The organism is Rhizobium sp. 768_B6_N1_8, from assembly GCF_051811225.1.
Taxonomy (GTDB): domain Bacteria; phylum Pseudomonadota; class Alphaproteobacteria; order Rhizobiales; family Rhizobiaceae; genus Rhizobium.
Window position 1 is genome coordinate 1,892,888 of the sequence record NZ_JBPWPV010000002.1, and the last position, 57,671, is coordinate 1,950,558.

Below are 57,671 nucleotides of genomic sequence, written 5' to 3' on the forward strand. Positions count from 1 at the left end.
GATATCGAGCCTGCCGGCCAATTCCAGAATACGCGGCAGCATACCGGAGACCTGCGGGCCATCGAGAAGATCGACGACAAGCGGCAGGGCGCCCTCACCGATCTCCTTGCAGAGGGCCTCGAGCCTGTCCTTGGCACGATCGATAAGAACGACGATTGCTCCTTCGGCACGCAGGGTGCGGGCGCATTCCAGCCCGATGCCCGATGCCGCACCGGTGATGGCGGCAACCTTGCCCTTCATGAGATCAGTCATGCAAATACTCCTTGAGAATGCGTAATCAGGCGCGGCCATGGCTGACACGGGACCGGCGAGCTAGCGAATCGACGATGACGGCGATGGCGAGAACGGCACCAGTGATCATGTAGCGCAGCGACGAACTGAGATTGAGCAGCGTAAGCCCGTTGGAAATCGCCTGGATGACGATGATGCCGAGAAGAGCCGAATAGGCGCTGCCGCGGCCACCGAACAGGCTGGTGCCGCCGATGACTGCTGCCGCAATGGCATTGAGGTTCACGTCGCCCGTGCCGGCCTGCTGGCTGGAGGAGGCAAGCCGCGAGGCCGAGAGAATGCCGCCGATGGTGGCAAGCGTCGAGCAAAGCACGAAGGCGCTGAGATAGATGCGGCGCACATTGATGCCGGCACGGCGAGCCGCCTCGCGATTGCCGCCGACGGCAAACATGGAGCGTCCCCATTTGGTGCGCGTCAGCGCATAGTTCAGGATGACAGCGATTGCGACGAAAAGGCCGAACATCCACGGCACGCCACGGCCGAGATTGAGATAATAGACGGCAAATTCCAACGCGGCGGTAAGAATGACGGCCTTGACCGCAAGCGCCCCGACCGGTGGCGAGGAGAGGTTCGAAGCCTGCCGCTGGCGGCGCTTGCGCATCTCGTTGACGACGAGGACCACGCCCGGCAAGAGCGCCAGCACGTAGGACAGCCAGTCGGGCATGACGAGAATCTGGCCGAAGCGCACGAGCGGCGAGGCATAGGGAAGGTTGATGCTGCCGGTCGGTCCCAGGATGTAGAGCTGCATGCCGAGGAGGGCCAGCAGACCGGCAAGGGTCGCAACGAAGCTCGGCATGCCAAGCCTGTTGTAGAGCACCGCATACAGCGCACCACCGACGATGCCGGCGAGGATCGCAACCAGGATCGCGAGCGGGATCGGCCAGCCCATATTGACCCAGAGCACGCCAAGGATGGCGGAGGAAAGTCCGCTCATAGAGCCGACCGAAAGGTCGATTTCGCCGAGCATCAGCACGCAGACGATGCCGAGCGAGATGACGCCGACGGTGGCACAGTCAAACAGCAGGTTGACGAGGTTGTTTGGCGCCAGAAACACCGGATTGAGCAGCGAGAAGACCGTGGAGATGACGATCAGGCCGACGAAGACCGGCAGCATGCCGAGATCGCCCGAGCGTACGCGGTCGAAGAAGGCCTTGACCATGCCCATGATGTTGTCGTCGTGGCGGACGCGTTCGTCGCTGCGATCAAGGGCAGCCGGCTGGCTGACTGTATCGGACATCTTCTGGCTCATGCGGACCTCCCGCTGGTTTCATGTGCAGCACCAGTCTTGCGCTCGATCCGCCGGGAGACTGCGTTTTCGGTGGCACCGGTGATTGCGGCGACGAGTTCCTGGTTGGACGAATCGGGCGTGAAGACGCCATTGTTGCGACCGAGGCGCAGCACAACGATGCGGTCTGCCACAGCGCGCACGTCTTCCATATTGTGGCTGATGATGATGACGCCGAGGCCGCGCTCGCGCACGCGTTCGATCAGGTTCAGCACTTCCGCGGTCTGGGCGACACCGAGAGCCGCCGTCGGCTCGTCGAGCATGATGATCTTCGGATCGAGCAGCAGCGAGCGGGCGATGGCAACCGTCTGGCGCTGGCCGCCGGAAAGCGAGGCGATCGGCTCGCGCACCGAGGGAATACGGGCGGCAAGTTCTCTGAGCAACGTCCAGGCGCGCACCTCCATGGCAACCTCATCGAGGCTCCAGGGGGACATTTCATGTCCGAGAAAGAGATTGGCGACGACGTCAAGGTTCTCGCAGAGCGCCAAGTCCTGAAAGACGGTGGCAATGCCGAGCTCCAGCGCCTTGCCGGGACTATCGAGCGTGACATTGCGGCCGCAGAATTCGATCGTTCCCGAGGACGGCTGATGCACGCCGGCAAGAACCTTGATCAGCGTCGACTTGCCGGCGCCGTTATCGCCGACCAGCGCCACGACCTCGCCGGCCTTCACTTCGAGATCGATGTCGGTCAGCGCCGACACCGCGCCGAAATTCTTGGAAATATTGCTCAACCGGAGGATCGTCTGTCCCTTCTCCGGCATATCCTTCACATCCCTAGTCATGGGGCAGCCCTTCTTGCAATAGGGGCATCCGGCCGCGACAAGCGCGGCCGGAGCTCACTCAAGTGCGTTTAGTTGGTAATGCCAAGCTTCTTGCAGCCTTCGGCATATTCGCCGGTGCAGATCTGCTCGGGCGTCTGGATCTTCTTGTCGAAGATTTCGGCCTTGATGTTCTTTGCCGTCACGACGGCGGGGATGAACAGCTGAGACGGCGTATTATAGAGCGCCGTCTTGGCCTCAGGCTTTTCACCCTTGATCATCTGCACCGCCACATTGGCAGCGGCTGCTGCGACGATTTCGGATGGCTTCGAAATCGTGTTGTACTGGTCGCCGGAAATGATCAGCTGAAGGGCTGCAATCGTCGCGTCATTGCCGGTGACCGGCGGAACCGGCTTCACGCCTGCGGCCTTGAACGCGGCAATCGCGCCGCCGGCCGTGCCGTCATTGGCGGCAACCACGCCCTTGATATCGGCCCCGAAGCGGGTGATCTGGCCGGCAGCCCATTCCTGCGCCTTTGGCGGCGCCCATTCCGGCGTGTCATATTCGGCAAGCGTCTTGTAGGTGGATTCCTTCAGGCCGCGGTGGATGCCGTCGCGGATGAGGCCTGCGGCCGCATCGGTCGGCGAGCCGTTGATCTCGAGCACGCCTGCGCCGTCGGCAACGCCTGAAGCCTGGAGATGCTCGACGAGCGACTTGGCGATCGCATAGCCGATGCCTTCGTTGTCGAAGGAGACGTAATAATCGGCCGGCTTGTCCGGGATCGGGCGGTCATAGGCGATGACCTTGACGTCCTGGGACTGGGCGATTTCGACGAGGCCGGCTGCAGCGGCGGAATCGACAGGGTCAAGAACGACCACCTTGGCGCCCTGGGCGATGACCGAGTTGAACTGCTGCTGCTGCAGCGAGGCATCGGCATTGGCGTTCTGATAGATCACCGTGCACTTCGGGCACAGCTTCTCCATCTCGGCCTTGAAGCCCGGGAAGTCGTGCTGCTCATAGCGCGTGGATGCCTGGTCGGGCATCAGAAACGCGACGGTCGCCGCTTCCTGAGCCGAGGCCATGCCGGCAAAACCGATGAAAACGGTCGCCGAGGCCATAAGCAAATTGCGATAATTCATTTTCTCCTCCTTGGTGTGATCGAAAGACAGGCCCAGGCATTGCTGGAAGTCACCACGGTTCGCCCGCTCGCCGCAGCCTTCGCCGGCATGAAAACGACGAGCAAAGCGCCCCTGCAAAAGGACAACCTCTCCGCAGCTTCTTAGAAATACCTCCCTGCACCGGCCGTTGACCGGCTTGTATCATCGATTGCGCAACTTTGCTCAATCGATGAAGCAAGAATTGCCACTTCCTCCGATTGATGTCAAGTTACCGTCAAACGGAGACGACATTTTGAATCAGGTGAAGCAGACGAAGAGGACGACGATTTACGATCTGGCGGAGCTTGCCGGCACATCCGCCAGCGCCGTCAGCGCCGTGCTCAACGGCAATTGGAAGAAGCGCAGGATCAGCAGCCAGCTTGCCGAAAAGATCATGCGGATCGCCGAGGAACAGGGTTATGCGCTAAACATGCAGGCAAGCCTGCTGAGGCGCGAAAAGTCCCACATCATCGGCATGATCGTGCCAAAATACGACAACCGCTACTTCGGCTCGATCGTCGAACTCTTCGAGGACATGGCGCGTGCGCGCGGCCTTTTCCCGATCATCACCTGCACGCGCCGCGACCCTCAGCTGGAGGTCGAGGCAGCGCGCACCATGCTCTCCTATCAGGTCGAATGCCTGATCGCGACGGGTGCCACGGACCCCGACCGTATTACCGAAATGTGTGCGGCTGCCGGCGTGCGCAGCCTCAATCTCGACCTGCCCGGTGCGCTTGCCCCCTCCGTCATCTCGGATAATTTCGCCGGCGCACGCGAGCTGACGCGTCGCATCCTGAAAAACAGCGAGCAACGGCTCGGCAAGATGGAGCCGCTGCTCTTCATCGGTGGCCGCGGCAGCGACCACAACACCGCCGAGCGTATCCGCGGCTTTCGCGGGGCACATGCGGACCTCGGCGTTGCCGTGCATGAGGAAAATATCCTTGCCTGCGGCTATGCGCCGGAAAAGGCTGAAAAGGCGTTGGACGAGCGAGCCCTTGGCGGCAAGGCACTGCCCAAGGGCATGTTCGTCAACTCGACAATCTCGCTCGAAGGCGTCATGCGCTGGATCCGCCGCTCCGGCCATCTCGACGATCGCAGTCTGGTGCTCGGTTGTTTCGACTGGGACCCCTTCGTCACCCTGCTTGGAAACGGCATCGAAATGGTGCGCCAGGACGTGCCGGGCATGCTGAACAAGGTGTTCGAGCTCATCGAATCCGGAGCGAACAAACCTGTCGTCATCCAGGTGCCGCCCCTCATTCCGGAAGCGCAGGAAGCGTAAGCGTCCGGTGCGGACCCAGTTGATCTTGGCGAGGTCGGATCGGAGAACTTCGTGGCCGGATGCGCATGACGTCTGCGGCGCTCGCTGTTCTGCCCGGCAATGCCGGCTTCATTCCGTCGGACTCGCGGCGTCTGCCACAGCCTGTGTGACGGCATCGTCGACACTGAAATTGCACCGGCTTGCCAACTCCGCTTCGCCGGCCGATTCCATCAGATCCCTGATCCAGTCATGCACGCGGGCATAATAGACGCGCTTGCCGGCCTTGTGCAGCAACGTGTCGAATTCGACGAGAGCATCGAAGCCGGTACTGTCGAGATCGACGCTTTCTTCCAGACTGACGATGACGGAAAGCGTGCTTCTATTGGAAAGCGCATGTGTCGCGATTTCCGATAATACCAATTCGGCGTTGGCGAAAAAGAGGGGCTGAGCTGGCCTGAATATGCCAATGCCGGCGATCTCGGTGGCGTCGGCATGGCGTTCCACGTCGACAAAATCGCGTGTCTGGCGAAGTCTGCCGAGTGTAATCACCCTCGCGACCGTAAGTCGCTTCAAAAACAGGACGAATGAAAGCGCAACCGCGATTAGCATGCCATTCAGGACACCGAACAGAAGCACGCCACAGGCAGCAAAGATGAGAAGAAACCGGTCGCGACCGACACGCAGAATATGCATGACCGGAGATGGATCGAGCGAGTGTAGGAGTACGCTCACGATCACGGCGGCGAGTACCGTTTGGGGAATATAAGCGAGGAGTTTCACACCGAAAAGGCAGAAAGCAGCGAGGAAAGCTGCGGCGAGCAAAGACGAGAGCCTGCTCTGCGATCCCGCCGCTTCGCTGGCGGACCCTGCCGAGAAGCCGGCCCCGACCGGCATGCCCTGGACAAGAGCGCTTGCAATATTGGCCACCCCGATTGCGCGCAATTCGCGGTTTGCGTCCACGACTTCACCATGAAGCAGCGATAGGCTTCGTACAGTGCCCCAGGACTCGGCAAAGACAATCAGCACGAGAGGCAGGGTGTAGCGAGCGATATGCTCGACACCATGCAAATCGGGCGCGGCGAACGCGTCCCAACCGATCGCGAGGCTGACAGGCCCGACGACCGGCACGCCCAGACCCTCGAGATTGAACTGGAAAGAAATCGCCGCAGCCCCCAGAGTCACAAACAGACTGCCCGGAATCTTGCGGTAACGGCGCATGGCGAGAAGGCAGACGAATGCGAATAGCGCGAGCCCGAGGCTGATGAGGTTCCATTCGTGAAACCGCGCCAGAGCGGAACGGAGGATTTCCCAAGGTTGGATATCAGCACTGCTCAAGCCCAAAATGGTCGGCAACTGCTTGATCGTGATCAGAAGGGCGGTACCGAAGGCGAAGCCCCGCAGGACAGGTCTGGATATTACGCCAGCCAAGTATCCAAGCCCCATCGCCGAGGCAATCAGGAAGACAAGACCTGCAAGCGCGACGACAACAGCTGCAAATAGCGCCTTCTGTGACGCGGGCACGTCCATAGACATGAGCATTGCCGCGAGGATCGCGGCAGAGGACGATGTCGGTGAAACAACCGCGAAACGGCAACGGCCAATGAAGAAATAGGCCGTACATCCAGCGATTGTTGCGGTAACCGCATGGCGAGGCGTCAACCCCGCGATTGAGGAGTAGGCAATCGCTTCCGGGAGCAGAAGACCGGCGACCGAAAGGCCGGCGACAGCATCACGCCAGTTCCATTTCATGGCTGTGGGATAATATCCTTCCTACTCAGGCCAGCCGCTATCCTCCTGCATTATCGAATGGTCCACAAGCATCTGGTTTCACGACTAAAAAATTATCAGCTGCGCCGCGGCCCATTTGCTCTTTCCTGGACATCGCGCCCATTTTCAACGCTGATCGCGCCATAACTAAACATCGACTGAGCTGTCTCGCGTGCTCCATGGGCGGGCACGGGTTCCGATGCTTCCAACGGATCTATGGCGCGCAACGTCAAGGAGGCTGCGCGCTCGGCTCCGCCAGCCGTCCACATCGCCGCAATTGGCATCCTCGATATCGTCGATGAAAGCGGGCCGGTTTCCACTGCAAAGGCAAAATCATTGCTCGCCTGCTTCCAGGAAATGCGGGCAATAATCCGTGAGCGTCCAATGATTTAGTGTAAGCGTGAACTTACGCAATACCCTGAATTTGGGGATGTTGACGGCGCTGAAACAGCTTTCTATGAGAAGCTGTCGACCCAGTGCGGCGGCAATAACGGGCGTCCGGTCATACGAGGTGACCGGACGCTTTTCATTCGGAAATCCGGCCTACTTCACCGCTTCCGGTGTGAAGCGCGCATAGAGCGCATGGCGATTGCCGGGATAAACAAAGCGCACATGCGTGACCGGTCCAGACTTGTTCCAGGTGCGGCGTTCGACGACGAGGCATGCGGTGGCCGGCGGGATCGAAAGCATGGCGCCCTCTTCCTCTTCCACGCCGATCGCAAAGATCTTGTGTTCAGCCGCACTCCACGGAACCTGGCTCAGAAGCCAGGGACCAGGTGCGGTTTCCCCGAATTCCTCATCTGCGGCTTCCGGCACTGTTTGCAGGTTGATCAATCGCTTTTCCAGGCAAAACGGTTGCGTCCCAGCGTAGTGGGTGCAGATGATTTCGACGAGACTGGAATTTTGCTGCAGGTCCAGCATCTGCCGGTCCTGCGCCTGTGCCTTCCTGCGGATACGCTTTGCGACCTTGTAGGAATAGGCGAGATTGAGGGACTGGACCTCCGCCTTGATATCGTGAATCTCGAGCACTGCGGACTGCGCCTGTGGCTGGATGACGAAGCTGCCGGATTTCTTGCGGCGCTCGATGAGACCGGCTTTCACCAGCTGGCTCAGAGCCTTGTTCACCGTCATACGCGAGCAGTCATATTGCTTCGTCAGCTCTATTTCGAACGGAATGCGGTAACCCGGCGGCCATTCGCCCGAGACGATGCGACCTTCGATATCCGTGAGGATACGCTGGTGTAAGGTCGTTTCCTTTGGTTCATTCATCATCACGCTCCGGCTCTTCCTCCGCTGTAACGCCTGGGAAGCGCCGAGGAAAGGTCGTCATGCTGCCAACAGCTCGTTCATCGCGGCGATGAAGCGGCGGTCAATCAGGTCGCGGCGCAGATGCCGGCCCTTTTCGACCTGCTTGCGGCCGAGCGACCAGACGCAGTCGACCGACACACCACCGGCAAAAATCCAGTGATCGAGAAGCCGGTCCTCGGAGAGGTAGGAAACGGCATTGGTCTCGAGCGATATGATGTCGGCATGGTTGCCGGCGACAAGACCCGCCGGCGCCTTCAATGCCGCGCCACCGCCAGCAAGTGCCTGTTCGAAGAGCGCCTGGCCCGTGGAACCGCCCGTCGATGCGATAACATTGCGGGCACGCAGCGCGAGACGCTCGGAATATTCGAGCTGACGAAGTTCCTCGGCGATGGAAATCAGAATGTTGGAATCGGAACCGATGCCGAAGCGCCCGCCTTCCGACAGGAACAGGGGCGCCGAAAATGTCCCATCGCCGAGATTGGCTTCGGTAATCGGGCAGAGGCCGGCAATGGCGCCGCTCCTTGCCATCTGGCGTGTTTCGTCATCGGTCATGTGGGTCGCGTGGATGAGGCACCAGCGCTGATCGACCGGTGCATTCTCAAGCAGCCATTGGACAGGCCTTGCGCCGGACCACGCCAGGCAATCCTCGACTTCCTTGACCTGTTCGGCGACGTGAATGTGGATGGGGCCGTCGCCGCCAAGCCCGATCGCGACAGACAGCTCGTCCGGCGTGACGGCGCGCAGGCTGTGCGGCGCAACACCGATCTCAGCGCCGGGGAGCCGGTCCGTGACTTTTCGGCAGCCGTCCATCAGCTGCGCAAAACTGTCTGCGGAGTTGATGAAGCGGCGCTGTCCTTCAATGGGTGCGGCGCCGCCGAAGCCGGAATGGGCGTAGAGAACCGGCAGCAGTGTCAATCCGATGCCGGTCTCCGCACTCGCAGCACCAATCCGTTCGGCCATTTCGGCGATATTGGCATAGGGGCTGCCGTCCTTGTCGTGATGCAGATAGTGGAACTCACCGACGCGGCTAAAGCCGGATTCCAGCATTTCCATATAGAGCTTGGCTGCCACCGCCTCGACATGGTCAGGCGTCATCGACAGGGCGAACTTATACATGACAGTGCGCCAGCTCCAGAAGCTGTCATTGGCCGGACCGCGCACTTCGGCAAGCCCCGCCATCGCCCGCTGAAAGGCATGGCTGTGGAGGTTTGGCATAGCCGGCAAAAGGGTGGCATGGCGCTCGTCATCGGCATTAGGCGCGACATCCGTCTCGATTGCGGAAATGCGGCCGTTTTCGAGCGTCAGGCGCACATTCTTGCGCCAGCCCTCGGCCAGCAAGGCAGTCGTTCCATGAAGTTTCGTCATGATTGCTCCCCTTCTTTCTTATTGGCCCACCGCTTGCCTTTGTGCACAGGGCCATAAATTTCCACTTGTCACCACTACTATTATGTATATACATATTAACCCATAAAGAAAGGCGTAAAGCTGATGAGTGGGAACAAATTTTCCGGATCGGGTCGCGGCTCTGCCGCCCGTTCGCTTTGGCGCAATGGGCGCCTTGCGACGCTGCGGGAGGATCTAACGGGCCTCGGCATTGTCGACAAAGGCGCCATCGTTTGCGAAGGCGGCCGTATCCTTTTTGCCGGGCCAGAAGGCGAATTGCCGTCCGCCCTGATCGAGACGGCCGAGATCACGGATCTTGAAGGCCGCTGGGTCACGCCGGGCCTCGTCGACTGCCACACACATATCGTCTATGGCGGCAATCGGGCGCGGGAATTCGAGATGCGCCTTGAGGGTGCCACCTATGAAGAGATTGCGCGCACCGGCGGCGGCATCGTCTCCTCGGTGAAAGCAACCAATGCACTGTCCGTGGAGGGCCTGGTCGAGGCCGCGCTGCCGCGGCTCGATACGCTGCTTTCCGAAGGTGTCACCACCATCGAGATCAAATCCGGCTATGGCCTCAACATCGAGGCGGAGCTGAAGATGCTGCGCGCTGCTCGCGCGCTCGCAAATGTCCGACCCGTGCGGGTCGTCACCTCCTATCTCGGTGCTCATGCAACACCTGTCGAATACAGGGGACGCAATCAGGATTATATTACTGAAGTGGTCCTGCCTGGACTGGAACGGGCGCATGCTGAAGGCCTCGTCGATGCCGTCGACGGCTTCTGCGAAGGCATCGCCTTCTCGGTCGACGAGATTGGCCGAGTCTTCGACAAGGCCCGTTCGCTTGGTATTCCCGCCAAGCTCCATGCCGAGCAGCTTTCCAATCTCGGCGGCGCAAAACTCGCAGCCTCCTACGGCGCGCTTTCGGCCGATCATCTGGAATATCTGGATGAGGATGGCGCGCGGGCAATGGCTGCGGCCGGCACGGTCGCCGTGCTGCTTCCGGGCGCTTTCTACGCGATCAACGAAAAGCAGAAGCCACCGGTTCAGGCCTTGCGCCAGACCGGCGTGCATATCGCAATTGCCACGGACTGTAATCCCGGCACCTCGCCGCTGACGTCCATGCTGCTCACCATGAACATGTCGGCGACGCTGTTCGGGTTGACCGTGGAAGAATGCATTGCCGGGGCAACCCGCGAGGGCGCACGCGCGCTCGGCCTGCTTGCCGAAACAGGGACGCTCGAAGCCGGCAAGTCCGCCGATCTGGCGGTCTGGAATATCGAGAGCCCGGCCGAGCTCGTCTATCGCATCGGCTTCAACCCGCTTTATGCGCACATCTTCAAGGGCGAGAGGATCGACCGATGACCATCACTCTCCATCCGGGTTCCGTTTCACTTCAGGATCTCGCCACCATCTACTGGACCGGCGTTCCGGCAAAACTCGATCCCTCCTTTGATGCGGGGATCCTCAAGGCGGCGAAACGTATTGCCGAGATCGCTGCCGGCAATGCGCCGGTTTACGGCATCAATACCGGCTTCGGCAAACTTGCCTCGATCAAGATCGACAGCGCCGATGTCGCCACACTCCAGCGCAATCTCATCCTTTCCCATTGCTGCGGCGTCGGCGAGCCGCTGCCGGAAAATGTCGTGCGTCTCATCATGGCGCTGAAGCTCGTTTCGCTCGGCCGTGGTGCCTCCGGCGTGCGGCTCGACATTGTGCGGCTGATCGAAGCGATGATGGCGCGCGGCGTCATTCCGGTCATCCCGGAAAAGGGCTCGGTCGGCGCCTCCGGCGATCTTGCACCGCTTGCCCATATGAGCGCCGTGATGATGGGCCACGGCGAGGCGTTCTTCGGCGGCGAGAGGCTGCATGGTGCAACGGCGCTTGTCAAAGCCGGGCTGCAACCCGTCGTGCTGGCAGCCAAGGAAGGCCTGGCGCTCATCAACGGCACGCAGACCTCGACGGCCCTTGCGCTTGCCGGCCTTTTCCGTGCGCACCGGGCGGCGCAATCGGCGCTGATTACCGGCGCCATGTCGACGGATGCGGCCATGGGCTCGTCCGCACCCTTCCATCCCGATATCCATACGCTGCGCGGCCACCGCGGTCAGATCGACACGGCAGCGGGCCTACGCGCCCTGCTCGAAAACTCGCCGATCCGCCAGAGCCATATCGAGGGCGACGAGCGTGTTCAGGATCCCTATTGCATCCGCTGCCAGCCGCAGGTCGACGGCGCCTGCCTCGATCTCCTGCGCTCGGTGGCCGGCACGCTCGCGATCGAAGCCAATGCGGTGACCGACAATCCGCTGGTTCTGTCGGATAATTCCGTCGTCTCCGGCGGCAATTTCCATGCCGAACCCGTTGCCTTTGCCGCCGACCAGATCGCGCTTGCCGTCTGCGAGATCGGGGCGATCGCCCAGCGCCGCATCGCGCTGCTTGTCGATCCCGCCCTTTCCTACGGTCTGCCGGCCTTCCTCGCCAAGAAGCCGGGGCTCAATTCCGGCCTGATGATCGCCGAAGTCACATCCGCCGCGCTGATGAGCGAAAACAAGCAGATGTCGCACCCAGCCTCCGTCGATTCGACGCCGACCTCGGCCAACCAGGAAGACCATGTGTCCATGGCCTGCCACGGCGCGCGCCGGCTTCTGCCGATGACCGAAAATCTCTTTGCAATCATCGGCATCGAGGCGCTCACCGCCGCACAAGGGGTGGAGCTTCGCGCACCGCTTGCGACCAGCCCCGAGCTCAAGAAAGCGATCGCGGCTATCCGCGCTGTTGTGCCGTCGCTGGAGGAAGATCGCTACATGGCGAACGATCTGAAGGCGGCGACAGTGCTCATTGCGAGCGGCGGTCTCAACGCATCCGTTTCAAGCGGCATTCTGCCCGCTCTGGAGGTTTGACATGTCGGTTTTTGAGGTCAAGCAAGGCACCTCCCCCGTCATCCTCGGCTTTCCCCATACGGGCACCGAGGTTCCGGCCGATATATGGGAACGCCTTGATGATAATGGCCGGCTGCTTGCCGATACCGACTGGCACATTCACCAGCTCTACGACGGCTTGCTCGACAATCCGACCACGGTGCGCGCGACTTTCCATCGCTACGTGATCGATGCCAACCGCGATCCCTCGGGCACCAGCCTCTATCCCGGCCAGAACACGACCGGGCTGATCCCGCAGACGGATTTCGACGGCAAGGCAATCTGGAAGGATGGGGCCGCGCCGACCGAGGCCGATTTCGCCGTCAGGCTGCGCGATTTTCATGCGCCCTACCACGGCGCCCTTGCGGCCGAGATCGAACGGGTCAAATCCATTCATGGCGTCGCCGTTCTCTACGACTGCCACTCCATCCGCTCGCACATTCCCTTCCTCTTCGAGGGCAAGCTGCCGGATTTCAACATCGGCACGGATATGGGCAAGACCTGCGATCCGGCAATTGAAGAGGCGACAGTCGCCATCGCCTCGGCTGCGACGGGTTATGACAGCATCCTCAACGGCCGCTTCAAGGGCGGCTGGACGACGCGCCATTACGGCAAGCCGGAAACCGGCGTGCACGCCATCCAGATGGAGCTCGCACAATCCACGCATCTTGCAACCGAAGCGCCGCCCTTTGCCTATGACGGCGAGGAGGCCGACAATCTGCGCATCCATCTCAAATCCATTCTGACGCGGATCGAAGAGATCGCGCTTGGTCTGAAACGCTAGAAAGGGAACATCATCATGACCGTAAACCCGCGCCACAATATCCGCGAAATCCGTGCGCCGCGCGGCGATCAGCTGAACGCCAAGAGCTGGATGACCGAAGCGCCGCTGCGCATGCTCATGAACAATCTCGATCCCGACGTCGCAGAAAATCCGCATGAGCTCGTCGTCTATGGCGGCATCGGCCGTGCCGCCCGCACCTGGGACGATTTCGACCGTATCGCTGCGACGCTGAAGACGCTCAACGAAGACGAGACGCTGCTGGTTCAGTCCGGCAAGCCGGTCGGCGTCTTCCGCACCCACAAGGATGCGCCGCGCGTGCTGATTGCCAATTCCAACCTCGTACCGCACTGGGCGACCTGGGATCATTTCAACGAGCTCGACAAGAAGGGCCTTGCCATGTACGGCCAGATGACGGCCGGCTCGTGGATCTATATCGGCACGCAGGGCATCGTGCAGGGCACCTACGAGACCTTCGTGGAAGCCGGCCGCCAGCACTATGACGGCAATCTCACGGGCAAGTGGATCCTGACCGGCGGCCTCGGCGGCATGGGCGGCGCCCAGCCGCTCGCTGCCGTCATGGCCGGCGCCTGCTGCCTGGCCGTCGAATGCGACGAGACCCGCATCGATTTCCGCCTGCGTACCCGTTATGTCGACGAAAAGGCCCATACGCTCGATGAGGCGTTGGAAAAGATCGAGCGCTGGACCAAGGCGGGCGAAGCAAAGTCGGTCGGCCTTGTCGGCAATGCCGCCGAAATCTTCCCGGAACTCGTTCGTCGCATGAAGGCCGGCGGCCCGCGCCCCGATATCGTCACCGACCAGACCTCGGCGCATGACCCGCGCAACGGCTACCTGCCGGTCGGCTGGACGGTCGCGGAAGCCAAGGCTAAGCGCGAGAGCGATCCGAAAGCCGTCGAGACCGCCGCGCGCGCCTCGATGAAGGCGCACGTGGAGGCCATGGTCGCCTTCTGGGATGCCGGTGTTCCCACACTCGATTACGGCAACAACATTCGCCAGGTCGCCAAGGACGAGGGCCTGGAAAACGCCTTCGCCTTCCCGGGCTTCGTGCCGGCCTATATCCGCCCGCTCTTCTGCCGCGGCATCGGTCCGTTCCGCTGGGCCGCCCTGTCCGGAGATCCCGAAGATATCTACAAGACCGACGCCAAGGTGAAGGAGCTGCTGCCCGACAACAAGCACCTGCACAACTGGCTCGACATGGCACGCGAGCGCATTGCCTTCCAGGGCCTGCCGGCACGCATTTGCTGGGTCGGCCTCGGCGACCGCCACCGCCTGGGTCTTGCCTTCAACGAGATGGTCAAGAATGGCGAGCTTAAGGCGCCCGTCGTCATTGGCCGCGACCACCTCGATTCCGGCTCCGTCGCCTCGCCGAACCGCGAGACGGAAGCCATGAAGGACGGCTCGGATGCCGTCTCCGACTGGCCGCTTCTGAACGCTCTGCTCAACACCGCCTCCGGCGCCACCTGGGTCTCGCTGCATCATGGCGGCGGCGTCGGCATGGGCTTCTCGCAGCATTCCGGCATGGTCATTTGCGCCGACGGCACCGACGATGCGGCCCGCCGCCTCGGAAATGTTCTCTGGAACGATCCGGCGACCGGTGTCATGCGCCATGCCGATGCCGGCTACGACATCGCCATCGATTGCGCCAAGGAAAAGGGCCTGCGCCTGCCCGGCATTCTTGGAAACTGAGCCATGAAGGTCCTGCGCGCTGCCGGTCACAAGCGCATGCCGTGGAAGAACGGTGGCGGCGAAACGGTGGAGATCGCCATTTCGCCTGAGGGCGCAGGACTTTCCGATTTCGATTGGCGGGTCAGCACCGCTACCGTTGCTTCCGACGGGCCTTTCTCCGTCTTTCCCGGGATCGACCGCACACTGTCGATCCTGGAAGGCGAGGGTATGCGGCTGTTCATTGAGGGGCGTGAGCCGGTGCTCCTGACGCAGGAGAGTAAACCCCTCGCCTTTGCCGCCGATATCGCCGTCTCGGCAACGCTGCCGGATGGCACAATCACCGACCTGAACGTGATGAGCAGGCGGGGTACCGTGAGGCACGCAGTCGCGCAGCATTTCATCGATGGCGAGAAGAGCCTGGCGTTTGCGAAAGGGATTTTCCTGCTCTTTTGCGCCAATGGGACTCTGGCGGCGCGAACAGGTGCGCAGAGCATCGAACTCGACGCCGGCGATGCAATGCTGTTTGAAGAAAGCGATGGCGGCAGGCTCGATCTTTCCGGCCAGGCGCTCTGCTACGCCATCTCGATCGACAAGGCGTAAAGATCATGGAATGGGCTAGGGAAATCGCTTTTTCGGGGAAAGTTCCATATACAACTAGCCTATTCCTCGAAGATCTTGCCGCTTCGCGTTTCCAGCCTGTAGCGATGTCCGGGATAGACAAGACGCGCCGTCGAGACCACATGGCGGGCCGACCAGGTGCGGCGGCGGATGGCAAGGCATGGCTCATTCTGCAGGATTGTCAGCAGCTTGCATTCCCAGGCGCGCGGCACCACTGCCTCGACGATATGCTCCGATGCGCTGAGCGGCGCCGCCGCCGTCAGATAGGCATTCGGCGTCAGCGTCGAAAAGTCCTGCGCCAGATAGTCGGGCACCGCCCCCGGATTGACGAAGCGGTCCTCGATCTGCACAGGCACGCCGTTCTCGTTGTGGACGATCAGCGAGTGGAAAACCGGCGCGCCGATCTCAAGCTCCAGCGCATCGGCAACCTCCGGAGAGGCCGGCTCCTCGGCCAGAACGATGACTGTCGCCTCATGGATATGGCCACGCTCGGCGATCTCGTCGGCGATATTGCGCACCTCGAAGAGCGCCGAATAGCCCTTGCGTTCCGCAACAAAGGAACCGACGCCCTGAATGCGGAGGAGTTCGCCCTCGTTCGCCAGTTCCCGAAGCGCCCGGTTGGCGGTCATCTTGCTGACGCCGAGCTCCACCACCAGCTCGTTTTCGGAGGGCACGCGATGTCGCGGCGGCCATTCGCCGCTGCGGATCCGGTCGAGAATGACCTGCTTGACGCCAGCATAAAGCGGGCCGCCGTCATTTTCCGCCAGTTCGCGCTTCATCTCGCCGGAACGCTTCATTGCCTATTCCCTTTGCATGAATGGAATCTGCCTTTTAAATCGACTTTCCACTTGCATATCACAAAATATCTCATATGGTACCCTATACAACCTGCCGATCCAAAAATGAAACAAAGGATCAGGACGGGCAAGCCGGCGAAGATCGGCATTCATACCGCAAGGTCTGTCCAATCTCAGAGGAGATCACATCAATGAAGCTCAGCACGATTCTTCTTTCCTGCGCGATGACGGCAGCAGCCTTTGCGGCTCCTGCCTCTGCCAAGGACTGGACGAAGGCGACCATCACGCTCGAAGGCGCCTACGCTCCCTGGAACCTCACCAATGCCGACGGGTCGCTCGGCGGCTTCGAACCGGAGCTTGCCAAGGTCCTGTGCGAACGCGCCAAGATCGAATGCACCCTGGTCGCATCCGACTGGGATGGCATGATCCCGGCGCTGAATGCCGGCAAGTTCGACGTCATCATGGACGCGCTGTCGATCACCGACGAGCGCAAGCAGGTCATCGACTTCACCATTCCCTACGCTGCAACGCCGGCAGCCTTCGCCACCGCCAAGGACAGCCCGCTTGCCAACGCTTCCGGCACCGGCGCAACCATCAAGATGACGCCCGGCCAGACCGGCGTGAAGGAAATCGAAGCCTTGAAGGAAGCCTTCAAGGGCAAGACGATCGGCATTCAGGCAGCAACCGTCTATGCCAAGTTCGTCTATGACAATTTCGGCAGCATCGCCGAGATCCGCGAATACAAGACGGGTGCCGACCGCGACCTCGACCTGCAGAACGGTCGCATCGACCTCGGCTTCGACGATGCCGTCTACTTCAACAATGCGTTTGAAGCTGCCAATGGCGCGCTTGCCTTTACCGGTCCGGAAATCGTCGGCTCGATCTGGGGCGAGGGCGAAGGGCTTGGCATCCGCAAGGCCGATACGGACCTGCGCGACAAGTTCAGCGAGGCGATCAAGTCGGCGCTCGCCGACGGCACGGTCAAGACCCTTTCCATGAAGTGGTTCAAGGTCGACGTCAGCCCGCAGAACTAAGCGTTCGAGGGAATCCGCGTTCCGTGGTCTCCGCTTTGCGATCGGAGACCACGTGCTATTCTGACCGCCCGTCATCACGACGAAGACAGCGCTGGGAAGGCCCATGGCGATACTCGAACTGATTGGATTCGGCTCAACCGGGTGGGGAGCGTTCCTCCTCCTCGGCACATTGCTGACGCTCTGCGTGACCGCCACCGCACTTGCGATCGGCGCCGTGCTCGGCGCGATCATCGCAGCCGCGAAGCTCTCCAGCAATTTCGTGCTCATCACGATCGGCCATATCTACACCACCGTCTTCCGCGGTGTTCCGGAACTGCTGATCATCTATCTGATCTATTTCGGCGGTTCTTCGGCCATTACCGCGATCGGCCAGTCCATGGGATATGAAGGCTTTCTCGGCCTGCCATCCTTTGCCGCCGGCGCGCTTGCCGTCGGTATCATCTCGGGCGCCTATCAGGCGGAGGTCTATCGTGGCGCCTACAACGCCATTTCCAAGGGCGAGCTTGAGGCGGCTTCGGCGATCGGCATGCATCGCGGCCTGCGGTTTCGCCGCATCATCATTCCCCAGGTCCTGCGCCTTGCCATTCCCGGCCTCGGCAATGTCTGGCAGCTCAGCCTGAAGGACTCGGCGCTGATTTCGGTAACCGGCCTTGCCGAATTGATGCGTTCGAGCCAGGTCGCCGCGGGTTCGACCCGGCAATATTTCCTCTTCTATATCGTCGGCGGTGCGCTCTATCTGATCCTCACCAGCCTGTCCGACCGCGTCTTCAACGGCGCCGAGCGTAAGGCCAATCGCAGCATGCCGGCTTCGGCCATGGGCCAGGCATAGGGGGAAACAGATGGACATTGCCTTCCTCTTCAGCACCATGGTCACGCTCTTGAAGGCGGTGCCGACGACGCTGATCCTGTTCTTCCTGTCGATCTTCTTTGGCGGATTGCTGGCGCTCGTCATCGTCGCCATGCGTGTCAGCGGCAATCCGATCCTCTCCGGCTTCGCCAAGGGCTACATCTTCGTTTTCCGCGGCTCCCCGCTGCTGATCCAGATGTTCCTGGTCTTTTACGGGCTCGGCCAGTTCGGCGTCATCCGCTATTCTTTCCTCTGGCCCTTCCTGCGCGAGCCGATGGTCTGCGCGGTTCTCTCGCTCGCACTCTGCACTGCCGGCTACTCGGCCGAGATCTTCCGCGGCGGCATTCGCGCCGTCTCGCCGAAGGAAATCGAGGCCGCGCGCGCGATCGGCATGTCCGGCCTCCTGATGGTGCGCCGCATCCTGGCGCCGATCGCCTTCCGGCATGCGCTGCCGGCCTATTCGACCGAAATCGTGCTGATGATGAAATCGACCGCACTCGCAAGCCTCGTGACGGTCTGGGAAGTGACGGGCGTTGCACAGCGGCTGATTTCGCAGACCTACCGCACGATGGAAGTCTTTCTCTGTGCGGCCATCATCTACCTCGTTTTGAACTTCATCATCCTGCAGGCCATGTCCCTGCTGGAATACCGGCTGTCCCGACATCGCCGCGCCATTCCGGCGGCGCTGAAGGCTTGAACCCGACTGAACGTGATTGGAGCTTCCATGCCCGGCGTAACCCGACTTTCGGTCCGCAATATCAGAAAGAGCTTCGGCACCCATGAAGTGCTGCGCGGCATATCGCTCGATGCCGAAGATGGCGACGTGATCTCGCTGCTCGGCGCGTCGGGCTCCGGCAAATCCACTTTCCTGCGCTGTATCAACCTTCTTGAAGTGGCGAGCGACGGCGAAATCTGGGTCGACGGCGAACACATCCAGATGATCCACAAGAACGGCAAGACGAAACCGGCGAGCCAGAAGCAGGTCGACCATATCCGCTCGGAACTTGGCATGGTCTTCCAGTCCTTTAATCTGTGGTCCCACATGACCATCCTGCAGAATGTCATCGAAGGGCCGGTCCATGTCTTGAAGCGGCCGCGGGCCGAATGCATCGCAGAAGCCGAAGCGCTGCTCGAAAAGGTCGGTATTGCCGACAAGCGCCACGCCTACCCGGCGCATCTTTCAGGCGGCCAGCAGCAGCGCGCGGCCATTGCCCGTTCGCTCGCCATGAAGCCGAAGGTCATGCTCTTCGATGAGCCGACCTCCGCGCTCGATCCGGAACTGGTCGGCGAAGTGTTGCGCGTCATGCGCGCGCTCGCCGAAGAGGGCATGACCATGCTCGTCGTCACCCACGAAATGAGCTTTGCCCGCAATGTGTCGAACCGCGTCGTCTTCATGCGCGAAGGGCTGGTCGAAACCAGCGGCACGCCGAACGAAATGTTCGGCGGCGGCGCATCGCCGGCTTTCCGCCAGTTCATCGGCCATTTCGGAAGCGGCCAATGACCATCACCATCGACAGGGTTGCCGGCTGGCGCGATATCGCGCGCGTGGCCGAGGGGGAAGCGCTTGGCCTATCGCAAGCGGCTTGGGATCGTGTCACGCATGCAAGCCGCATCGTCGAGCGGATCGTCGAGACCGGCGTGCGGGCCTATGGCATCAATACCGGTGTTGGTGCGCTTTCTGATACCGTCGTCGACAGGGCCTCGCAGAGCAGACTGTCACGCAACATCATTCTCAGCCATGCGGTTGGCGTCGGCGAATTGCTGGCACCGCGCGAGGTGCGCGCCATCATCGCCGCGCAGATCGCCAATTTTGGCCACGGACATTCCGGAGTGCGTCCCGAGATCGTCCGCTATCTCGCCATTTTTCTCGAAAGGGGCTGTATTCCCGACGTTCCCTCCAAGGGTTCGGCGGGCTACCTCACCCATAACGCCCATAATGCGCTGGTGCTGATCGGCGAAGGCAGCGCCCGCGTTAAGGGCGGCCATATGAGCGGCCGCGACGCGCTTGCCGCCATCGGCCTCGAACCCTTGGTGCTCGGTGCCAAGGAGGGTCTCAGCCTCGTCAACGGCACAGCCTGCGCGACCGGGCTCGCAAGTGTTGCCCTGGCGCGCGCCGAGCGGCTTCTAGACTGGGCCGATGCGATCGCGGCACTCACGCTTGAAGCGGCCGGCTGCCAGATGGCGGCCTTCGATGCGGCTGTTCTGGCACTGCGTCCCTCCAAGGGCATCGCCAGCGTCGGCGCCTCGCTGCGCGCCAGGCTTGCCGGCAGCGCGCTGATATCAGCTGCGACAGGCAAACGGACGCAGGACGCGCTCAGCCTGCGTTCAATCCCGCATGCCCATGGCGCCGCGCGCGATGTCTTCGATATTTCGGCCCTCGTCATCGATCAGGAGCTTGCCTCGGTCACCGACAATCCCGCCGTGTCAGGCACGCCCGAGGAGCCGATCATATCCTCCGAAGCACATGCCGTAGCCCCTGCCCTTGCACAGGCTGCCGATAGTCTTGCGACGGCCCTCGCTCAGATTTCCGCCATGAGCGAACGGCGCATGGACCGCCTCGTCAATCCGCTCGTGAGCGGCCTGCCGCCATTCCTGGCAAGCGACGCCGGCAGCAATTCCGGCCTCATGATCGCGCAATATACGGCAGCAGCCCTTGCCAACGAGAACCGGCGACTTGCCGCACCGGCCTCTACCGATGGCGGCATCACATCCGGCCTGCAGGAGGATTTCCTGGCCCACCCGACGGCCGCCGCCAACAAGCTTCTCACGCTGATCGATAATGCCGAATACATCCTGGCAATCGAATTGATGGCGGCTGCGCAGGCCCACGAATTCCTCGTCGGTACCGCGTCGAGGGCGACGGGTACGGATGTTATCTACAAAGCCGTTCGCACGATCGTGCCTGCCTATGCCGACGACCGGCCGCTTTCGCGCGACATCGAGGCCTTACGCGGACTGATCCGTAAGGCCGCAGCACCAGCAATTCCCTGAGGAGACTTCATGACCGCCAGCTTCGACGTCGCCGTTATCGGCCTCGGTGCCATGGGGAGCGCTGCACTCGCCTTTCTGGCAGCCCGCGGTGTCAGGGCGATCGGCTTCGATGCCTATTTTCCGGCCCATGCGCTGAGTTCCTCGCATGGCGACAGCCGCCTGATCCGGCTTGGCTATTTCGAGGACCCGTCCTATGTTCCGCTGCTCAAGCGCGCCTATCAGAACTGGCGGTCGCTGGAGGCACGCCTGCGCACTGAGATCCTGACGATAACAGGCGTGTTGCAGATCGGCGCACCGGACAGCAAGATCGTTGCCGGTACGCGCGCGTCCTCCGAACTCCACGGACTGGCCTATGAGGCGCTGGACAAGGAAGAGATGGCGCGCCGCTTTCCGGCCTTCCAGCTCGACGATCATGAGATGGCGCTGTTTGACCCGCAGGGCGGTTATCTTCGTCCCGAGGCGGCTGTGCTGGGCTACCTGAGGCTCGCTGTCGAAGACGGCGCCATCCTCCACTTCGGCGAGAAAGTGACCGCAATCGAGCCCGATGATACCGGTGTGACGATCATCTCTGAAACCGGGCGGTATCGGGCAGGGAAAATCGTCGTGGCGACCGGATCGTGGATTGCCGAACTGATACCCCAGCTGAAGCAGGCGGCGGTGCCAATCCGTCAGGTGGTTGCCTGGTATCAGCCGCAGGATGATGTCGCCACGCAGCCGCAGCGCATGCCCTGTTTCCTGCGGGACGAAGGTGCGCAAGGCACCTATTTCGGTTTTCCCGCCATCGGCGTCGACGGGGTGAAGGTCGGCAAGCACGCACATTTCCGCGAGCCGATCGATCCTAACAAGCCAAACCCGCCCGTCAACGATGCCGACCGGGATTTGCTTGACAGCTTCATCAGGAAGCGTGTTCCGGCTGCGGCCGGTCCTCGCATGAAGGAAACGACCTGCCGCTATACAATGCTGCCGAGCGAGGACTTTCTTCTCGACCATGTGCCAGGCGAAAAGAACATTGTCGTCGCTTCGCCCTGCTCCGGCCACGGCTTCAAGTTCACGAGCGTCGTCGGCGAAATCCTGGCGGATCTTGCCATTGATGGGCAGACCGACCTGCCGATCAATGCCTTTTCCTTTACCAAGGTCTAGAACCGCGGGCGGCAGCCCGGAGGGCATCGGCGGCTGAGTAAGTCGCCTATGCGGGAAGAACTCGTGGATGATCTCATGATCGTCGATCTCATCGAACCGCAGAACGCCAAATTCACTGATCTGTCTCTTGTTCGGGCGGACAGTACCGCCAAGCAGATCGGAAGGGCAGGAGAAAGAGCAACGTTCTGTCTTGCATTGCGAGGCTAGGAAAGTGGCGTTGCTTTTTCGACCGGCCATTTGGAATAGTGAGAGGCGCGCATGAACCGCCAGCTTGGCTGGAACCAAGCTGAAATTAATTCTTCGCCAATATTGCGCCGATTCTGGCGCAGCGGTTCATAACCGCTGACACCCTGAGCAAAGAGCCGACTCCTTGCGAAGCCGAGATTGATGCGGCCAGCGTCATCGCCGAATATGAGGCGCAAATCGCGGCGCTCGAGCGCAAGGTCGGCAATTTATACTACGCTTAATTCGCACTCCTCTTGATCCGGCATCGTAGACTTAAAGGGCACGAGGCGATCGTAGCCCGCTTGCACCACGGCGGCTTACGCCCGAGCGATTTTCGCCCACAGGTTCATCGCCGCTGAACGCAGTTCGCGATGATGGCTGGATGAGATGTCGTGGCGTGGGATATGGAACAGATTGGCCATCGGATCATGGATGGAGGCGAAGCGCTGCAAATGGCGCGGTGCCTTGAAGCGTTTCATGATCCGTTCCCGTCGCCGGACTGGCTGATGGGAATTCTCCGCCCGATTGTTCAAGCCTTTATGCGAGCGGTGTTCGACACTTGGCATAATCTCGCGTTTTGCAGCGTCGTAGGACCGAAGCTTGTCGGTGATCACCACTCGCGGCGCGCGGCCTTGGCCCCTCAACAGTTTGCGCATCAGACGCTTGGCCGCCTTGGCATTGCGACGACTTTGCACCAGAACCTCCTTTCTTGCCGCGGATCGAAACGACGGCCTCGTCGAGGTGCCACTTGTCACCCAGCCGGCCGGCTGAGCGGCAGCGAATCTCGCTCGCAAAGGCACGTCCGAATTTCTCGGCCCACAGCCGGACCGTTTGATGCGAGACAATAATCCCTCGTGCCGCCAGCATGTCTTCGACCATCCGCAAGCTGAGCGGAAAACGGAAATAGAGCCAGACAGCATGGGCGATGATCTCGGCGGGAAAGCGATGGCGGCGGTACAGCGGGTCACGGTCTGTCATGGCCCGTCATCTCACATCGATATCCACACTTCGTTAAGTTGATGTGATGGATGGCGCCCTCCGACGGCATCGAGTGTGCCAAGATAGGTTGTTGCAAAACCTTTGAGGGGAGCCATCCACCATGGAAGAGATTACGACGATTGGTGTTGATATCGCAAAAAATGTTTTCCAGCTTCACGGCATTAACGCTGAAGGACAGGTCGTTCTGCGCAAGGCCCTGAGACGCGGACAGATGCAACCATTCTTCGAGGCGCTTTCCCCTTGCCTGATTGGCATGGAAGCCTGCGCGACAGCGCATCACTGGGCGCGAACGCTGATAGCATCTGGCCATGATGTCCGGCTAATCCCGCCGAACTACATCAAGCCGTACCTTCGCCGACAGAAGAACGATGCAGCCGATGCTGCAGCCATCTGCGAGGCCGTCACGCGGCCGTCGATGCGGTTTGTTCCAGTCAAGAACGAGGATCAGCAGGCCACATTGATGTTACATAGCGCACGCGAGCTGCTGATTTCGCAATGGACTGCGCTTATCAATGCCTTACGTGGTCACTTTGCCGAGCTTGGCATTGTGGCACCACAGGGCGCTCGCAATGTCCGGCAGTTGATCGCCATTCTGGAAGATGAACGATACAGCCCGCAAGCTGTTCGCACTGCCCTGACGCCTTTGGCGACAGTGTTGATAGAGATCGAGGGGCAGATCACAAAGCTCGACAAGGCGCTCCTTGCCGCCCATCGCAACAACGATGTCAGTATCCGGCTTGCCACCGTTCCCGGAATTGGGCCCGTCATTGCAACTTGCCTTTCGGCCAGCGTCTCAGACCCAAAGCTGTTCGAAGGCGGACGTGAGTTCGCAGCCTGGTTGGGCCTTGTCCCCAGGCAGCATTCGACCGGTGGCAAACCAAGGCTGGGCTCCATTTCCAAAATGGGCAACCGGCACCTGCGCAAACTCTTCGTGGTTGGGGCGCACGCAGCCCTCTACAGGATGAAGAAGGGGACGGCTGATACGCCTTTGGCGAATTGGGCGCGTGGCTTGCGGTCGAAGAAGCCCTTCAAGCTTGTTGCAGTCGCGCTTGCCAACAAGATTGCCCGCATTGCCTGGGCGATCATGGCAAGGAACGTGAACTTCCAGTCGGAGCGCGTTTCGAGATGCCCCGATCTGGTTCCAGCTTAAGTGAAAGGCCCCCACGGTCATTGCTCTACTGGGGGCCAAACAGTTGGCGGAGTGACGATGGTATGATGTGACAGCATAGCGGAATGGACCGCACGAACTGAAGAACCCGTGGCATCGTATAGCGCCCCAAAGCGCGGTAAGTTGATAGGGATCGGTTCAAGCGGACAACATCAGGGCCAGCGGTCATCACGCGCCGCATAAATAGGCCGGAGACATGACTGCACACCCGACCCGCAAAGCTCAAACACCGGCCAAAATCACATTGCCAAACGGGCGCCATCCAGACATGACGATGCCGATCGCCCACCTCGATACCACGGTTGCGATCAGCGGCGGCGTCGACGCGCAGATCCGCGAAGAGATAAAAGCCCTCAAAGAAACCGTCGACAGGAACCATGCATCCGTTCAGCCGGCCCTTGAGGAGTGGAAGCGGATGAAGACGCTCGGGGTAGGGATCTCCGGCCTCATAGCCTTCGCCGGCCTGACGATCGGCGGTATTGTCGCCTATATCGGAGACGGTGCGGTTGCTGCTATCCGACATTGGCTGAAGATTAACTGAGCCACCTCACGCTGGGATAAAGCGCGCTACTGCCTCATGGCGCCGGGCGGGCATCTTCTAGCTAGCGCGTTTCAGGGGGCCGCGGGAGGATGGAGTGGGCGTTTGCGCCGGTTCGGATTCGGCGAGTGCCTTGCTGGCGCGAATTTTCGAGATCCCAAGCTGAACGACTTTGATCATATTAGTCATCCGCTGGCCGTGGCTGTCCTGGTACTGTTGCAACGTAGGTGTATTGAGCGTGACGTCGATCAGCGCAGAAATGCGATTCTCTCTCACCACTTTGGCGCCGACCTCCCACACCCGTTCGAATAATATCCGATCCGATTCAATAATTGGCATGTCCACCCGCTAGCTGATTGATCCGACGCTCATGTCGGGCTGAGAAGAGTTGGTAGAGATAGCGGGAGGCTTCCCGTCATCCAGTGGACTAACGTCTGACTCTGCGCGAACTTCGCCCGCTGTTGCAATAACGCACCGCATTGCGCTTTCGTTAGCGCTGAGATCCATGAAATCATCGCGTGCTGCGCGACTATATCCATTCTCAGCACGAGATGATTGAAGATCAATTAGCCAGCAGGGCCGATCATCCCTCTTCCTCGCATCCCATTATGCCTCATCAAACGATGGTAATACTCCTCGACCATCCGCATAGCTTCCCGTTCCCTGGCTCGAACCCCTGATGTGGCGTCAACCGCTGGCGCACCAAAGAGGCGAACCCGCCGTTCCAACGGCAAAGCCTCTTGTTCACCACGGTGCAGCATCTTGGGATTGAATTAATTGGGACTCTACACGCAAAAAGGAGTACGGTCCTCTCGTCGGCCCGGAAGTACAACGGTAGAGGCCGGTTGGGAGACCATGGGTGCTCTTGCCGCAACATTAGGTGCCGGCGATGTCTCTACTCCATCTGCTTTCGTTGCAGGACGAAGAAATCGATCAGATTACAGCAGTCGTTCAGAAATGGTCTTCCGCCCATCGGACGCCCGTGGACAGTCAACGTGGACGCCGCGCGATGTGTGAGGCGGTGAGCATGGTCCTTCTTGCCAAGCAATCGCATGAACTTCTCTATGCAGAGCTTAGCCGCCACATGGACAAGCCAGTTATAGAGTTCGAAACGAGCGCGCCTCCACTCGATAATATCCTCTCAGTTGAAACAGCAGGCCTGAAGCTCATTCTGTTCGAGATGAAGGCTGCCGAGCGTGATAGTGGACGCTAGCCAGTGCACCAATCGTTTTTATGGTGCGGAGTCCATGTCCTGGCAAATCCGTCCTTGAGCAGTTTGGCCCCGATCTCTTCCCCATTCGTTCGGTAGATGTCGATGAGCGGCCTATGCTTGGGCGTATCGTCAACTTAACGAAGTGCGGATGTCGATGTGAGATGACGGGCTATGACAGACCGTGACCCGCTGTACCGCCGCCATCGCTTTCCCGCCGAGATCATCGCCCATGCTGTCTGGCTCTATTTCCGTTTTCCGCTCAGCTTGCGGATGGTCGAGGACATGCTGGCGGCACGAGGGATTATTGTCTCTCACCAGACGGTCCGGCCGTGGGCAGAGAAATTCGGACGTGCCTTTGCGAGCGAGATTCGCTGCCGCTCAGCCGGCCGGCTGGGTGACAAGTGGCACCTCGACGAGGCCGTCGTTTCGATCCGCGGCAAGAAAGGAGGTTCTGGTGCAAAGTCGTCGCAATGCCAAGGCGGCCAAGCGTCTGATGCGCAAACTGTTGAGGGGCCAAGGCCGCGCGCCGCGAGTGGTGATCACCGACAAGCTTCGGTCCTACGACGCTGCAAAACGCGAGATTATGCCAAGTGTCGAACACCGCTCGCATAAAGGCTTGAACAATCGGGCGGAGAATTCCCATCAGCCAGTCCGGCGACGGGAACGGATCATGAAACGCTTCAAGGCACCGCGCCATTTGCAGCGCTTCGCCTCCATCCATGATCCGATGGCCAATCTGTTCCATATCCCACGCCACGACATCTCATCCAGCCATCATCGCGAACTGCGTTCAGCGGCGATGAACCTGTGGGCGAAAATCGCTCGGGCGTAAGCCGCCGTGGTGCAAGCGGGCTACGACCGCCTCGTGCCCTTTAAGTTTACGATGCCCCTCATGGACGTGAACGAGCCGTTCGGACCAGGGATGCCACGGATACAAAAGCTCGCGAACCTCGGTCCCGTGGGTGTTCTGTCGTCGTGTTGTACGAATTGAACAGACCGCATTCGGGGGCATTGCTGACGTGCAATGAAAAAATGGCTTGAGCAGTTGAAGCAATGGGCGGGGGCCGTTAAACGCGACGTCATTGGCGCACCGATACTGCCGCGCAGCTTGTGCAAGTGCAATCCAAAGGTCATGATCTGCACGTTAGGGGCATTTTTTTATGAAGTATATCGCTACGTCGGTATTGGTTGTAAGTGCGTTTCTCTTTGCCTACGACTGGTTCGATATTAACATCAAATATCTGGTTTATATGCTGGTCCTGATCTTTGCGTGTATTTTTGGCGCGCTCCTCGCTCACGCCTGGCGAGAAGAGGAGGAGGACCCATAAAGGGTTGGTTCTGTCGCAAACTTTTGGAAAAGTTGCGGAAACAGCTATCGCTGGACACACCTATGCAGCGAGTGCAGCAAATTGCTGGAATGCGGATTGGCCACTGGTTGGAAATTGCCGCTTGCGGATCATATGCGCCACTTCGATGCCATCCAATGTTGCTGACGCAGCCTTGAAGGATTTGAAGCCCTTCATCGGACGGGTCATCTTCTTGATGAAACGATGATCTTGCTCGATCATGTTGTTGAGGTATTTGACTTGCAGGATCTCGATCAGCCAGAACCATCCCTGCAACAGCAGGAGCCAGTTAATGTTTTGCAATCCTGCCAGGTTCGCACCGCTCTTGTCGATGACGACCTTTTCAGGCCAGCCGTTGTTCTCGATTGTGCGGGCGAAGAAGGCGCTGGCCGCAGCCTCATGGCGGTGTTCAGACAGCATGAAATCAAGGGTTTTGCCGAATTTATCGACAGCGCGATAGAAGTAGGTCCACTTGCCTTTGACCTGGATATAGGTCTCATCCATCCACCAGGAACTGCTGGTTACGCATTCGCGGCGATGAGCGCGGCAGGCGATCAAGGGCGAATACTTCACAACCCATCTGTTCAGCGTCGCGTGGTCAACGGCAACGCCGCGCTCAGCCATAGCGGGATCGGCTTGGCAAACAGCGCCGCCGTCGCCGGCGTCGTATTGGCGGGCTTGAGGACCACTGTGTTGCCGGCGGCGATTGCCGCGATCGCGGGAGCGAGCAGCAGCAGGATCGGCGCGTTGAACGGGCCGATCACCAGCGTCACGCCATAGGGCTCCTTGCAGATGACGCCCTTGTTGCCGGTCGCTTCCAACCCTGCCGGGATCGGCACGGGCTGCGGAGCCACCAGCGCCTTGAGGTCCTCCCGGTAGTAGCGGATCACCCCGCTCGGCACGGTGATCTCGAACAGCTGTTCAAACGGCGGCTTGCCGAAGTCCTGGTAGAGCGCAGCGCAGAAGGAGGCCTTGTTGTCGAGCAGCATGCGCTCCATGCGATCGAGCTGATCGATCCGCCATTCGTGGCTCTTGGTCGCGTCGCTCAGGAAATACTTCCTCTGCACGTCGAACAGAAACTGGAACCGGTGGTTATGGCAAGACTCCCGGAGCGGCGACGCGAGGTTGGACTCCGTCAAAACATGCATTGAGAAGCGAAAGGCGGCCGGGATGCCCCGGCCGCCTCGCCGATTATTTCGTGGTGTACCCGCCGTTGACGAGGATGGTTTGGCCGGTCATCCACCAGCCGTCCGAGACGAGGAAGCGGATGAAGGGGACGATGTCCTCGATGTCGGTTAGGCCAGTCTTGGAGAAGTTGGAGAGTGCGGCGGCCGTCTTATGATAGGCAACCGCGTCGGCCCCTTCGGCGGGGTAGAAGAACGGTGTGTCCATCGGGCCGGGGCCGATCGCCGTCACCGAGATGCCCCGCTCGCCGAACTCCTTGGACGCCGCCCGTGTAAAATGCTCGACCGGCGCCTTGGTGCCAGCATAGGCGGCGTAGAAGGGCGTAAAGGCGCCGAGCAGCGAGGTGACGAGTGTGCAGACCTTGCCGTTGTCGCTGAGGTGCTTGCCAGCCTCCTTGAGGAAGAAGAAGGCGGACTTCGAGTTCACCGCGGTCATCTCGTCATATTCGGCTTCGGAGATCTCGACCATCGGCTTCTTCAGCACCTTGCCGACCGTGTTGATGGCGATATCGATGCTACCCATCGCCGCCTTGGCCTCAGCGAACAGCTTTTCGACCGCACCCGCCGTGGTGAGGTCGGCCTGGAAGGAGAATGCCTCGGCGCCGGCCGCCTTGACCGCGGCCACCGTCTCGTCGGCGGCCGGCTTGGTGGCGCTGGTGTTGTAGTGGACGGCGATCGCCTTCGCGCCCTCGCTAGCGAGATCGCGGGCAATCAGCCCGCCGAGATTCTTCGCCCCGCCGGCGATGAGAGCGGTTTTTCCTTTGATGCTGTGATCGGTCATTGGCGTTGGCCTCCTTGTGTTACCCCGCGGCCACCCAAACGGCCGCTTTCTGACTTGCATCATATCGTCTATACTTTTGTCATAAAGCCGCCCATTCTGACATCACCTGTCAGAAATGCCGACCAATTGATAGGAACAAGCGCGTTTGGACCGTATCGATCTCTTCCGCACCTTTGCCCGCGTCGTCGAATGCTCGAGCTTCACCCGCGCCGCCGACACGCTCGGGCTTCCACGCTCATCGGTGTCGGCTGCGGTGATCGAACTGGAAGCGCGGGTCGGCGCCCGCCTGCTGCATCGCACCACCCGAAAGGTCTCCCCGACCCAGGACGGTGCCGCCTTCTATGAACGCTGCCTGCGCCTGATCGCCGATGTCGAGGAGACGGAGGGCCTGTTCCGGCAGACGTCGGTCGGGCCGAGCGGTAGCCTCAGGATCGACGTGCCGGGCCGGATCGGCCGACTGATCATTGCGCCAGCCCTGCCGGAATTCCTTGCTCTCTATCCACAGCTCGACATCGAACTGCGTGTGACAGACCGAGCGGTCAACCTCGTTGAGGAGAGTGTAGACTGCGTGCTGCGTGTCGGACCGCTTGGCGACTCGGGCCTCATCGCCCGCAAGATTGGCGACCTGCCGCTGATCAATGTCGCCAGTCCCAGCTATCTTGCCCGGTATGGCACGCCTGATGCTCCAGACGATCTCGGCGAGCATCTTGCCGTCAACTATGCCTCGCCGTCGACTGGGCGCGTCGAGGACTGGGAATGGGTCGAGGATGGCGAGTTGCGTACACGTCCCATGCGCGGCCGGGTTACCGTCAACAGCGCCGAAGCCTATATCGCCTGCTGCCTTGCCGGCCTCGGCCTCATCCAGATCCCGGCCTACGATGTAAAATCTCCCCTCGATTCGGGCGAACTCGTCGAGGTAATGCCGGATCATCGGGCGGCGTCGATGCCGATGACGCTGCTCTACCCGCACCGCCAGCATCTCTCCCGCAGACTCCAGGTTTTCGCGGACTGGCTGGAGGCACTCATGAAACGGGTGCTTCTCCGGTCTTGAAAAGTCAACGTTCGTTCCCGAAACGCTTGCGGCGACGTCTGTCCAATACTCTCGCTTCCTGAAACTTGATTGCCAAAATAACACCCGCGCCCTTCGCCGTGCGACCCGCTGCCTCGGTGTGAATCAACTGATTTTTTGGCTCGCTTGGTCCCTGCCGGACATTCTGCCTTTGATCGGGATTAAGGCCGGAAACAATGCAAAGCCTCCGCAGGCAGCTGCGGCAAAGAGCGGGAAAGGTCCGAGGATTAAGAGCGCCGCGGGTGACGTTCATATTGAACGGCCGACGACCGTGCTCGCCCCTGAAGTTTCAGAACCCTGTGATCTCATAATTCTGAGCTGCAAGGCTTATGATCTTGAGGACGCGGTCGTTTCGCTCTCACGCGCCGTCGGACCGAAAACGGTGATTCTGCCGCTCCTCAGTGGCCTGAGACATCTGGGAGTCTTGGACGAAAAATTCGGAGCCGATCGGGTCTACGGCGGGCAATTCATGGTTTCCACCACCCTCGATCAGGACGGCGGCACAGTACACATGGGCGACCTCCAGAGCCTGGTGTTCGGTCCCCGAACAAGCCAGCCCGCTATTAACGCAGAAGACGTCCTCGAAACTCTGACAACCGCGTCGTTCGATGTTCGCTGGTCGGAACAGATCGAACAGGAGATGTGGCAGAAGTGGGTGTTCATCGCATCGAGCGCTGGGATCACCACCCTGATACGGGCCTCTGTCGGCGATATTGTCGAAGCAGATGGCACCGCGCAGTTAAGGAGCTGGTTGAAGAATGCAGCGCGGTCGCCGCCACCAACGGTCATGCCCCGGCTGCGGAAGCCAAGCAAAGAACGCTCGCCATGTTAACGGCGAAGGGGTCGCCTATGACCGCGTCCATGCTCAGGGACATTGAGTCGAGGGGACGCATTGAAGCAGACCATATCATCGGAGACCTGATCGCCCGGGCTTCGGATCCGGCCGAGGCACCGCTTCTCCGCTCGGTCTATATCGGCCTCAAAACTTACGAGGCCCGACGCATGTGAGAGGCCCGCGGCTAGTAAGGAAGGTAATGACCGGTTGAGCTGGATGAGCGACTTTTCCTGCAGATCGTCCTACGCGTCAAGAGCAACAGCGACCCGAATGTATGTTCAACGTCGCGGTCAGCTCAAAGAGCGTACGACCGCCATCGGCGGCCAGGTCGAGGCGTGTGATGTCGAGTCGGAGCGAGGACGACAACAGCGTCAGCAATCTCTCGTCGGGCGTAGTGCTACGCTCAATTCGATCAGACGGGCGGGTTGTAGCAGTCGGGCAGGTGCGGTGACGGCTTGCGCCATCGTCAAGCCAGACGAAATTCCGTTCTCCAACTTATCCCCCTCCTGCCGTATCGTGGCTTTCGCGCCGTCTCTGCGATGGTGTCGTATCTCTAGGCTAAACGCAGCAACGCCAGCCTTGTCGACATTGCGAAGCTGCCGATGATCTTATTTCGATTCGCTTCCTTGAGAACGATAATCGCAATCATAAGGCCAAAAAGAATATTCGTTTCTCGCAATCGCGAGACGAAGGCCACCGGTGCAACGGTTAGCCGTCTTGAATTTGCCGGCGCCTTGAACAGCAAAAAAGACAACTCAGATTTAGCAGTTTTCTTTGGTCTTGGATGGTGCCATACCGGACTTGGGAGGAGTTCCGGCGGAACGTCGAGTGCGCGAAAGCGACGCCATACAGTTCGCCGATTGAACGTGTCAACTTCGGAGCTCCCATGCACCATCACACTAGCAGACGCGCGTTTCTGATCAGTTCAGTCGCGGGCGTCACTCTCGCAACGTTCGGCGTCCCGGTCAGCACCCTGTCCGCGGCCGAAGTCGCCGCGGCTCTTGCGCCGGACCTCGCCTCCTACAAGCCTTCCTTCCTGACTGCCGACGAGATGAGGGCTGTCATCGCAATGAGCGACCGCTTCATTCCGGCGGACGATGAAGGTCCGGGCGCACTCGATACCAATGTCCCGATCTTCATCGACCAGCAGCTTGACGCCGATCTCGGTGCCGAATGGTACCTCAAGGGGCCGTTCGAGAAGAAGGCGGATCCGCTTATGGGCTACCAGCTGCCTTATCGCGCTCAGGAGATCTACCGGATCGGCCTCAAACTGCTCGATGAGCATTGTCGCAAGATACATAACGCGGCTTTCGCCGATCTTTCGACGACCGACAAGGATGCAGTCCTGACGTCGTTGCAAAAGAATGAAGTCGATTTCCAGGCGATGGGCGAGGAATACCTTTCGGCATCTTCCTTCTTCGGCCAGGTTCTGTCCGATACCAAGAATGGCTACCTTGCCGATCCGATGTATGGCGGCAACAAGGGCATGGCTTCCTGGAAGATGATCGGCTTCCCCGGCGCGCGCGCCAGCTACACCGAATGGGTCACCCAGCACAACGTCAAATACCCGCTCGGCCCCGTCAGCATCAAGGGCGAGCGCGCTTAAGCTGCGCGCATCAAACGCCAGATCCCATCATCAGGAAACAGTTATGACCAAGACAAATGACGCAGTCGATGCGGTCGTCGTCGGCCTCGGCTGGACGGGCTCGATCATGAGCATCGAGCTTGCGCGCGCCGGCCTCAAGGTCCGCGCGCTCGAGCGCGGCCCAGATCATACCGCAGAAGACTTCGCCTATCCGAAGCCTGCCGACGAATATGCCTATGACAAGCGCTTCAAGGTCTTCGCCACGCCGAAACAAGCTGCTTTGACCGTGCGCCACGATACGAGCAAGACAGCGCTCCCGACGCGTCAGTGGGGCTCGTTCTGTCCCGGTAACGGCGTCGGTGGCGCCGGCCTGCACTGGACGGGCGTGCTGCTGCGCGCGACGCCGACCGATCTCAAGCTCAAGACCTATGCCGACCAAACCTATGCGCCGGGCGCCCTGCAGGAAGACATGCAGGTTCAGGACTTTCCGGTGACCTGGGACGAACTGGAACCGCATTACGATTTCTTCGACAAGGTCTGCGGCCTTTCCGGCAATACCGGCAACCTGCGCGGCGAGATCCAGCCGGGCGGCGATCCCTTCGAAGGCCCGCGCTCCAACCCCTTCCCGCTGCCGCCGCTGAAAGACACCCTGAACGCCTCGATGTTCAAGGAAACTGCGACGAAGCTCGGCTTTCATCCGTTCCCGAACTCATCGGCTAACGTCTCCACCGCCTATACCAATCCCTACGGCGCCCAGCTTGCTCCCTGCAATTACTGCGGATATTGCAGCAAGTATCCTTGCCTAAACTATTCCAAGGCTTCGCCGAACACGACGATCCTCGACGTCGTCAAGCGGGTGGACAACTTCTCCTACCGTGTCAATGCGGAGGTCATCCGCGTCGATCTGCATGACGACAAGAAGACCGCCAAGGGTGTCACCTATATCGACGAAAACGGCGAGGAAGTCTTCCAGCCGGCAAAGATGGTGCTGCTCTGTTCGTTCCAGTTCGCCAATGTTCACCTCATGCTGCTGTCCGGCATCGGCAAGCCCTATGATCCGAACACCGGCGAGGGCGTCGTCGGCCGCAATTACGCCTTCCTGTCGAACGGCAGCGCGACGCTGTTCTTCAAGGACAAGAACTTCAATCCTTTCGCAACGGCCGGCGCCACCGGCGAGATGTGCAACGATGTCTCGCCACGTCCGGGCTTCGAGGATGGCGTCAAGTACGGCTTCCTCGGCGGTGCCAAGATCCACAGCTCACAGTCGACCGGAACGCCGAGCGGCACCGCGCTGCCCAAGGGCGTTCCAAGCTGGGGCGCAGGATGGAAGAAGGGGATGAAGGATTGGTATGGCCACTCGATGAAGATCGGCATCACCACGACCTGCATGTCCTATCGCGGCAATTATCTCGATCTTGACCCGACCTATACGGACGATCATGGCCGGCCATTGCTGCGCATGACGTTCGATTGGAAAGAGAACGAGCTGAAGCTGCAGCAATACCTGCGTGAAACGGTGCTGAAGATTGCCAACGAGATGGGCGCCGACAGCATTTCCGACAGCTTCTTGAAGCCGGACTCGCATTACGATCTTCGGCCCTACGTCTCGACCCACAATGTCGGCGGCGCGGTGATGGGTGATGATCCGAAGACCTCCGCTCTCAACAAGTACCTGCAGAGCTGGGATGTCCACAATGTCTTCGTGCCGGGTGGCAATGCCTTCCCGCACAATTTCCAGAGCAACCCGACGGCGACCATCGGTGCTCTGACCTATCACTCCGCCGCGCAGATCGTGAAGGAGTACATCAACAACCCGGCGCCGCTGGTTCAGGCATGAGGGAAGTCACAAAGATGATGAAACCCATGATTTTTGCGGCTCTCGCGCTTGCCGGATCCGCCGCTGCCTCGTTTGCGCAGGACGCCGATAAGGCTCTGGTAGCCAAGGGAGAATACCTGGCACGCGCAGGCGACTGTGTCGCCTGCCACACCGCCCCCGGCGGCAAGCCGTTTGCAGGCGGCCTGGCGATCAAAAGCGACCTCGGTTCGATCTTCTCAACCAATATCACGCCCGACAAGCAGACTGGCATCGGTAATTATACCGAGGCCCAGTTCACCGACGCTGTCCGCAACGGCATCCGTTCGGATGGTGCGCATCTCTATCCGGCCATGCCCTACCCGTCCTACCACAAGGTGGCCGACGAGGACATGCATGCCCTCTACGCCTATTTCATGCATGGCGTAGAGCCGGTCTCGAACAAGCCGACCGCCACCGCCCTGGGCTTCCCGTTCAGCCAGCGCTGGGGCATGTGGTTCTGGAACCTGGCATTCGACGCACCTTCCGACGCGCCGAAATCCGTCGCCGCCCTCACCGGCGTCCAGCGCGGCGCGTATCTCGTCGAGGGGCTTGGCCATTGCGGCAGCTGCCATACGCCGCGCGGCTTCGCCATGCAGGAAACGGCCTATGACACCGGTAGCGACAGCTACCTGAGCGGTGGCGACCTCAATGGCTGGCCGGTTCCCTCACTGCGTGCCAAGGGCAGTTCAGGCGAAGGGATCGCTGGATGGAGTCAGCAGGATATCGCCGATTACCTCGGCATGGGCCGCAACCGCGTTGCTGCGGTCGGAGGCGAGATGACCTCGGTCATCGAGCACTCCATGGGCTATATGAATGACGGCGATCTCAACGCCATCGCTGCATATCTGAAGTCCCTGCCGCCAACGCAGCAAGTCCAGCCGAAGCCGACCGCGGCCGCAGAACAGACGGTCCAGAAGCTGACGGCTGCAAAGGATCTGCCCCTCGGCGAGCGGCTCTATCTGGACAATTGCAGCGCCTGCCATCTGGTCACCGGCAAGGGCGGACCGAAGGTTTTCCCGCAGATCGACGGCGCGTCCATCGTGACCGCAAATAGCCCAATCGGCCTGATCCACACCATTCTCGCGGGCGCGGCAACACCATCGACCGATCGCGCGCCTTCGGTGCTGACCATGCCGGGCTTCGGTAGTCGCCTGAAAGACGACGAAGTGGCGGCGCTTGCAAGCTTCCTGCGCGGTGCGTGGACCAACAACGCGGCAGCCGTCTCGACGGCCGACGTGGCCAAGGTTCGCGCGACCATAAAGGATGAGACGGCAAGTTCCGCATCTGCATCGAACTGACCGCTATGTTTGTCGACTGAAGAAGCCGGCTCCCGCAAAGGTGCCGGCTTTTCTGTTATCTCCGATCGATCGCCTTAAACAGACGCGAGCTGGTCGTGAGAACTTTCAATGTACTCTCTATGGAGAAACTCCCGTTGCTCGTCCATGGAAAGCTGATCACAGATTAGGCGACGACGACAACGTGGGGCTGGAACAGCGGTTACGCTTAACTGGTTCTCCCTCAATTTCAGGCTTGGCGCTCTTGATAGGATCAGAACCTTCGACCCCGTTGTTACAAGAGCTATCCGTCTGAAATTCCTCAGTAGCGGACATCGGCTTTGCCTGGATGGAATGACCGATTTGGGGCCGACAGCAGACCGACAGCCTCGGGTCTCGGATCTCAAATAGCGGACATTCAGTCGGAGCGAGTATTGTCGTGACGTGACCCGATCCGGTCGTTCCGCTGGCGTAAGCTCGAACGTCCAGAATGCGACTCAAAGCCTTCAATGACAGCCGCCGAAACAAGGCGTATGATTGCTTATCGCTGGCTAGAACCTTTCAAGCGTCAGCGACTGAGAGCGCAAGACTCCCGCGTTAAGATAAGAGCGCGCTCTAGCTCACAAGCCTTCGGGCGCGCCGACAAGATGTCACCCTCTGGCGGAATCTCTTTTGCTCGATTCCGGTCCCGACCCTTTTTGTAGTTCGGAGGAGCGTACCGATGCCGATCATCCAAACCCGTCGCCGGTTCATGGCCAGCGCTGCAACGGCAGGCGCTGCCGCTATCGTCGGTCTTCCGGAGTTAGTCCAGGCGGAACCGCTGGAAACGACCTCGGTTCGTCTGCCGCGGTGGGTTGGTGGTTCCTACTGCTGGGCAGGCGCGTACATCGCCGGAGACCTGATGCGCGCAGAGGGCTTCACCGACGTTCGCTACGTCGAGGGCGACAGGAGCGTCGACCAATCGGAGTGGATCGCACGCGGTGAAACGGACTTCTCTGTGAACTTTCCGCCGAATCAGATCGCGTCGATCGACGCCGGCGTGCCGATCAAGGTGCTAACCGGGTTGCACTCGGGATGCCTCGAACTGATCGCCAAGGAGAGCATCCGCAGCGTCACGGATCTGCGGGGCAAGAGGGTGGGCGTGGACGGTTTCAACAACTCGCGACACGTATGGCTGACCCTCATGGCCGCCTATGTCGGGCTCGATCCCGTCAACGACATTCAGTGGGTCTTGACTGAAAACAACAAGCCAACAGAACTCTTTGTCGAGGGAAAGATAGACGCATTCCTCGGCACGCCGCCCCAGCCGCAGGAGCTGCGCGCCAGGAAGATCGGCCACACGATCCTTGACAATGCTGTCGACCGCCCGTGGTCAGAATATTTCTGCTGCATGATCTCCGCCACGGCGGACTACGTGAACAAGTACCCGGTGGCGACCAAGCGGGTCCTGCGGTCCATCGTTAAGGCCGCCGACCTCTGCGTCGCGGATCCGGGAATGGTGGCGCGGCAGATGGTCGATCGCGAGTTTGTCCCGTCGTATGACTACGCGCTCCAGACGCTGAAGGATATCCGCTACGACCGGTGGCGGGAATACGATGCTGAAGACTCCCTGCGTTTCTATGCCCTGCGTATGCAGGAACTGGGCATGATCAAATCCACTCCGCAGGAGATTATCGCCGGCGGCACCGACTGGCGCTTCCTCAACGAGCTTAAGCGCGAGTTGAAGACATAAGCAGCTAACCGGTGTGTTGTGCCTTTTTTGGGAAGGAGAGGCCCATGCAGATCATTCAAAAACGCCGCGCCTTCATGGCTGGCGCCGCGGCGGCCTGCTTCTTACGCACTGCAACACAGGCCCGGGCCGAGCCACCACCGGAAACGACCACTGTCCGCCTTCCAGTGTTCGCCAAAGTTTCCGACTGTCAGTCGCCCATGTACGCTGCCGGCGATCTTCTTCGTGCCGAAGGTTTCACCGACATCCAGTTTGTGGCTTCAGGCACCGGCCCGGATTCTTCGGACTGGATCGGTCGCGGTGAGATCGATTTTGACTGGAACTACCCGCTGGCACATGTGCTCAACATCGACAAGGGCACACCGATCAAAGTCCTGACCGGTTTGCATGTCGGCTGCTTGGAATTGATTGCAAATGATCGAGTTGATGGTGTCCCTGACCTCAAGGGCAAAAGGGTGGGAGTGGATGGGAGCGCCATCGGTTATCTACTTATTAACGTGATAACCGCGTATGTCGGTCTTGACCCTGCTAAGGACTTCGAAACGCTCGCAACCCCTGATGCTGTTCAGAGCCTCGCCGACGACAAGATCGATGCCTTCCTTGGCCAGCCGCCTCAGCCACAGGTGGCACGCGAGCGCAAGCTAGGCCATGTTATCCTCAGCATTGCGATCGACAAACCCTGGTCGCAGTATTTCTGCTGCATGCTCGCGAGCACTTCGGACTACGCTGAACACTACCCGATCGCGACCAAGCGCGTCACGCGGGCCCTGCTGAAGGCCGTCGATCTCTGTATTACCAATCCGGAAGCGGTGGCCAAAGGCGCAGTCGATACGGGCTATGCCAGCCGATACGACTACACGCTTCAGGCGATCCGTTCCGATATACGCTACGACAAATGGCGAGAATACGATCCCGAGGATTCAATGCGCTTCTATGCGCTACGGATGCAAGAAACCAAGGCGATCTCGATAAGCCCTCGGGAAGTCATAGCCCGCGGAACGGACTGGCGCTTCCTCAATGAGCTTAGGCGCGAGTTGAAGACATGAGCAGGTGGCCGACACTTCTTCTGTCGTTGGCGCTGCTTTCTGGGCCGGCGCATGCGCATGACGCCCCGCACAACCAGCGCCTGCCGACTATCGGACAGGCGCCGGATTTCACCCTGACATCGCAGGACCGGACACCCGTCTCGCTGCACGAGCTCCACGGCAAAGTGGTCGCGGTTGCGTTCATCTTTGCTTCCTGTACCGACGTTTGCCCGATGCTGACCGACAACATGGCGCGCGTGAAAGCCAAGCTGGGCAGTGCGTTCGGATCCGAGATCGCTTTCGTTTCGATCACCGTCGACCCGGAGCGCGATACCCCCGAGGTGCTGAAGCAATACGCCAGGAATTTCGACGCAGACTTAAAGGGCTGGTCGTTTCTGACCGGCGATCCCGCAATTGTCCATGAGGTTGGACGCAAATACGGCATTATCGCGAGGAAGACGGCGAATGGTGACGTCGATCACACTCTGCTGACGTCGCTCGTGGACCGTAATGGCAGCTTGCGCGTGCAGTACCTCGGTGCTGCGTTCGACTTGGAGGAGTTCCGGGGTGACCTTGTTAGCCTCATGGGTGAAGCCAAGTAACGTCGCAAGCTGGCTGATTGGCTGGGTTGCGCGGCTCCCGGCGCGCGTCCAGACCAAACTGTTGATCGCGTTCCTGTCGATCGTCGGACTGCTGATCGTGCTTGGGGCGGTCGGATTGCAGGTGCTGAGTGGGGTCAACGCTCAGACTTCCGAGCTGATCAAGCTGCAGCGCAAGATTGCCGCCTATCGCCAGGTCCAGCACGACACGACGAACCAACTCTACAGCATCTCGACTGCGCTTTTGCTTCAGGACGAAAGGATGCTCGATGCAGCATTGCGCCAGCTCAACCAGTTTAGCTACGACCTCGACCGCATGGAGTTTGTCGCCGCAAGTGAGGAGCAAGTGCTGGGCGAGGTCCGGCAGGAATACAACCAGATTACCGCAAAGGTCACACGTGTCGTCGAGCTCATCCGCGCCGGGCGCACCGACGAGGCGCGCAGGATGCAGCTCGATGAGATCATACCATCGGCCGACCGCCTCGAGCGGCTGACCAACCAACTGGTCAACATCGCGGAAGCCGACATGGTGGCGGCAATCGAGGCGACCGAAGGGGCGTACGGGACGTCGCGACTGATCGTGGTCTCCTTTGCGGTGGGCAGCATCCTGCTGGCACTCGGGCTCGGCTACATTATCTCTTGGTCATTGATCGAGCCGGTCAAGAAGATCGAGATGCGTCTGCGTCAGATCGCGGCCGGCGATTTTGCGCAACAGGTTGCCGTCGTCAACCGGGATGAGCTTGGTGTGCTTGCGAGAAATGTCAACCAAACGTCCGAGCAGCTGGGGCGGCTTTATCAAGAGGTGCAGGCGCGCACGGCCGAGCTTGCGCGCTCGGTTGGGGAATTGGAAGCGCTGGCGGAAGTCAGCAAGGCTGTCAACTCGACGCTCGATCTTGACACCGTGCTGCAGACGATCGTAGCGAAGGCGGTTCAGCTGTCGGACACGGATGCGGGCACTATCTATGTGTTCAGCAGCACCAGGCAACAATTCCGCCTCCGCGCCACTTTTGGGATGAGCAATGAGCTCATTGCCGCGATTTTCAACCAACCGATAGGACTGAATGACCCGGGCATCGGCGACGCCGCACGGCGTCGCACGCCGATCCAGGTACCTGATCTCACCGAAGGAGCGCCGTCTTCCGTTCAGAAGATCGTCCTCGACGCCGGATATCGTAGCGTCCTGGTGGTTCCATTGCTCAGGCCGAACAAGATCGTCGGTGCGCTTGTCGTCAGGCGCCGTAAGCCAGGTGAATTCGACGAACAGGTCGTCCGCCTGATGGAAACCTTCGCAGCCCAATCGGTGCTTGCCATCCAAAACGCGAAGCTGTTCCGCGAGATTGAGGAGAAAGGCCGGGAGCTCGAAGCAGCCAGCCGCCACAAGTCTCAATTCCTCGCGAACATGAGCCATGAGCTCAGGACACCGCTCAATTCCGTGCTGGGCTTCACCGAGCTGTTGGTCGACGGGATCTACGGCGAGCTCCCGGACAAGGCGAAGACGACCGTGGCGCGCGTGCAAGCAAACGGCCGCCATCTATTGGGGCTCATCAACGACGTGCTCGATCTTTCAAAGATCGAAGCGGGCCAGCTGACGCTTGCGCTCGAGGATTATTCCGTTGGGCAGATCGTTCGCTCGGCGGTTACGGCCGTGGAGCCGCTGGCGCATTCAAAAGGGCTTTCGCTCGCTGCGACCGTCGCCGAAAATCTTCCGCTGGGCCGCGGGGACGAACGCCGTCTGACGCAGGTCCTGCTCAATCTCGCAGGCAATGCTGTCAAGTTTACCGAGACGGGCGCGCTGGACATTCGTGCCGATGCCGTCGATGGGCACTTTGAGATCTCGGTGCGGGACACCGGCCCCGGCATTGCGCCCAAGGACCAAGTGCTTATCTTCGAAGAATTCCAACAGGTAGACAACAGCAGCACAAAGCAAAAGGGCGGCACGGGCCTCGGCCTGGCGATCTCGAAACGGATCGTCGAAATGCACGGCGGAACCATAAGCGTCGAGTCCGTGCCCGGTTCAGGCTCGACGTTCCGCATGAGGATACCAATTCGGGTGGAGGACGTGAAAGCGGCATGAGCAAACGAATCCTGATGGTGGAGGACACGGAGGACAACCGCCAGATCGTGCGCGATCTGTTGGCCACCACCGAATACGAACTGATAGAGGCCGCAGACGGTGCTGCCGGTATCGCTGCAGCGGTGGCCGAACAGCCGGACTTGATCCTCATGGACATACAGCTTCCTGTGATCGACGGGTATGAAGCTGCCCGCCGCATAAAGGCTGACCCGACACTCCGGCACATTCCCATAATCGCCGTCACCTCGTACGCCTTGTCTGGAGATGAGGCGAAAGCCCTTGCTGCGGGGTGCGACGGCTACCTGGCCAAGCCATTCAGTCCGCGCCAGCTGCTCGGAAAAATCCGGGAATTCCTTTCCTGAGGGAGGCTGCACCTTGCATGATCCGCCTCGCATTCTCGCCGTTGACGACACGCCGGAAAATCTCGAAATCCTGCGCATGCGCCTCGAGGCGAACGGCTACGAAGTGATGACTGCAGCCGACGGCGAAGAGGGGCTTGCGAAGGCGCGCGGCCTTGAACCTGACCTGATCCTGCTCGACATTATGATGCCGAAGCTCGACGGGATCAGCGTTGTGCGCATGCTCAAGGAAGACGTTTCGCTGCGATCGATCCCGGTCATCCTTGTCACTGCAAAGGCAGATACGCGGGATGTGGTCGAGGGATTGGACGCCGGCGGCGACGACTACCTGACCAAGCCGTTCGAACACAGGGCTCTGCTGGCGCGGGTCCGCTCAATGCTGCGCCAAAAGGCGCTTCACGACACGGTCAAGACCCAGGCACTGCGCCTTGAGGATCAGGCCGCCCAATTGGCGGCATGGAATCGTTCCCTTGAACAAACGCTGGCTGAGCAGGTAACGGAAATCGAGCGAATGGGCCGGCTCAGGCGATTTTTGCCGGCGCAGGTCGCCGACCTCATCGTCGCAGCGGGGGATGGCGACACGCTTCTCCAAAGCCACCGGCGCGAGGTGACAGTAGTTTTCTGCGATCTGCGCGGCTTTACGGCCTTCGCTGAGACCGCCGAGCCCGAAGAGGTCATGGCAGTCCTCAGCGAGTACCATTCCTGTCTAGGCGAGCTAATCACGCGCCACGGAGGAACTTTGGAGCGCTTTGTCGGCGATGGCCTGCTTGTCGTCTTCAACGATCCTTTGGCCTGCGCCGACCACACGGAAAAAGCCGTCTCTATGGCAGTGGGTATGCGTGATGCCATTGACGAGCATTCGGAACAATGGCGCAAACGTGGCTATTTGCTTGGTTTCGGGATCGGCATCGCTCGGGGCCACGCAACCATCGGGCAAATCGGCTTCGACCAGCGCTCGGATTATGCGGTCATCGGCACCATCCCCAACCATGCCGCCCGATTGTGCGAGCAGGCCAAATCACGTCAGATCCTCGTCAGCCAACGGGTCTTCGGCGCCGTGGAACCATTGGTCGAAGCCGTTACAGTTGGCGAATTGAGTTTGAAAGGGTTCCAGCGCCCGATGCCGGCCTACGAAATTGTCCGGTGGCTTGGCTGACGAACCCTGCCAGATATGAGGTAGATCTAAAAGGCTGATAGAGGCGGCGGGAGCGGCCGTTCCACCGAGGGCAAGCAAACGGCAACAATTGGCGCAACCGCGACCTACAGCTTCGCCATCGGCGATGTCTGCATTTGGGCAGTGGCAAAGGCGTCTTCAACAGCCGACATGAGGGCGCAAAGCGGAAACAATTCTGGCCTTGGTCCGGAAGAAGAACGCCTGCTCCTATCGCAAGAGCGATGGAAGCTGACAAAATAGTCGAAAGGGCCACAGACATTGCTCAGCCCTTCATGATGACATTGACCACAATCTGTGCGTTCGTTCTCGACAAAGCCCAGGCGTCCGCCGTCTGCGCAAATCGAAACATCTTTTCTGCGACCGCGCGGACAACGCGGCGTTTACCAACTTGGCGATCTCATGCAGGTGCCAACCTTCCGCCCAAATTAAAAGGACGGGAGACAGACGGGGAAGTCCACGGCCACGGCTAGCCATGGCGCGAATACCGCCAGATCCGCTGCACACCTTGCAGCCAACAACATCGGAGCTGACAGCCCCATCTAATTGATGATCTGCTCGCTGATTGACTGCCTGAGCCTGCGAACGTCGCGGACGGGCGGAGCCCCGAATTGCCGCAGATATTCGCGGCTGAACTGAGAGGCGCTTTCATAGCCGACCGCATAGGCGACGTCGGAGGCACTATGGTCGCCGGCGAGCAGCAACTGGCGCGCCTCCTGAAGGCGTATCTGCTTCTGATACTGGATCGGGCTCAATCCAGTCAGCGCGAGAAAGTGGCGATGCAGGCTCGCACGGCTCATGCCAGCAGCTTCGCACAGAGCCTCGATCCGCAGCCGCGTATTACCGCGGTCGCGGATCCATTCGACCGCGCGGCGGATGCCGCCGATCGCGCCTTCCGGGCGGGCGATGTGGCGCAACAGTCGCCCCTGCGGGCCCTGCAGGAGACGATAAAGCAATTCGCGTTCGGCCATCGGCGCGAGCGCCGGGATGTCCGCAGGCGTGTCGAGCAACGCCAGCAGTCGCAGCAGTGTGTCGCGCAGCGGCGGAGTCATCGGATTGATCGCGATGCCGCTGCCTGGCGCGTCCGCGTCGCGCACCGCCGGCATCTTCGATGCGACTTCGGCCAGAAGTGCCGGATCAAGGACTAACGAAACCGCCACATAAGGACTGCCGTCGTCAGCGTCGTGGATCTGGCCGCTCAAAGGCAGATCGAGTGCGCTAACCAGATATTGAGACGCGTCGTAGCGCAGGAGGTCGTCGTGGATGGCCACCTCTTTCGATCCCTGCAGAATGAAGCAGATCATCGAGCGGTAGAGACACGGTGACGTTCCCGAGGTCGTTTGTCCTACGCCGATTTCCAGGCGCGGGATCGGCGTCAGGATCATTCCGGTCCGCCCGTGGCGGAGCGCGATATCGCGATGCGGCTGTAGGTTGTCGGTCATGGCAAATACTATGACACCATTTCTCCCATCTGCAAAGCGCTTGAGACAATTAGGCAAGCAATTGAGAGCATTAGGCGGGGAGTCGGATACACCAATCGCCTATTTGAGTGGCAGCGAAGGCGACGCCTCAGCAGCGTGCCGTCCAGAAAATCAAAATCACAAGGAATGTAGCCATGTCTCAGAAGATCGCACTCATTACTGGTGCCAGCCGCGGCCTCGGACGCAACATGGCGCTGCATCTCGCCAGGCGTGGTGTGGGCGTCATCGGCACCTACAGAAACAGCGCGGCAGAAGCCCAGGCGCTGGTTGACGAGATCAAAGCCCTGGGCGGAAAGGCAGCGATGCTGGCGCTCGACGTCACCAACACGGCAAACTTTTCCGGCTTCGCGCAGGCGGTCACCCACACGCTTGGGAGGACCTTTGGCGTCGACCGGTTCGATTATCTGGTCAACAACGGCGGCGAGGGCCTCTACGCAATGGTTGCCGAGGCGAGCGAGGAGCAGTTCGACCAGATGGTCGACATGCACCTGCGCGGGCCGCTGTTTCTGACCCAGAAGCTGCTGCCGATGATCGTCGACGGCGGGCGCATCCTCAACGTGTCCTCGGGCTTTGTGCGGACGACCATGGCCGGTTATGGCCTCTATGCCGCGGCTAAGGCGGCGATGCAGACGCTGACCAAGTTCATGGCGGTCGAACTGGGCGCACGCCAGATCCGCGTCAACGCGATCGCGCCGGGCGCCATCGCCACCGACTTCGCCGGCGGCCGCGTGCGCGACGACAAGCATATCAATGACTTTGTTGCCGGTAATATCGCGCTCGGCCGCGTCGGCCAGCCCGACGACATCGGTGGCGCGGTCGCCGCAATCCTGTCCGATGATCTCGGTTGGGCCAACGGCACGACGTTCGACGTGTCGGGCGGCCAGTCGCTCTGATCTCTGTTCCAGCGCATCGAGACACCATCATGACTGAGCTAAACCTCACTCTCGTCAGCCATCCGCTGTGCCCATTCGTCCAGCGTGCCGCGATCGTCCTCCTCGAGAAGGGGGTAGCGTTCGACCGGGTCAACGTCGATCTGTCGGCCAAGCCTGACTGGTTTCTGGCCCTGTCGCCGACCGGCAAGGTGCCGGTGCTGAAGGTACGCCAGCCGAACGGTGAGGAGGCGATCCTCTTCGAAAGCGTGGTCATCTGCGAATATCTGAACGAGACGCAGGGTGGCGCGGCGATGTACCCCGACGATGCATTGCTGCGTGCACGGCATCGCGCCTGGATCGAATTCGCCACCCAGACCTTTACGGAGGGCTGGCAGTTCCTTCACGCAAAGGACATGGCGACCGCCGACGCCAAGCGGGCCGCCTTCCGTGATCGGCTGAGCAAGATCGAGGCCGAACTGGGCGACGGCCCGTATTTCGCCGGAGCGCAATTTGGTCTGGTCGACGCGGTCTACGCACCGCTGTTCCGTTATTTCGGGATCATCGATCCGGTAGTGGCGGACCCGATCTTCGCTGGCCTGCCACGCGTGACGGCGTGGCGCGCGGCACTTGCCGAGCGATCCAGCGTCAAGAACGCCGTGATCGACACCTATCCCGACCTGTTTCGCGACCACCTGCGCCAGCAAGGCGCGATGATCGCGGCTTAACAACCAGAATTCCAAGGAGTGATATCATGACCGACCCATCCAATAGCGCGCTGATCCTGATCGAATATGTCAACGAGTGGCTCTCCCCGACCGGCGGCATTTATCCGGTGTTTCAGGACCGGGAGCAGGTTGACACCGCTATCGCCAATTCGAAGATCATCCTCGAAGAGGCCCGCCGTCGCGGCCTGCACGTGATCCACGCAGCGCTGAAGTTCGAGCCGACCTTCAAGGTGCTGGGCGAGGCCAAGTACGGCCTGCGTAAGATGACGCGCGACCATGGCGCGTTCCTGGGCGAGCAGGCCGATTTCTTCCCCGGCTTCGAGCCGGCGGAAGGCGAGCATGTCGTTCGCGAGCGCGCCGGCGGCAGCAGCGTCTTCGTCGGAACCACGCTCGACGGCTACTTGCGCAACAACCGCATCGACGAGATCTACCTGTCGGGCTTTTCGTTGCGCCAGTGCGTCGAGTCTTCGATGCGCAATGCCCACGACCTCGGCTACCATACCAACGTCATCTACGACGCGTCGGCCGGCTATACCCGCAAGCAAAAGGACGACTTCGTGGCCGAGATCGCGCCCTTTTACGCCAACGCCATCACCACCCAGGAATTCGTGGCGCAGGCATAATCCGCCGCTGGACCCGGCCCGGTTATAGGGCCGGGCCTCCCGTCGGGCCGTAGATGCGAGGCAATACGATTATCGGGATGATGGTCGAACTCACAGTCGCGCCGGGTATCTGCTTGAGATTGATGATCTCCAATCACTTGATATGCAGAATTCTCTCGATGTCGGCGGTGCACAACGACCAAGACGTTGCGCGACCGGCGCAGCACGACAACTACGGTCGAGACGACGGCGACCGGCTCTCAGATCACTGCAGGCGGTTCGATCACCGCGGACGCAGGCGGCAATCTCAATATTATTGGCAGCAACCTGGCCGCTGGAGGAACCGTCGGCCTCAAGGCGACCGGTGACGTGACGATCGCCGAAGCCGTCGACACCTCCACGACCGACTACAAGTACAAGAAGAAGGGCGGCCTGTTCGGCGGTGGTAAGCAGACGACCAGCCATACGGAAACGCAGACGGCGGTCGGATCGTCGATCAGCGGCGGCAAAGGCGTGTCGATCACCTCGGGCGGCGACACCGTCGTTTCCGCCTCGAAGGTGACGGCTGGCGATGCCGGCGCTGACAAGGCCAACATCGATGTAACGACCGGCGGCGATCTGATCATCGCCTCCGGCAAGGATACCGTCGCCACCGAAATGCAGTCGAGCAGTAAGGGCTTACTGTCGAAGAAAAGCTCGCGGTCGGCAAGCTATGACGAAGCGACGGTCGGCTCCGAGCTCTCGGCGTCCGGCAATGTCACCCTGAAGGCCGATGGCAATTCGGTCATCGCGGGCTCTCATGTCACAGCAGGCGGCAGCCTCGGCGTCGAAGCCGACAGTGTCTCCGTCATCGGTGCGGAAGAGCAGCACCAGTTCGAAAGCAGCAAGAAGAAGTCCGGCCTGTTTGCGGGTTCCGGCGATGGCTTCATCTCGCTCTGGGGCAAGGAGCAGAAGGACAAGAGCCGGGCTTCCGAGCTCAATGTCGCCTCGGCGCTGACCGCTGGTACCGACATAACGCTAGCGGCTCGCGAGAACGACATCAACGTCATCGGCTCCACCATCAAGGCCGAACAGGACATTACGCTCGATGCCGCCCGCGACGTGAACATCACGCCCGGTGCGGAAAGCAGTTCGGCCTCCGAGCAGGAAAAACGATCCGGCTTTGGCATCGCCTTCAGTTCCGGCAATGGCGGCGCCTCGATCGGCATTGGTTACGGGAGCGCCACGGACAAGACCGCGCAGTCGTCCTCGACCAACGCCGTCTCGACCCTGTCGGCCGGCAGAGACCTGACGATCACAGCCGGGCGCGACGCCAATCTCCAGGCCGCCCAGACCGAAGCCGGCCGCGACGCCAACGTCCTTGCAGAACGCGATGTCAATCTGCTCTCGGCTCAGGATGTCAGCAACTACACGGAGATGCACAAGCAGCTCTTCGCCGGCGTCAGCCTCAATGTGTCCTCCGGGGTGGTTAGCGCCGGACAGGGAATAGCTTCCGCCGTTAGTGATCTCGGCGGCGCCAACGGCAAATACGCGCTGGCGCCCGCAGCCCTTGCCGGCTACCAGACCTACAACGCTCTCACCGGCATCAATACCGACGCCCTGAAAAACATACAGGGCCTCACCGACTGGGCAGGTCTTCAGAAGTCCGGTCTCGGTTCCGTTTCGTTGACGGTGGGCTTCAACGCTTCAAAGACCGAACAGAATGCCTCCGCCAGCGTACCTGTCGTCACCACCATCGAGGCCGGCCGTTCTGTCACGGTGGCTGCGCAATCGGGCGACATCACCGGCCGCGGTGTGCAGATCGCGGCAGGCTCGCCAGAGTATCCGCAGGACGGTGACGTGACCTTGTCGGCTGGTGGCAACATCGACTTGAGCAGCGCTGAGGAAACGAGCAGTTCCTCCTCCAGCAGCCAATCGACGAGTGCTGCCATCGGTGTCGATCTTGCCAGCGGCGGCCTCACCGGCAACGCGAGCTATGGCAAGGGCACGGAGCAGGCGAGCGGCGTCACCCAGATCAATAGCCATGTCACCGCCAGCGGTAACGTCACGTCCACTTCCGGTGGCGATACGACGCTGGCTGGCGCGGTGATCTCGGGCGATCGGGTTACGATGGCGGTTGGCGGCGATCTAAACATTATCAGCCGCCAGGACACCGCCACCTATGACGAAAAAACGCTCAGCACCGGCATCGGCTTTACGCCGAAATCCGGTCTCTCCGGCGGCGTCCAGAAGGGGAGAACCGAGGGTGATTACGCCAATGTCGGCGAGCAGAGCGGCATCATCGCGGGCTCCGGCGGCTATCACGTCACGGTCGGCGACAATGTCGCTCTGATCGGCGGCGTCATCGGCTCGACCGCCGATCCTGCTAATAGTGATCTGACGGCAAGGTCGCTCACCTGGTCGAACATCGAGAACCGCTCCGAGGCCTCTACCTCGAGCTACGGCATAGCGCTGACGCCCAGCGGCATTCCGGTTCCGGTCGTCGGCCAACCGGCGCAGGAGGAAGACCACGGCGTCGCACGTGCCACGCTCTCTCCCGGCCAGCTGACGCTCACCAACCAGACCCAGGACCTTGCAAGCCTCAACACCGATCTCTCCAAGGCCAACAACACGGTCGAACCTTTCGACATCGACGAACTCAGGGCCAGGCATCGGGAGCCTCTCCATCGAGACGCAATCCCGCAGTGCTCATTGCCCCGTGCGCCAGGTTCACGCTAATGTAGAGTGCAAACGACTTAAAACGCACGCGTAAAGCTTTGAAGGCAACTTGCAAGCTGAGGACTAAGATAGCCACCCTCCTGCACCAGCAAGGTTGGAAGACCAAGTTTACTAACTCGGCCTCCGGCTGCGGCAAAGCCCGAATTGGAAATTTTAAACGCAGCAACGGGGTCGTGCTCGGCGGCATCCAAGCCGAGCGATATCACCAATGCCCCGGCATTATATTCACGCACTCGAGAAAGAGCCCGGTCAATCGCGTCGAGCCAAGCCTCATCTCTCGTTCCAACGGGGAGCGGTTGATTGAAATTCAAGCCTCTCCCGAGGCCCTCGCCGATCTCATCGACATAGCCGGCGTAGTAGGGCGCAGCATCCGACGGGTCGATGTGGATCGAGCAGAACAGAACGTCGTGACGTTCCCAGAAGATGAATTGCGTTCCGTTTCCGTGATGAACGTCGATATCGACGATAGCAACCCTCTCATATCGCTTTGTCAGTTGATGCGCGGCGATCGCCGCATTGTTCAAAAAGCACATCCCGCTCATCAAGTCCGGATAGGCGTGGTGACCTGGCGGCCGACAAAGCGCGTAGACATGATCCGCACCGGGCCGTAGAGCGTCCGCTGCATGCAAGGCCGTTTGAGCGCTTGCGTAAACGGCTTGCCAGGTTCCCGCCTGCATCGGACACGAGGTCGAGTTCGAATACCATCCGAGTTCACCCAAGAGCTCGGTTGGCTTTCGGCTCATACGATGGGTTGGGTGCACGTTGGCGATGACCTCCGGCCCATAGCCTCCGTGCGCGGCCCAACGATCGTAAGCGGTGCGGAGGAATTCGACGTAGTCGGCATGATGAACTTCCGTTACGCCGGCAAGGTTACCCAGGCGCGCCTGAACGACTCGATGACCGTCGTCGGCTATCGCCGACAGAAAAATCCTGTATCGCTCCGCACGGTCGGGTTGATCGATATATTTGCCGCCGCGAAAGACCGCAGAGGGGTTATGAAGGGCTTGATCGGGGTGATGCACGACAAGCATAGCGGACTTCCTTCGGAAGTTTGGTGGCTCCTGTGACGGCTCAGTCCAGAGAGCGGGAAAATGTTTCGGGGGTTATGAAGAGATAGGTGAAAATGCTGATCGCGCATATCACCATGACGTAGGCGGAGATATAAAGGGGCCCACCCAATCCATCCAGCCAGGTTGCAACCATAGGCGCAGTGCCGCCAAAGATCGCAGCACAAATCGCATACGGGATCCCAATTCCGGTGGTGCGAATGCTTGTTGGGAACAATTCCGCAAAGACTGTCCCAATCACAGCATTGTTGAAGGCGAGGAAAATCGCACCCGAACCGGCGACGAAGACCGCAGTACCGAGGCTTGCCGATCCGGCGAGAATGGACAGGAGGGGATATGAAAATATCAAGAAGCAAGAAGCCGATGCGATCAGAAGCGGCTTACGACCAGCGCGATCGGAAATTGCAGCGAAGAGAGGAAGGACAAGACAATAGATCAAGGTCGCCACCATGCTGGCAACGAAGCCGGCCGAACGGTCAAGGCCACCGATCAGGTGCGCGTATGTTGGAAGAAATATGAGCCAAATATAGTATTGCACCGTATTCATCTGAATGACGAAAACAGTCAATGCTTCCTTCGGATGGTCAAGCAGCGACCTTAAAATTGAAGCAAGTGCCGGAAGGTCGTGACGTTGGCTCTTTTCAAAAACCGGTGTTTCCTGAAGGCTGCGACGAATATAAAGGCCGTAGAGAGAAAGAAATGCTCCCAGCAGAAACGGTACTCTCCAACCCCAGGCGGAAAGTGCGTCAGCGCTTAGAAATTGAGTTGCTATCGAGGCAACAGCGTTTGCAACAAGGACGGACGCTCCAATTGAAACCATCTGGGGTGAAGCCGAGAATGCGCGCCACTTTGGAACCGCGTGTTCATTCAAGAACGTGAGTGCGATCTGAAATTCACCGCCAGAGGAGAATCCTTGCAAAAGACGGGCAGCGACAATGATGAGAGGGGCTGCCAGGCCGATCTTCTCATAGGTGGGGCATAGTCCAATGATCAGACTACCCAAGCCTGACACGATGATCGTGGCCGCCAGAAGCGCTCGTCGTCCGTATCTGTCGGCCATCGGCGACAATATGAAAGCGCCGAGCGGACGAGCGGCAAAGCCTATCGCAAACACTGCAAAGCTCGTCATAAGGGATGCTGCTTCGCTCCCAGCGGGAAAGAGTTGTGCTGCGAACACCCCTGCTAGCAGCCCGTAGATGGACCAGTCGTACCATTCTATGAAATGGCCGATCGAACCGCCGACGAGCGTCTTGGCCCTTCGATCTGATCTTTGGCTGTTCGCAGCGGTTACGCCATTCAAAGCGTCCATGCTCATCTCGCCGACCCTTCAGCTTGGTTGTTCACAACAGAGAGTGTGCCGGAGCCTGACCCGGTCCGCTTGCGCACCGGACCATAATCAAAGGCAATTTCCACCTTATTGCGATTTCGAAATAACATACATATTAGTTAGTATGTCAATTGGCGAGATTCATTTTAGATAAAACATCGCGCTTAGGCTTTAATGCCGTTGACTAGGAAATCTCTGTTCAGTTGTTCTGGCGCGTAGCAATCAGCTCTTGGCAAAGATTGGTTCGATGCTCTCGACGAGGAGCGTCAACTGCTCATGAAAATATCGCTCGTCGGTTCTCATGAAGCGGTCCATACAAAGACCTCGAATGGAAGAAAGCAGAAGATCGAGCACTCTGGCTGTTCTTTGATCGATCGTGGTCAGGCTCGGGTTCAGGGTGAGCCAACACTGGTTTAGCGCTTCCATCGTTCGCTCGCGATGTTGAAGAAGACGCTCACGCATGCGCTCGTCCTCCCGCGAACCCATGATGATTTCCCATATCGACCAGTATTGCGGGCCGCCGTAAATGCTCCAAAGCTGCCTGACAAGCAGTTGAAGATCAATAGGCTGCCCGCTGCTCTTGCGGCCGAAGAGACGAAATTCCAGAACGATCCGCTCCGAGACATAATCGAGGACGCCGAACAACAGGTCGTCCTTCGTTGCAAAGTGGTGATGAAGGGCACCTGTCGTGACGCCCGCCGAAGCCGCGATGTTTGCCGTGGTCGCACCGGCAAACCCTTTTTCACACAGCATCTCGATGGCAGCTTCAATGAGCAGTTGCTGGGTTTCGGCGCTACGGTCAACTTGCCGCCTTTTGTTCAGAGGCCGTCGCATCAATTTCCTCCGGATTCTGCATGGCGATGTCTTGTAGCGCGGCACAGGTGCGAAAGGGAGAAAAACTTCGCATTCAATAGAAAACGCTTGACTCATGCTCAACTTCCGGTTTTATTTATGCGTACTTCATAGTACGTACTTTGCAATATGAATTATCTCACGGAACCGGTTCCCCTTGCGCCGGACCGAGGGTCGTGGCGCGCTTTCACAACAGCTTTGGTGGATAATGAAAACGATATGGGTCCGTGGAGAAGTCAACCCCAATGAACGCCGAGCGCCGCTTACGCCAGGGGATGCCTCCAGGCTGATCGACCGCGGATATGAAGTTCATGTCGAAACGGCACCAAAACGTGTCTTTTCAGACAGCGAATATCAAAGGCATGGCTGCATCATCGAACCGCGCGACACTTGGCGCCAGCAACGCAAGGATACGGTGACCCTCGGCATCAAGTTGCCGGAATTGACCGGCGAGCCGTTCTACGGTGAGCATGTCTTCTATGCCCATCAATATACCAAGACACGGATTCTTCACGAGAAACCGACCGCGTTCAAGATGCTCGAGGGATTTACGCGTGGAGGCGGAACCCACTACGATACCGAGTTCTTGACGGACGAGACGGGCGCAAAGGTGCCTGCGTTCAGCACCATCGCTGGAAAAGTCGGGACAGTCCTTGCCGCAATCCTCTGGTCCGAGATCGAGGGGCCGAGGCAAGCTCCCCCCGCAAGGCTGTTCACCGCGCCGACCCAATTGGACGAACTCTTGGGCCGAGCGCATTCAGGCCTCAACGACTGCCGGCACCCGTCGATTGCCCTATTGGGGACCCGCGGCCAGTGTGGTGTCGGTGCCGTCATGGTGCTGAATGAACTCGGGCTGGATTATACAAGCCTCTCACGTCAGTCCCTTCTTGATCCTGACGTCGATCACGCGCTCTCAAGCTACGATATCATCGTCAATTGCATGGCCGTCGATGAAACGACGCCCAAATTCCTGAGCCCCGAAAACATCGGATCCGACAGCAAGCTTCGGATCGTCTCGGATATCGGATGCGAGACCAACAATAACAATCCGATCCTTTTGAGAGGCCCTCTCTCGAGCATCGACGAGCCGATCTACGAAGTTCCGACAAACGGCAGGCCTGTCTACGTGATCGCCATCGATCATCTGCCGGCCATAACACCACTTGAAAGCAGTCAGGCTTTCTCGTCCCAAATGACACCACTGCTTTTCTCCCTGCTCGACGGGGCCAAGACGCCCCCTTGGATCAATGCCCAAGAGGTCTTCTTGCGTGCCCTCGCCCTCTGACAGCGCTGACGACAGTCGGCCTGTCATTTCTTAATTTGAAAAAGGCAATGATATGGTTATCGCAGTTGTATTGTTCGCAGTTGCCGGCCTCATGCTCGCAGCCGATGCCTTTTACCATCGGGTCGATCTCTCCCATGTCCCACGTCCCGCCGAAGGCGCCGATGCTGTTCGGCATTACCGCAAATACTTCAAAGGTTTGAGCTACAAGCCGCTAGACTGGCTTTTTGGGCCGATGGCCTTCGTCTGGTCCTACCTCTTCATTCTGGCGGCCATCCTTGCATTTCATCACACCGACAGCTGGGCCTTGAAGCTGCTGGCGATTCTGTTTGTCACGGGCCGGTTTAGAGCTCTGCAGGAAATCGGTCATCATGCCGCTCATGGTTCATTGGGTCCAAACCGGCGCATCAATGAAATCATCACGAACCTGCTTTACCAGTTTCCGGCATTCATGCCGGAAATAAGGCGGCGCCATCAGGTCCACGTTGTCGAACATCATCATTCGGTCAACACGGAAGATGATCCCGACCGACTGGAAATGGTCGAAAAAGGATTTGTGCCCGGCATTACGGCAGGGCAATACTGGTTTGGCGTTTTCCGGCCGTTGACGCCGTTCGGCATTGTTGATCGGTTGAAGGAATGCTGGGGCTATATCGCGATAGACATGTGGAACTGGAACCTAGCGCTGCGCCTTCTGTCAGTCGCAACCGTGATCGCGCTGTTTGCGTACTTCGGCTTCTACACCGAGTTGCTGTTCCTTTATGTCGTTCCGGTCTTGATCACCTATCCGCTTTTCTACTGGGTGGCCCATATCGCGTTGCATCGTTGGTTTGCCACCTGCGAGACGGATATTCCTTATCATCAACGTGAACTTGCGCTCGGGCGGCCGACCGACTTCCCAGGCGTCGTCGGCGCTATCGTCAAGCACAATGTTTTTCCGTACGGCGATTCCTATCATCTCGCGCACTCCCTCTTTCCCGCAGTTCGTTGGAATTATCTGCCAGCCGTCGACAATCTGATGAAGCGTGACAGTCCCGAATACGCCAACCACGGCAGTGTCGGCCTATTCTTCGGCAGCCAAGGAAAGCCGTCGGCACTTGGCGAATTGAGGCTTCGCATGATTGAGGACGGCAGCAAAACATTGACGGAACCGCAGATCGCTTAGCGACCCATCAAACTCGAGGACCATAGAATGGCTGAGCTCGCAGTTAATTTGAAATCCATTGAAGCAAACCTGCAATTTATCAAAGCTGACGCCGACCGAAACGGGCTCGAACTGGTTTTCGTGGTCAAGCCCTGCCACGACTACGCACCGATCCTGCAGCTTGTCGATCGGCAGGCTCCCGCCTATCTCGGAATGTCGAAGATTCAAATCGCCAGGAATTTCTCCGCGCAGCTGAAGACGCCGGTGATGACCACGAGCCTTCCGACAGCGCTGCAGGCGGAAGATATCGTTCGTTATTCGAAGGCCAGCCTCAACTCCGATCCGAGCATTCTGGATGCCCTCGACAGCGCTGCCGAAAAGCACGGCGTGAAGCACGGCTACTTCCTGATGGTCGATGTCGGCGACTTGAGGGAGGGGGTGCTGCCGCATGAGGCACCTGCCGTCATGCGAGCGATCCTTGCCAAGCGCCATCGCAACCTTGTCTTCGAGGGCTTCGGAACCAACTATGCCTGTGCCAACGGGGTCCAACCCTCCCATTCGAATCTAAGCTGTCTTTACCGGCTGGCGCGCGATCTCGGGCAAGAGGGGATCAGTGTACCGAAGATATCCCTTGGAGGCTCCTCCATTATTCATTGGATGAGTTCAGAAATCCTGGCCAGTTGGCCCACTCAGGTCAGGATCGGACAAGCAGCATTGCTGGGAACGATACCGGTCGCTGACGAGCCCTTTGTCGGATTACGAACCGACACCCTCCGGTTTTGCGGAACCATCGTCGAAATCCAGGACAAGCCGGCCGGTATCGATGGAGGCGGCGCCGTCGCGGACCTAGGCGTTGCCGCAACTTCAGAAATCCGCAAGCGGGCCATTCTCGATTTTGGAGTCGTCGACGCGGACCCGAAAGCACTTATTCCGCGCGAAGCCGGGGTCAGGATCGTGACTGCCAATTCCGATTACACTGTCATCGACGTCACAGGTTCGGCAGAGAGCCTGCGCATCGGCTCGTCCATCTATTTTGATCTCAAGTATCGAGCGATGCTTCAGGGGTTTTTATCTCCCTACCTTTCGAAACGGGTCGTCGAGCATCTTTCATAAACGGAACCAGGGAGATTACGGCAGCTCGTGCGGCAAGCTGTGCCGAATATACATCCAATCCCTACAAGAAAGAGCCAATGACCATTACGATACCCAATTTAGCCGAGCGCAGCGCTACCGTTCGAGAAATCATCAAATCGGCACCGCCAGGCGTCACACAGGTCGAGTGTTGGCCAATCGAGGATCATGTCCTGCCGATCGTTATCATTAAGGGACTCTCCGCAGGCCCCAGTATCTGCGTGAGCGCGGGCGTTCACGGCTCAGAATATTGCGCCATTGAGGCGGCCCAACGGCTTCTGAAACTTCCATACGAGAACTTGGCAGGGACATTGATCATACTGCCGATGGTCAACACCGCAGCCTTTGCAAAAAGAAGCGTTTATATAAATCCCGCAGATGGGAAAAACCTCAATCGGGTGTTTCCTGGCAGCGCGACTGGCACCGCAAGTGATAGACTTGCCGCGTGGCTGATCGATGAGGTTTTCTCGAATACCGATGCGCTCGTCGATCTGCATTGTGGAGACCTGAGCGAGAGCCTGACGCCGTTCACGATCTTTTGTGAGGGAAACGAACGGTCCGAGCGCCTTGCTAGAGATTTTGGGCTTCCCTACGCAATCGCAAGTCCGGCAAGGGGCATGATGATTGCCGGCGCGGCTGCGGCGGGAGTGCCGGCGATCATCGCCGAAGCGGGCGGGGCCGGCAAGTACGACGAAGATGCTATTCAAACCCTCGTCATCGGTCTCCACAGACTGTTGAGAGCCATGCACGTCTTACTGGATGACAGTTCGGACCACCCATCGAAACTAGATGTTCAGGTGCTCCGCTGTTCCAGTGTGACCGCAACCGCGTCCGGCTTGTGGTATCCGACCCACGCCGTCGGCGATGTCGTCGACACCGATACTGTTCTTGGGACCATTCGCAATCATTTTGGCGAGCCGATCGGCTCGGCGGTTTCACCAATCAACGGAAAAATCATGTTTCAAATTTCGAGCCTGGCCGTCAATGGCGACGAGACGATCACATGGATCGGCGCCTGATGAAAGCCGACGTTAAGGACGTGCATCCCGAGGCAGTCGCATCCAAGGCTCCAACGACAAGCGGAGGATTGGGTCCCACAGTCTACCTCGCCGGCGCAATGGCTTTGTCGGGAACTGTCGGTGTCTTTGCGATCCAAACCGGGCAGCCAACACTGAACATCGTGTTCTTCCGTTGCCTTTTTGGTGCGTTGTCGCTCATCGCCTGGTCCTTGTATCGTGGTACCTTGCACGGGATCTGGCGAATAAATCGGAAACTGATTGGGCTCACTATTGTCAGCGGTCTGTGCCTGGTCCTGAATTGGGCTGCGCTGTTTCAGGCCTTCCGTTCGACTTCGATTGGATTTGCGATCATAATCTATCACCTGCAACCATTTTGGATCGTCATCATCAGCGCCCTTTTTCTCGGCGA

General features: G+C 59.7%; 51 protein-coding genes and 4 pseudogenes (2 of these 55 running past the window's edge). 37 read left to right on the forward strand and 18 right to left on the reverse strand.

Translation table 11 applies throughout. From position 1 onward, the window contains the following. The 4 genes from AB8B33_RS32985 to AB8B33_RS33000 all read right to left on the reverse strand — a co-directional run. Positions 1–252, reverse strand: the start of a protein-coding gene (locus AB8B33_RS32985; RefSeq protein ID WP_113321115.1) for an SDR family oxidoreductase. It extends 477 nt beyond the left edge of the window; the window shows 252 of its 729 coding nt (coding positions 1–252); its start codon is at positions 250–252; the stop codon falls past the left edge of the window. A gap of 25 nt (positions 253–277) precedes the next feature. Next, positions 278–1,537, reverse strand: coding sequence for a sugar ABC transporter permease (locus AB8B33_RS32990; protein WP_439018589.1), 1,260 nt, complete (start codon positions 1,535–1,537; stop codon positions 278–280). Continuing rightward, positions 1,534–2,355 carry an ATP-binding cassette domain-containing protein gene (locus AB8B33_RS32995; protein WP_439018590.1) on the reverse strand — a complete coding sequence of 274 codons (822 nt, stop codon included), beginning with the start codon at positions 2,353–2,355 and terminating at the stop codon, positions 1,534–1,536. The genes AB8B33_RS32990 and AB8B33_RS32995 overlap by 4 nt, the downstream gene beginning before the upstream one ends. A gap of 68 nt (positions 2,356–2,423) precedes the next feature. Beyond that, entirely contained in the window at positions 2,424–3,470 is a 1,047-nt protein-coding gene (locus AB8B33_RS33000; protein ID WP_439018591.1) for an ABC transporter substrate-binding protein, read from the reverse strand. A 271-nt stretch (positions 3,471–3,741) separates the two neighbouring features. Between AB8B33_RS33000 and AB8B33_RS33005 the strand changes: the two genes are divergently transcribed. Continuing rightward, the gene (locus AB8B33_RS33005) at positions 3,742–4,767 is read left to right on the forward strand and encodes a LacI family DNA-binding transcriptional regulator (RefSeq protein WP_439018592.1); all 1,026 of its coding nucleotides are present in this window, start codon (positions 3,742–3,744) and stop codon (positions 4,765–4,767) included. Between the two features lie 108 nt (positions 4,768–4,875). Here AB8B33_RS33005 and AB8B33_RS33010 read toward each other — a convergent pair whose 3' ends face one another. From AB8B33_RS33010 to AB8B33_RS33020, 3 genes are all read right to left on the reverse strand, one after another. Next, positions 4,876–6,495: a SulP family inorganic anion transporter gene (locus AB8B33_RS33010; protein WP_439018593.1), complete on the reverse strand. Its 1,620-nt coding sequence runs from the start codon at positions 6,493–6,495 to the stop codon at positions 4,876–4,878. 561 nt (positions 6,496–7,056) lie between these two features. Further along, positions 7,057–7,782, reverse strand: coding sequence for a histidine utilization repressor (gene hutC, locus AB8B33_RS33015; protein ID WP_439018594.1), 726 nt, complete (start codon positions 7,780–7,782; stop codon positions 7,057–7,059). Between the two features lie 57 nt (positions 7,783–7,839). Further along, positions 7,840–9,186, reverse strand: a complete 1,347-nt coding sequence (locus AB8B33_RS33020; protein ID WP_439018595.1) for a formimidoylglutamate deiminase — start codon at positions 9,184–9,186, stop codon at positions 7,840–7,842. 123 nt (positions 9,187–9,309) lie between these two features. Between AB8B33_RS33020 and hutI the strand changes: the two genes are divergently transcribed. From hutI to AB8B33_RS33045, 5 genes are read left to right on the forward strand one after another with little or no spacing between them, the layout of a single operon-like run. Further along, on the forward strand, positions 9,310–10,569 hold the full coding sequence (gene hutI / locus AB8B33_RS33025; protein WP_439018596.1) for an imidazolonepropionase: 1,260 nt from the start codon (positions 9,310–9,312) through the stop codon (positions 10,567–10,569). After that, positions 10,566–12,101 (forward strand): histidine ammonia-lyase, encoded by a 1,536-nt coding sequence (gene hutH, locus AB8B33_RS33030; RefSeq protein WP_439018597.1) that lies wholly within the window; start codon positions 10,566–10,568, stop codon positions 12,099–12,101. The genes hutI and hutH overlap by 4 nt, the downstream gene beginning before the upstream one ends. A gap of 1 nt (position 12,102) precedes the next feature. Further along, positions 12,103–12,903: an N-formylglutamate deformylase gene (gene hutG / locus AB8B33_RS33035; protein WP_439018598.1), complete on the forward strand. Its 801-nt coding sequence runs from the start codon at positions 12,103–12,105 to the stop codon at positions 12,901–12,903. 15 nt (positions 12,904–12,918) lie between these two features. After that, the gene (gene hutU, locus AB8B33_RS33040; protein WP_439018599.1) at positions 12,919–14,607 is read left to right on the forward strand and encodes a urocanate hydratase; all 1,689 of its coding nucleotides are present in this window, start codon (positions 12,919–12,921) and stop codon (positions 14,605–14,607) included. A 3-nt stretch (positions 14,608–14,610) separates the two neighbouring features. Continuing rightward, entirely contained in the window at positions 14,611–15,186 is a 576-nt protein-coding gene (locus AB8B33_RS33045; protein WP_439018600.1) for a HutD/Ves family protein, read from the forward strand. A 59-nt stretch (positions 15,187–15,245) separates the two neighbouring features. Here the strand turns inward: AB8B33_RS33045 and hutC (AB8B33_RS33050) are convergent, their stop codons facing one another. Then, complete coding sequence (gene hutC / locus AB8B33_RS33050) at positions 15,246–16,001, reverse strand: histidine utilization repressor (RefSeq protein ID WP_113324342.1); 756 nt, start codon at positions 15,999–16,001, stop codon at positions 15,246–15,248. 191 nt (positions 16,002–16,192) lie between these two features. On the opposite strand from hutC (AB8B33_RS33050), the gene AB8B33_RS33055 reads away from it, so the two are divergent. From AB8B33_RS33055 to solA, 6 genes are all read left to right on the forward strand, one after another. Next, on the forward strand, positions 16,193–17,035 hold the full coding sequence (locus tag AB8B33_RS33055) for a transporter substrate-binding domain-containing protein (protein ID WP_007817211.1): 843 nt from the start codon (positions 16,193–16,195) through the stop codon (positions 17,033–17,035). Positions 17,036–17,138: 103 nt separating this feature from the next. Then, positions 17,139–17,864, forward strand: coding sequence for an ABC transporter permease (locus tag AB8B33_RS33060; protein WP_439018601.1), 726 nt, complete (start codon positions 17,139–17,141; stop codon positions 17,862–17,864). 10 nt (positions 17,865–17,874) lie between these two features. Then, a complete protein-coding gene (locus tag AB8B33_RS33065; RefSeq protein ID WP_439018602.1) occupies positions 17,875–18,579 on the forward strand; it encodes an ABC transporter permease in 705 nt (234 codons plus the stop codon). A 27-nt stretch (positions 18,580–18,606) separates the two neighbouring features. Next, positions 18,607–19,383: an ABC transporter ATP-binding protein gene (locus tag AB8B33_RS33070; RefSeq protein ID WP_439018603.1), complete on the forward strand. Its 777-nt coding sequence runs from the start codon at positions 18,607–18,609 to the stop codon at positions 19,381–19,383. Further along, entirely contained in the window at positions 19,380–20,873 is a 1,494-nt protein-coding gene (locus AB8B33_RS33075; protein ID WP_439018604.1) for an HAL/PAL/TAL family ammonia-lyase, read from the forward strand. The genes AB8B33_RS33070 and AB8B33_RS33075 overlap by 4 nt, the downstream gene beginning before the upstream one ends. Positions 20,874–20,882: 9 nt before the next feature. Then, positions 20,883–22,013, forward strand: a complete 1,131-nt coding sequence (gene solA, locus AB8B33_RS33080; protein WP_439018605.1) for an N-methyl-L-tryptophan oxidase — start codon at positions 20,883–20,885, stop codon at positions 22,011–22,013. Positions 22,014–22,216: 203 nt separating this feature from the next. Here solA and AB8B33_RS33085 read toward each other — a convergent pair whose 3' ends face one another. Together AB8B33_RS33085 and AB8B33_RS33090 are read right to left on the reverse strand one after the other, a co-directional pair. Continuing rightward, the gene (locus AB8B33_RS33085; RefSeq protein WP_439018606.1) at positions 22,217–22,435 is read right to left on the reverse strand and encodes a hypothetical protein; all 219 of its coding nucleotides are present in this window, start codon (positions 22,433–22,435) and stop codon (positions 22,217–22,219) included. 120 nt (positions 22,436–22,555) lie between these two features. Then, positions 22,556–23,216 (reverse strand): annotated as a pseudogene (locus AB8B33_RS33090) (IS6 family transposase). Positions 23,217–23,337: 121 nt separating this feature from the next. On the opposite strand from AB8B33_RS33090, the gene AB8B33_RS33095 reads away from it, so the two are divergent. Together AB8B33_RS33095 and AB8B33_RS33100 are read left to right on the forward strand one after the other, a co-directional pair. Next, the gene (locus tag AB8B33_RS33095) at positions 23,338–24,387 is read left to right on the forward strand and encodes an IS110 family transposase (RefSeq protein ID WP_439018607.1); all 1,050 of its coding nucleotides are present in this window, start codon (positions 23,338–23,340) and stop codon (positions 24,385–24,387) included. Positions 24,388–24,682: 295 nt separating this feature from the next. Continuing rightward, positions 24,683–24,946: pseudogene (locus tag AB8B33_RS33100) on the forward strand (DUF1515 domain-containing protein); the annotation flags it as partial. Positions 24,947–25,003: 57 nt separating this feature from the next. Here AB8B33_RS33100 and AB8B33_RS33105 read toward each other — a convergent pair. Then, positions 25,004–25,282, reverse strand: a complete 279-nt coding sequence (locus AB8B33_RS33105) for a hypothetical protein (protein ID WP_439018608.1) — start codon at positions 25,280–25,282, stop codon at positions 25,004–25,006. A 550-nt stretch (positions 25,283–25,832) separates the two neighbouring features. Here AB8B33_RS33105 and AB8B33_RS33110 point away from each other — a divergent pair. Both AB8B33_RS33110 and AB8B33_RS33115 read left to right on the forward strand, forming a co-directional pair. Beyond that, on the forward strand, positions 25,833–26,156 hold the full coding sequence (locus tag AB8B33_RS33110) for a hypothetical protein (protein WP_439018609.1): 324 nt from the start codon (positions 25,833–25,835) through the stop codon (positions 26,154–26,156). A gap of 171 nt (positions 26,157–26,327) precedes the next feature. Beyond that, positions 26,328–26,988, forward strand: a pseudogene (locus tag AB8B33_RS33115) (IS6 family transposase). Between the two features lie 556 nt (positions 26,989–27,544). Here the strand turns inward: AB8B33_RS33115 and AB8B33_RS33120 are convergent. The 3 genes and pseudogenes from AB8B33_RS33120 to AB8B33_RS33130 all read right to left on the reverse strand — a co-directional run. Continuing rightward, positions 27,545–28,126 (reverse strand): annotated as a pseudogene (locus tag AB8B33_RS33120) (IS6 family transposase); the annotation flags it as partial. Beyond that, on the reverse strand, positions 28,087–28,650 hold the full coding sequence (locus AB8B33_RS33125; protein ID WP_439018610.1) for an aldehyde dehydrogenase family protein: 564 nt from the start codon (positions 28,648–28,650) through the stop codon (positions 28,087–28,089). The gene AB8B33_RS33125 and the pseudogene AB8B33_RS33120, both read right to left, overlap by 40 nt. A gap of 43 nt (positions 28,651–28,693) precedes the next feature. Continuing rightward, on the reverse strand, positions 28,694–29,467 hold the full coding sequence (locus AB8B33_RS33130) for an SDR family oxidoreductase (protein WP_439018611.1): 774 nt from the start codon (positions 29,465–29,467) through the stop codon (positions 28,694–28,696). Positions 29,468–29,612: 145 nt separating this feature from the next. Between AB8B33_RS33130 and AB8B33_RS33135 the strand changes: the two genes are divergently transcribed. From AB8B33_RS33135 to AB8B33_RS33190, 12 genes are all read left to right on the forward strand, one after another. Beyond that, positions 29,613–30,518, forward strand: coding sequence for a LysR family transcriptional regulator (locus tag AB8B33_RS33135; RefSeq protein WP_439018612.1), 906 nt, complete (start codon positions 29,613–29,615; stop codon positions 30,516–30,518). Between the two features lie 118 nt (positions 30,519–30,636). Further along, the gene (locus AB8B33_RS33140) at positions 30,637–31,368 is read left to right on the forward strand and encodes a 2-dehydropantoate 2-reductase N-terminal domain-containing protein (protein ID WP_439018613.1); all 732 of its coding nucleotides are present in this window, start codon (positions 30,637–30,639) and stop codon (positions 31,366–31,368) included. Beyond that, positions 31,284–31,544: a ketopantoate reductase C-terminal domain-containing protein gene (locus tag AB8B33_RS33145; protein ID WP_439018908.1), complete on the forward strand. Its 261-nt coding sequence runs from the start codon at positions 31,284–31,286 to the stop codon at positions 31,542–31,544. The genes AB8B33_RS33140 and AB8B33_RS33145 overlap by 85 nt, the downstream gene beginning before the upstream one ends. 713 nt (positions 31,545–32,257) lie before the next feature. Continuing rightward, positions 32,258–32,977, forward strand: a complete 720-nt coding sequence (locus tag AB8B33_RS33150) for a gluconate 2-dehydrogenase subunit 3 family protein (RefSeq protein ID WP_439018614.1) — start codon at positions 32,258–32,260, stop codon at positions 32,975–32,977. Positions 32,978–33,020: 43 nt separating this feature from the next. Next, positions 33,021–34,793 carry a GMC family oxidoreductase gene (locus AB8B33_RS33155; RefSeq protein ID WP_439018615.1) on the forward strand — a complete coding sequence of 591 codons (1,773 nt, stop codon included), beginning with the start codon at positions 33,021–33,023 and terminating at the stop codon, positions 34,791–34,793. A 14-nt stretch (positions 34,794–34,807) separates the two neighbouring features. Continuing rightward, the gene (locus tag AB8B33_RS33160; RefSeq protein ID WP_439018616.1) at positions 34,808–36,109 is read left to right on the forward strand and encodes a c-type cytochrome; all 1,302 of its coding nucleotides are present in this window, start codon (positions 34,808–34,810) and stop codon (positions 36,107–36,109) included. A 697-nt stretch (positions 36,110–36,806) separates the two neighbouring features. Continuing rightward, complete coding sequence (locus tag AB8B33_RS33165; RefSeq protein WP_439018617.1) at positions 36,807–37,817, forward strand: ABC transporter substrate-binding protein; 1,011 nt, start codon at positions 36,807–36,809, stop codon at positions 37,815–37,817. A 44-nt stretch (positions 37,818–37,861) separates the two neighbouring features. Then, entirely contained in the window at positions 37,862–38,860 is a 999-nt protein-coding gene (locus AB8B33_RS33170; RefSeq protein ID WP_439018618.1) for an ABC transporter substrate-binding protein, read from the forward strand. After that, positions 38,857–39,441 carry an SCO family protein gene (locus AB8B33_RS33175; protein ID WP_439018619.1) on the forward strand — a complete coding sequence of 195 codons (585 nt, stop codon included), beginning with the start codon at positions 38,857–38,859 and terminating at the stop codon, positions 39,439–39,441. Before AB8B33_RS33170 ends, AB8B33_RS33175 begins: the two co-directional genes overlap by 4 nt. Next, positions 39,407–41,512: an ATP-binding protein gene (locus tag AB8B33_RS33180; protein ID WP_439018620.1), complete on the forward strand. Its 2,106-nt coding sequence runs from the start codon at positions 39,407–39,409 to the stop codon at positions 41,510–41,512. The genes AB8B33_RS33175 and AB8B33_RS33180 overlap by 35 nt, the downstream gene beginning before the upstream one ends. Next, positions 41,509–41,874 (forward strand): response regulator, encoded by a 366-nt coding sequence (locus AB8B33_RS33185; RefSeq protein ID WP_025582425.1) that lies wholly within the window; start codon positions 41,509–41,511, stop codon positions 41,872–41,874. Before AB8B33_RS33180 ends, AB8B33_RS33185 begins: the two co-directional genes overlap by 4 nt. Positions 41,875–41,887: 13 nt before the next feature. Next, on the forward strand, positions 41,888–43,027 hold the full coding sequence (locus AB8B33_RS33190) for an adenylate/guanylate cyclase domain-containing protein (protein WP_439018621.1): 1,140 nt from the start codon (positions 41,888–41,890) through the stop codon (positions 43,025–43,027). Positions 43,028–43,584: 557 nt separating this feature from the next. Here AB8B33_RS33190 and AB8B33_RS33195 read toward each other — a convergent pair. Further along, on the reverse strand, positions 43,585–44,484 hold the full coding sequence (locus AB8B33_RS33195) for an AraC family transcriptional regulator N-terminal domain-containing protein (RefSeq protein WP_439018622.1): 900 nt from the start codon (positions 44,482–44,484) through the stop codon (positions 43,585–43,587). Between the two features lie 173 nt (positions 44,485–44,657). On the opposite strand from AB8B33_RS33195, the gene AB8B33_RS33200 reads away from it, so the two are divergent. The 4 genes from AB8B33_RS33200 (at position 44,658) to AB8B33_RS33215 (ending at position 49,440) form a co-directional block, all read left to right on the forward strand. Next, the gene (locus AB8B33_RS33200; RefSeq protein WP_439018623.1) at positions 44,658–45,416 is read left to right on the forward strand and encodes an SDR family NAD(P)-dependent oxidoreductase; all 759 of its coding nucleotides are present in this window, start codon (positions 44,658–44,660) and stop codon (positions 45,414–45,416) included. A 29-nt stretch (positions 45,417–45,445) separates the two neighbouring features. Then, entirely contained in the window at positions 45,446–46,120 is a 675-nt protein-coding gene (locus AB8B33_RS33205; RefSeq protein ID WP_439018624.1) for a glutathione S-transferase family protein, read from the forward strand. A 26-nt stretch (positions 46,121–46,146) separates the two neighbouring features. Then, a complete protein-coding gene (locus tag AB8B33_RS33210) occupies positions 46,147–46,743 on the forward strand; it encodes an isochorismatase family cysteine hydrolase (RefSeq protein ID WP_439018625.1) in 597 nt (198 codons plus the stop codon). 186 nt (positions 46,744–46,929) lie between these two features. Next, positions 46,930–49,440, forward strand: coding sequence for a hemagglutinin repeat-containing protein (locus tag AB8B33_RS33215; RefSeq protein WP_439018626.1), 2,511 nt, complete (start codon positions 46,930–46,932; stop codon positions 49,438–49,440). Positions 49,441–49,457: 17 nt separating this feature from the next. Here AB8B33_RS33215 and AB8B33_RS33220 read toward each other — a convergent pair whose 3' ends face one another. The 3 genes from AB8B33_RS33220 to AB8B33_RS33230 form a co-directional block, all read right to left on the reverse strand. Continuing rightward, positions 49,458–50,471: a histone deacetylase family protein gene (locus AB8B33_RS33220; RefSeq protein ID WP_439018627.1), complete on the reverse strand. Its 1,014-nt coding sequence runs from the start codon at positions 50,469–50,471 to the stop codon at positions 49,458–49,460. Between the two features lie 40 nt (positions 50,472–50,511). After that, the gene (locus AB8B33_RS33225; protein ID WP_439018628.1) at positions 50,512–51,816 is read right to left on the reverse strand and encodes an MFS transporter; all 1,305 of its coding nucleotides are present in this window, start codon (positions 51,814–51,816) and stop codon (positions 50,512–50,514) included. Between the two features lie 240 nt (positions 51,817–52,056). Next, on the reverse strand, positions 52,057–52,764 hold the full coding sequence (locus AB8B33_RS33230) for a TetR/AcrR family transcriptional regulator (RefSeq protein WP_439018629.1): 708 nt from the start codon (positions 52,762–52,764) through the stop codon (positions 52,057–52,059). Positions 52,765–52,894: 130 nt separating this feature from the next. On the opposite strand from AB8B33_RS33230, the gene AB8B33_RS33235 reads away from it, so the two are divergent. The 5 genes from AB8B33_RS33235 to AB8B33_RS33255 all read left to right on the forward strand — a co-directional run. Next, on the forward strand, positions 52,895–53,971 hold the full coding sequence (locus tag AB8B33_RS33235; RefSeq protein WP_439018630.1) for a hypothetical protein: 1,077 nt from the start codon (positions 52,895–52,897) through the stop codon (positions 53,969–53,971). Between the two features lie 91 nt (positions 53,972–54,062). Further along, a complete protein-coding gene (locus AB8B33_RS33240; protein ID WP_439018631.1) occupies positions 54,063–55,133 on the forward strand; it encodes a fatty acid desaturase in 1,071 nt (356 codons plus the stop codon). 27 nt (positions 55,134–55,160) lie between these two features. Continuing rightward, a complete protein-coding gene (locus tag AB8B33_RS33245) occupies positions 55,161–56,225 on the forward strand; it encodes an alanine racemase (protein WP_439018632.1) in 1,065 nt (354 codons plus the stop codon). 77 nt (positions 56,226–56,302) lie between these two features. Further along, positions 56,303–57,262 (forward strand): succinylglutamate desuccinylase/aspartoacylase family protein, encoded by a 960-nt coding sequence (locus tag AB8B33_RS33250; RefSeq protein WP_439018633.1) that lies wholly within the window; start codon positions 56,303–56,305, stop codon positions 57,260–57,262. Beyond that, positions 57,247–57,671 carry the beginning of a DMT family transporter gene (locus AB8B33_RS33255; protein WP_439018634.1) on the forward strand. It continues 562 nt past the right edge of the window, so 425 of the gene's 987 nt are visible here — the first part of the coding sequence; its start codon is at positions 57,247–57,249; the stop codon falls past the right edge of the window. Before AB8B33_RS33250 ends, AB8B33_RS33255 begins: the two co-directional genes overlap by 16 nt.

Excerpts from the sequence above, each read along its gene's own strand:
- AB8B33_RS32990 (WP_439018589.1), bottom strand. The coding sequence starts at position 1,537 with ATGAGCCAGAAGATGTCCGATACAGTCAGCCAGCCGGCTGCCCTTGAT.
- AB8B33_RS32995 (WP_439018590.1), bottom strand. The coding sequence starts at position 2,355 with ATGACTAGGGATGTGAAGGATATGCCGGAGAAGGGACAGACGATCCTC.
- AB8B33_RS33000 (WP_439018591.1), bottom strand. The coding sequence starts at position 3,470 with ATGAATTATCGCAATTTGCTTATGGCCTCGGCGACCGTTTTCATCGGT.
- AB8B33_RS33010 (WP_439018593.1), bottom strand. The coding sequence starts at position 6,495 with ATGAAATGGAACTGGCGTGATGCTGTCGCCGGCCTTTCGGTCGCCGGT.
- hutC (WP_439018594.1), bottom strand. The coding sequence starts at position 7,782 with ATGAATGAACCAAAGGAAACGACCTTACACCAGCGTATCCTCACGGAT.
- AB8B33_RS33020 (WP_439018595.1), bottom strand. The coding sequence starts at position 9,186 with ATGACGAAACTTCATGGAACGACTGCCTTGCTGGCCGAGGGCTGGCGC.
- hutI (WP_439018596.1), top strand. The coding sequence starts at position 9,310 with ATGAGTGGGAACAAATTTTCCGGATCGGGTCGCGGCTCTGCCGCCCGT.
- hutH (WP_439018597.1), top strand. The coding sequence starts at position 10,566 with ATGACCATCACTCTCCATCCGGGTTCCGTTTCACTTCAGGATCTCGCC.
- hutG (WP_439018598.1), top strand. The coding sequence starts at position 12,103 with ATGTCGGTTTTTGAGGTCAAGCAAGGCACCTCCCCCGTCATCCTCGGC.
- hutU (WP_439018599.1), top strand. The coding sequence starts at position 12,919 with ATGACCGTAAACCCGCGCCACAATATCCGCGAAATCCGTGCGCCGCGC.
- AB8B33_RS33045 (WP_439018600.1), top strand. The coding sequence starts at position 14,611 with ATGAAGGTCCTGCGCGCTGCCGGTCACAAGCGCATGCCGTGGAAGAAC.
- hutC (WP_113324342.1), bottom strand. The coding sequence starts at position 16,001 with ATGAAGCGTTCCGGCGAGATGAAGCGCGAACTGGCGGAAAATGACGGC.
- AB8B33_RS33055 (WP_007817211.1), top strand. The coding sequence starts at position 16,193 with ATGAAGCTCAGCACGATTCTTCTTTCCTGCGCGATGACGGCAGCAGCC.
- AB8B33_RS33060 (WP_439018601.1), top strand. The coding sequence starts at position 17,139 with ATGGCGATACTCGAACTGATTGGATTCGGCTCAACCGGGTGGGGAGCG.
- AB8B33_RS33065 (WP_439018602.1), top strand. The coding sequence starts at position 17,875 with ATGGACATTGCCTTCCTCTTCAGCACCATGGTCACGCTCTTGAAGGCG.
- AB8B33_RS33070 (WP_439018603.1), top strand. The coding sequence starts at position 18,607 with ATGCCCGGCGTAACCCGACTTTCGGTCCGCAATATCAGAAAGAGCTTC.
- AB8B33_RS33075 (WP_439018604.1), top strand. The coding sequence starts at position 19,380 with ATGACCATCACCATCGACAGGGTTGCCGGCTGGCGCGATATCGCGCGC.
- solA (WP_439018605.1), top strand. The coding sequence starts at position 20,883 with ATGACCGCCAGCTTCGACGTCGCCGTTATCGGCCTCGGTGCCATGGGG.
- AB8B33_RS33095 (WP_439018607.1), top strand. The coding sequence starts at position 23,338 with ATGGAAGAGATTACGACGATTGGTGTTGATATCGCAAAAAATGTTTTC.
- AB8B33_RS33105 (WP_439018608.1), bottom strand. The coding sequence starts at position 25,282 with ATGCCAATTATTGAATCGGATCGGATATTATTCGAACGGGTGTGGGAG.
- AB8B33_RS33110 (WP_439018609.1), top strand. The coding sequence starts at position 25,833 with ATGTCTCTACTCCATCTGCTTTCGTTGCAGGACGAAGAAATCGATCAG.
- AB8B33_RS33125 (WP_439018610.1), bottom strand. The coding sequence starts at position 28,650 with ATGCATGTTTTGACGGAGTCCAACCTCGCGTCGCCGCTCCGGGAGTCT.
- AB8B33_RS33130 (WP_439018611.1), bottom strand. The coding sequence starts at position 29,467 with ATGACCGATCACAGCATCAAAGGAAAAACCGCTCTCATCGCCGGCGGG.
- AB8B33_RS33150 (WP_439018614.1), top strand. The coding sequence starts at position 32,258 with ATGCACCATCACACTAGCAGACGCGCGTTTCTGATCAGTTCAGTCGCG.
- AB8B33_RS33155 (WP_439018615.1), top strand. The coding sequence starts at position 33,021 with ATGACCAAGACAAATGACGCAGTCGATGCGGTCGTCGTCGGCCTCGGC.
- AB8B33_RS33160 (WP_439018616.1), top strand. The coding sequence starts at position 34,808 with ATGATGAAACCCATGATTTTTGCGGCTCTCGCGCTTGCCGGATCCGCC.
- AB8B33_RS33165 (WP_439018617.1), top strand. The coding sequence starts at position 36,807 with ATGCCGATCATCCAAACCCGTCGCCGGTTCATGGCCAGCGCTGCAACG.
- AB8B33_RS33170 (WP_439018618.1), top strand. The coding sequence starts at position 37,862 with ATGCAGATCATTCAAAAACGCCGCGCCTTCATGGCTGGCGCCGCGGCG.
- AB8B33_RS33175 (WP_439018619.1), top strand. The coding sequence starts at position 38,857 with ATGAGCAGGTGGCCGACACTTCTTCTGTCGTTGGCGCTGCTTTCTGGG.
- AB8B33_RS33185 (WP_025582425.1), top strand. The coding sequence starts at position 41,509 with ATGAGCAAACGAATCCTGATGGTGGAGGACACGGAGGACAACCGCCAG.
- AB8B33_RS33195 (WP_439018622.1), bottom strand. The coding sequence starts at position 44,484 with ATGACCGACAACCTACAGCCGCATCGCGATATCGCGCTCCGCCACGGG.
- AB8B33_RS33200 (WP_439018623.1), top strand. The coding sequence starts at position 44,658 with ATGTCTCAGAAGATCGCACTCATTACTGGTGCCAGCCGCGGCCTCGGA.
- AB8B33_RS33205 (WP_439018624.1), top strand. The coding sequence starts at position 45,446 with ATGACTGAGCTAAACCTCACTCTCGTCAGCCATCCGCTGTGCCCATTC.
- AB8B33_RS33210 (WP_439018625.1), top strand. The coding sequence starts at position 46,147 with ATGACCGACCCATCCAATAGCGCGCTGATCCTGATCGAATATGTCAAC.
- AB8B33_RS33220 (WP_439018627.1), bottom strand. The coding sequence starts at position 50,471 with ATGCTTGTCGTGCATCACCCCGATCAAGCCCTTCATAACCCCTCTGCG.
- AB8B33_RS33225 (WP_439018628.1), bottom strand. The coding sequence starts at position 51,816 with ATGGACGCTTTGAATGGCGTAACCGCTGCGAACAGCCAAAGATCAGAT.
- AB8B33_RS33230 (WP_439018629.1), bottom strand. The coding sequence starts at position 52,764 with ATGAGTCAAGCGTTTTCTATTGAATGCGAAGTTTTTCTCCCTTTCGCA.
- AB8B33_RS33235 (WP_439018630.1), top strand. The coding sequence starts at position 52,895 with ATGAAAACGATATGGGTCCGTGGAGAAGTCAACCCCAATGAACGCCGA.
- AB8B33_RS33240 (WP_439018631.1), top strand. The coding sequence starts at position 54,063 with ATGCTCGCAGCCGATGCCTTTTACCATCGGGTCGATCTCTCCCATGTC.
- AB8B33_RS33245 (WP_439018632.1), top strand. The coding sequence starts at position 55,161 with ATGGCTGAGCTCGCAGTTAATTTGAAATCCATTGAAGCAAACCTGCAA.
- AB8B33_RS33250 (WP_439018633.1), top strand. The coding sequence starts at position 56,303 with ATGACCATTACGATACCCAATTTAGCCGAGCGCAGCGCTACCGTTCGA.